This window comes from Arthrobacter sp. 05T45, from assembly GCF_056395875.1.
In genome coordinates, this window is the sequence record NZ_JBFTKI010000014.1 from 1 (window position 1) to 57,328 (window position 57,328).

Genomic DNA, 57,328 nt, shown 5'->3' on the forward strand with positions numbered 1-57,328 from the left:
GTCGCCACCAAATGCCGGATCTTGATATCGGGGTGCATTTTGCTCATGACCCGAGCAAAACCGGTCCGAGTGTCCACGATGTCCTGAGACACACTGTCCACGATGTCTTGAGACAGAAACGTCCATTAAGTCATGAGACTCCACAGCCGTTCCCAGACTTCGGGAACGGCCATATCTGATAGTGCAACTATTGGGAGCGGAACTGCTCTAGCCGTCGAAGCCGTCGTCCCCGGCCGGCTGGGTGCCGTGGCCGTGCTGGTCCGAGGTCACCGGGTGCTGGTCCTCCAGCGGTGATTCGGGCGCCAGCAGGGCGCGGAGGTCGTCCTCGGCCGCGATCGTGGTGACAAAGAACAGTTCGTCGCCGCCGTCGATCACGTCGTCGCGGCTCGGCGTAATGGGCGCCTGGTCCCGCAGGATCGCGACGAGGGTGGCGTCTTCGGGCCACTGGACATCGCCCACGGTCAGCCCGATCACATGCGAGTCGTGCGGGACCGTGAACTCCACCAGAGAGGACACCCCGGTCTGCAGTGTCAGCAGCCGCACCAGGTCGCCGATCTCCACCGCCTCCTCCACCAGGGCGGTCATCAGCTGCGGGGTGTTGACCGCGACGTCGACGCCCCAGGAGTCGTCGAACATCCAGTCGTTCTTGGGGTTGTTGACCCGGCCGACGGTACGCCCGACACCGAATTCCGTCTTGGCCAGCAGCGAGACCACCAGGTTGACCTTGTCGTCACCGGTGGCGGAGACCACGACGTCGGCGTCCTCGAGTTTGGCGTCCTGCAGCGTGCTCAGCTCGCAGGCATCACCGACCAGCCAGTGGGCTCCGCGCAGCCCGCTCCGGCCGATCACCTCCGGCTTCTCGTCGATCAGCAGGATTTCGTGCTTGTGGGCCAACAACTCGCGGGCGATCGAGGACCCGACGCTTCCGGCACCGACGATGACGACTTTCACTCAGGACTCCTTGGCGGGGGATTTGGCGAGAATGTGGCCGATCTCGGAGCTCCGGTCCACGTTCAGCATGGCGTGGACAGTGTCGCCGTCCTGATAAGACGTGGCGGCAGCGGGCAGCATGCCCTCACCGAACCGGGTCAGATATGCGATCCGGATGCCGGCCGCCTTCTCGATCGAGGAGATCGGGTGCCCGATCCAGTCGGGGTTGAGGTCAACCTCCGCGAGCACCAGCCGGCCCGAGGGCTCCCGGAAGTCACCGGCGATGTGCTGTTCGGGCAGGATGCGGCGCAGCACCTGGTCGGCGCTCCAGCGGACCGCGGCGACCGTGGGAATGCCGAGGCGCTGGTAGATTTCGGCGCGGCCCGGGTCATAGATCCTGGCCACCACATGGGGCACGTGGAAGGTCTCCCGCGCCACCCGGGTGGCGAGGATGTTGGAGTTGTCGCCGCTGGAAACCGCCGCGAAGGCATAGGCTTCCTCGACGCCGGCGCGCTTCATCGTCTCGCGGTCAAACCCGACCCCCGTGACCTTCCGTCCGGAAAATCCTGTGCGGAGCCGCCGGAAAGCGCGGTCATCCTGGTCGATGATGGCCACCGAATGCCCGGCGTCCTCGAGCGTGTGTGCCAGGGTTGCCCCGACACGGCCACAACCCATGATCACGAAGTGCGCCACATGGGCCTCCTCTTGGTTCTGCGTCTGATACTGCGTAAAACTCTACCGGCCACGCGGTCCCGGAAGGCCACGGGCACGGGACGCCGGCCGGCGCCCTTGCACACGCCGACTTCGCCGTCATGACATCGCGTCCGAATCAGACTAGCTTTGTGTGGTGCTGACAATTTTCAATGCCGTGAAGCGGGTGCTGGTAGGCAAGCCCTTCCGGAACGACCGTCTGGCCCACACGCTCTTGCCGAAGCGGATCGCGCTGCCCATTTTCGCCTCGGATGCACTGTCCTCAGTGGCCTATGCCCCTGACGAAATCCTCCTGACCCTGGCCATCGCCGGCGTGAGCGCCGTCGCCATCGCCCCGTGGGTGGGCCTCGCCGTCATGGTGGTGCTCCTGACCGTGGTGGCCTCCTACCGCCAGAACGTCCACGCCTACCCCTCCGGCGGCGGCGACTACGAGATCGCCAACGTCAACCTCGGCAAATTTGCCGGCCTCACCGTCGCCTCGGCGCTGCTGGTCGACTACGTCCTGACCGTGGCCGTGTCCATGTCCTCGGCCGCGACGTACCTGACCACCGCCGTGCCCTCGCTGCACGGACAGCAGGCGGCGATTGCCACGATCGGCGTCATCATCCTGGCCCTCGTGAACCTGCGCGGCATCAGGGAGGCGGGCAGTGTCTTCGCCGTCCCGACCTACATCTTCATGGCCTCCATCCTGGGCATGACCGCCGTCGGGATCTACCAGGCCGTGACGGGCCAGCTGGGGCAGGCACCCTCGGCGGCGTTCGAGATTGTGCCGGAGCCGGGCTTCGACGAAGGACTTGTCGGTCTGGCCGGCGCGTTCCTGCTGCTGCGTGCCTTCTCCTCCGGTGCGGCGGCCCTGACCGGCGTCGAGGCCATCAGCAATGGTGTGCCCAACTTCCAGAAGCCCAAGAGCAAGAACGCGGCCACTACACTGCTGCTGCTCGGCGTGATTGCCTCCGCCATGCTCGCGGGCATCATCTACCTGGCCAACGCCACCAAGGTGCACATTGTGCTGGATCCGGCGACGGAATTCCTCCTGAACGGCAAACCGCTGGAAGAGGGGTACATCCAGAACCCGGCCATCAGCCAGATCGCGCAGACAGTTTTCGGCGAGGGGTCCATCCCGTTCTACATCGTGGTGGCCGCCACCGGCGTCATCCTCGTGTTCGCCTCCAACACGGCGTTCAATGGTTTTCCGGTGCTCGGCTCGATCCTGGCACAGGACGGCTACCTGCCGCGCCAGCTGCGGACCCGTGGCGACCGGCTGGCCTTCAGCAACGGCGTCCTGGCTCTGGCGGCCGGCGCCCTGGTGCTGATCATCGCCTTCAACGCCGACGTCACCAAGCTCATCCAGCTCTACATCGTGGGCGTATTCATCTCCTTCACGATGAGCCAGCTGGGCATGATCCGGCACTGGGGCCGGGAGCTGAAGCTTTCCAAGGAACCTGCCGTGCGGTTGCGCATCATCAAGTCCCGGACCATCAACACGGTGGGCTTCTGCATGACCGCCCTGGTCTTGGTGATCGTCCTGATCACCAAGTTCTCGCAGGGCGCCTGGATCGCGCTGCTGGCCATGTTCGTGCTGTTCCTGATCATGTGGAGCATCCGGGCGCATTATGACAACGTGGCCAAGGAACTCGCCGTGGACGAGGACTCCTCGCCGCGTGCGCTGCCCACCCGGGTGCACGCCGTGCTGCTCGTCTCGCACGTGCGCAAGCCGGTGTTGCGCGCCCTCGCCTACGCGCGGGCTTCCCGCCCGTCGCGGCTGGACGCCATTACCGTGGACATCAGCTCCGAGGAGACCGAGGCGACTGTTGCGGACTGGGAGAAGCTCGAAATCCCGGTACCCCTAACCGTGCTGGCCAGCCCGTTCCGCGAAACGGTGACCCCGATCATGGACTACATCAAGAACATGCGCCGCGATTCGCCGCGCGACCTGATCGTGGTCTACATCCCGGAGTACGTCGTGGGCAAATGGTGGGAGCAACTCGTCCACAACCAGACCGCGCTGCGCATCAAAACCCGGCTGCACTTCGAGCCCGGGGTCATGGTGTGCAGTGTGCCGTGGCAGCTGAAATCGTCCGAAGAAGCCAAGAAACTGCAGGATATCCAATGACCCCCGACACCCGGACGCACGCCCACACCGAGACCCGCACCGAGCTGACGCTCGACGTCGGACCCGTCGCCCACGGCGGCCACTGTGTGGCCCGGCACGAGGGACGCGTCATCTTCGTCCGGCACGGGATTCCCGGCGAAAAGGTCCGCGTCCGGCTCACCGACGACGGCCCGGCCGCGAAATTCTGGCGCGCCGATGTGGTGGAGGTCCTGGAGGCCTCCCCGGACCGCGTGTCGCACTTCTGGGACCTCGCCGATTCCGCACGTTCCTGGTCGCACCGGCACCCGCCCGTCGGCGGCGCCGAACTCGGCCACATCTCCCTGGCCCGCCAGCGCAGCCTCAAGGCCGAGGTCCTGGCCGAACAACTCAAGCGGCTGGCCGGAGTCGAACTTGCGCCGGCAGAGCAGATCACAGTCGAGGCCGTCGGCGAGGCGGCAGGCGCCGGCGCAGGCGCAGGCGCGCCGGAGGATGCCGGCAGTGCGGGGGAGTCCGCCGCGTCCGGCCTGGGCTGGCGCACGCGCGCCGGCTTCGCCGTGACACAGGCCGGCAAGCTCGGCATGCACGCCCACCGCTCCGATGCCATCCTGCCCGTGCGCGAGATGCCGCTGGCCGTGGACGGAATCAACGCGCTCCGGCTCTGGGACATCGACCTGCAGGGCATCGACCGGATCGAGGTTGCCGCCCCGGCGAACGGCTCCCGGCCGCTGGTGCTGCTGGTGCCAGCCCCGGGAACCCGGTCCAAGCGGCTCAGCGGCATCCTGGCCCAGCTGCCCGACGACGTCTCGGTCGCCAGCCTGGACCCGGCCACCGGCGAGGTGCTGCAGTTGCGCGGCCGCACCTACGTCCAGGAGTCGGCCGCGGGCCACGAGTACCGGGTTACCGGCGACGGCTTCTGGCAGATCCACCGGGATGCCCCGGAGACACTCGTCGGCGCCGTCACCGGCTTCCTGCACGACGGCGGCTACCTCGCGCCGGGCTCGGTGGTGGCGGACCTGTACGCCGGGGCCGGGCTGTTCACGGCACCGCTGGCTGATGCCGTGGGCGTGACCGGATCCGTGCTCTCGGTCGAGGGAGCACCCGGAACCAGCCGCGATGCACGCAAGAACCTGCACGACGCCGCCCAGGTCGAGATCGTCCAGGGCCGTGTGGAGCGCGTGCTGCGGCAGAAACCGCGCAACTTCGACGCCCTGATCCTGGACCCGCCACGCGCAGGTGCCGGTAAGGCGGTAGTCAAACAGCTGATCGACGCCGGTCCCCGGGCCGTCGCCTACGTCTCCTGCGATCCGGCCTCGTTCGCCCGCGACCTGGGCTATTTCCGGCAGGGCGGCTGGGGCCTGGCCGGGCTGCGTGCCTTCGACCTGTACCCGCACACCCACCACATGGAGACTGTGGCGTTGCTGACTCCTCAACCGTGATGCCACTAGGATGGGCGTAGTAGTCCGTCGTCGCGCTCCATCACCGCTGCTTTTAATTTGACTGGTGTTGATGTAACGGCCGTTCCCTGCGTTTCTTACCTGCATTGCGTACCACGTTGTACTGATGCCTGTATTAGTTAGGCCGCCCTAACTAGCAAGGGTCCTGCGGCGCGACAAAGATGAAACTGTTGCGAGAGGAGTCCTGCGAATGAGCATTGTGGACAGTTTCGGTTCAAAAGGCAAACTTAATGTAGCCGGAACCGAATATGAAATTTTCCGGTTGAACTCCGTCGAAGGTGCAGAGAACCTTCCGTTCAGCCTCAAGGTATTGCTTGAAAACCTGTTGAGGACCGAGGACGGTGCCAACATCACGGCCGACCACGTCCGTGCGCTGGCAGGCTGGGATCCCAGCGCCGAGCCCGACACCGAGATCCAGTTCACGCCGGCGCGTGTGATCATGCAGGACTTCACCGGCGTGCCCTGCGTCGTTGACCTCGCCACCATGCGTGAGGCCGTCAAGGAGCTCGGCGGCGACCCGAAGCGGGTCAACCCCTTGGCGCCGGCCGAAATGGTCATTGACCACTCGGTCCAGATTGACGCCTTCGGCAACTCCGGCGCACTGGAGCGCAACATGGAGATCGAATACCAGCGCAACGGTGAGCGTTACCAGTTCCTGCGCTGGGGCCAGACTGCATTTGACGACTTCAAGGTCGTCCCGCCGGGCACCGGCATTGTGCACCAGGTCAACATCGAGTACCTGGCCCGCACCGTTATGACCCGTGAAGTCGACGGCGTTGTCCGCGCTTACCCGGACACCTGCGTCGGCACCGACTCGCACACCACCATGGTCAACGGCCTGGGCGTGCTGGGCTGGGGCGTTGGCGGCATCGAGGCCGAGGCTGCCATGCTCGGCCAGCCCGTGTCCATGCTCATCCCGCGCGTCGTGGGCTTCAAGCTCACCGGCTCCATCCCGGCCGGCGCCACCGCCACCGACGTCGTCCTGACCATCACCGAGCAGCTGCGCAAGCACGGTGTGGTCGGCAAGTTCGTCGAGTTCTACGGTGAAGGCGTCGCGGCTGTGCCGCTGGCCAACCGTGCAACGATCGGCAACATGAGCCCGGAGTTCGGCTCCACCGCCGCGATGTTCCCGATCGACGACGTCACCCTCGACTACCTGCGCCTCACCGGCCGGTCCGACGAGAACGTCGCCCTCGTGGAGTCCTACGCGAAGGAACAGGGCCTCTGGCACGATCCCTCCCGCGAGATCAAGTTCTCCGAGTACCTCGAGCTGGACCTGTCGACGGTTGTTCCGTCGATCTCCGGCCCGAAGCGCCCGCAGGACCGCATCATCCTCACCGAGTCCAAGGCCCAGTTCCGCGAGGACCTGCGCAACTACGTGAAGGAAGACCTGGCCGGCGGAAGCCTGGACGAAGCGATCGACGAAAGCTTCCCGGCTTCGGACTCGCCCTCATTCACCGCCTCAGCGTCGCACCTGAGTGACGTGGCCCCGCACGCGCACGGCCCGAAGTCCAACGGCCGCCCGTCCAACACGGTCAGCGTCAAGACCGCGGACGGACGCGAGTTCGAGCTGGACCACGGCGCGGTGTCGATCGCCTCGATCACCTCCTGCACCAACACGTCCAACCCGTCCGTGATGCTGGCCGCCGCACTGCTGGCCCGCAACGCCGTCGACAAGGGCCTGACGTCCAAGCCGTGGGTCAAGACCTCCGTGGCTCCCGGCTCCAAGGTAGTCACCGACTACTACAACAAGTCGGGCCTGACCCCTTACCTGGAGAAGCTCGGCTTCTACATCGTGGGCTACGGCTGCGCCACCTGCATCGGCAACTCCGGTCCGCTCGACGCCGAGATCTCCGAGGCCATCCAGGCCAACGATCTCTCCGTCACCGCCGTGCTGTCCGGCAACCGCAACTTCGAAGGCCGGATCAACCCGGACGTAAAGATGAACTACCTGGCCTCCCCGCCGCTGGTCATCGCCTACGCCCTTGCCGGCACCATGGACTTCGACTTCGACAACGACGCCCTGGGCCAGGACGAGGCCGGCAACGACGTCTTCCTGAAGGACATCTGGCCGAACCCGGTCGAGGTCCAGCAGGTCATCGATTCCTCGATCGACAAGGAAATGTTTGCCCGCGGCTACGAAGGCGTCTTTGAGGGTGACGATCGCTGGAAGGCGCTCGACACCCCCGCCGGCGACACCTTCGCCTGGGACGAGAAGTCCACGTACGTCCGTAAGCCCCCGTACTTCGAGGGCATGAAGGCCCAGCCGGAGCCGGTCCAGGACATCACCGGTGCGCGCGTGCTGCTCAAGCTCGGCGACTCCGTCACCACGGACCACATCTCCCCGGCCGGTTCCTTCAAGTCGGACACCCCGGCCGGCCAGTACCTGCTGGCCAACGGTGTGGAACGCAAGGACTTCAACTCCTACGGCTCACGCCGTGGCAACCACGAGGTCATGATCCGCGGCACGTTCGCGAACATCCGCATCAAGAACCAGCTCCTGGACGGCGTGGAGGGCGGCTTCACCCGCGACTTCACCCAGGCCGACGGCCCGCAGGCCTACGTCTACGACGCCGCACAGAACTACCAGGCTGCCGGCACCGCGCTGGTGGTCCTGGCAGGCAAGGAGTACGGCTCGGGTTCGTCCCGTGACTGGGCCGCCAAGGGCACCGCGCTCCTGGGCGTCAAGGCTGTCGTTGCCGAGAGCTACGAGCGCATCCACCGCTCCAACCTGATCGGCATGGGTGTCCTCCCGCTGCAGTACCCGGCCGGCCAGAACGCCGCCAGCCTGGGCCTGACCGGCACGGAAACCTACGCAGTTGAGGGCGTCACCGCCCTGAACGACGGCACCACGCCGAAGACCCTCAAGGTCACGGCCACCGCTGAAGACGGTTCCGTCACGTCCTTCGACGCCGTGCTGCGCATCGATACCCCGGGCGAGGCGGACTACTACCGCAACGGCGGCATCCTGCAGTACGTCCTGCGCCAGATCTCCGCACACTAGCGGAGCTGCCGGGCACGCTCCGGTAACGCATGCAACGGCCCCGGCCGGTCACTGACCGGCCGGGGCCGTTGCGTTCCCGGTTTCGGCCGCGGGTGCTGGATCTGGAGCCGGGGAGCGGAGAGCGTGAAGCGTGCAGGGCACCGGTGCTGGCCTCCGGCGCGGCGGCCCGCCCGGAGGCGTTAGAGTTAAAAGGCATGTCTACCACCCGAAGGAGGGGCCGTTGGGAATCTTGGAGACCATCCGGAATCCGCAGGACCTGAGTAAGTTGTCCGGGGCGCAGCTGGATCAGCTGGCAGCCGAGGTCAGGGATTTCCTGATCGGCAACGTCTCCCGGACGGGAGGGCACCTGGGCCCGAACCTCGGCGTCGTCGAGCTCACCATCGCGGTGCACCGGATCTTCGATTCCCCCCGCGACAGCATTGTCTTCGACACAGGGCACCAGTCCTACGTGCACAAGCTCCTCACCGGACGGCAGGATTTCAGCACGCTCCGCCAGCAGGGCGGCATGTCCGGCTACCCGGACCGCGGCGAATCCGAGCACGACATCGTCGAAAGCTCGCACGCGTCCTCCTCGCTGTCCTGGGCCGACGGCATCTCGCGCGCCCGGCAGCTGACCGGCGACGGCGACCGCTTCGTGGTCGCGGTGGTGGGCGACGGCGCCCTGACCGGCGGCATGGCCTGGGAGGCGATCAACAACATCGCGGCGGACAAGAAACGCCGTGTCGTGATTGTGGTCAACGACAACGGCCGCTCGTACGCCCCGACGGTCGGCGGGTTCGCCGACTACCTGGCGTCCCTGCGTCCCACCATCGATTCCCTCCGGGCCGCCCCCTCCTATGAAGGCACGCTCGAGTGGTGGAAGCGCAAACTGCAGAAGGGCGGCCCCGCGGGGCAGTTCACGTACAAGAGCCTGCACGCCATGAAGAAGGGCATCAAGGACTGGTGGGCCCCGCAGGGCATGTTCGAGGACCTCGGCATGAAGTACATCGGTCCCGTCGACGGCCACGACCTCCAGGCCATGGAAAACGCCCTGTCCACCGCCAAGAACTATGCCGGCCCCGTGATCGTGCACGCCATGACGGAAAAGGGCCACGGCTACGCCCCGGCCCGCGCCCATGAAGCGGACCAGTTCCATGCCGTGGGGATCATCGATCCGGAGACCGGCGCACCCACCGAAGCCGGTGGCGCGAAGTCCTGGACCGCGGTGTTCGCCGACGAGATCGCCGACATCGCCGACGAGCGACAGGACATCGTCGGGATTACCGGTGCCATGCTGATTCCGGTCGGGCTGCACAAGTTCGCCGCCCGGCACCCGGAGCGCGTGTTCGACGTCGGCATCGCCGAGCAGCATGCCCTCACCTCGGCTGCCGGCATGGCGTTCGGGGGACTGCACCCGGTGGTCGCGGTCTACGCGACGTTCCTGAACCGTGCCTTCGACCAGCTGCTGATGGATGTCGCCCTGCACAAAGCCGGCGTCACGATCGTGCTGGACCGGGCTGGCGTCACCGGACCCGACGGCGCAAGCCATCACGGCATGTGGGACATGGCCATGGTCCAGATCGTCCCCGGGCTGCACCTCGCCGCGCCGCGCGACGCCACCCGGCTGCGGGAGGAACTGCGCGAGGCTGTGGCCATTGAAGACGCCCCGAGCGTGCTCCGCTACTCCAAGGGCAACGTCGGCCCCGAAGTCGATGCGGTCGAACGCCTGGAGGATGGCGTGGACGTGCTGGCCCGCCGGCCCGCGGGCTCGAGCGAGAACGACGTCCTGATCGTCAGCGTGGGCGCCATGTCAGAACTCGCGCTGGACGTCTCCGGCCGGCTCGGTGCCCAGGGCATCAGCTCCACGGTGGTGGATCCCCGCTGGGTCCTCCCGGTCCGGCAGTCCATCATCGATCTCGCCGCGCGCCACCGCCTGGTCATTTGCATCGAGGACGGTGTGCGGGCCGGCGGCGTCGGCTCCCGGATCCGCCAGGAGATGCGTGCCGCGGGCGTGGACACTGCCCTCAACGAGGTCGGCCTGCCGGTCGAGTTCCTCGAACACGGCACGCGCAGCCAGGTGCTCGAACGCGTGGGCCTGACCGCCCAGCAGATCACGCACGACGTCGTCGCCCAGGTCCTGGGCACCAAGGTGCCGTTTGCGCGGCCCTTGCCCGGCCAGGAACACCCCAGCACCGGCAGCATCCCGCAGCTGTAGCCAGCACATCCGTTGAGCACTACCCGTGGGCGCCACTGAATCCGGCGCCGGACGGCCCAGGAAGGAACTGGCATATGAGTGGAATTATCAGAGTTTACAAGCGCGACGAAGAGGGCACCCTGCACTTCAGGGAGGCCTGGTTTGATGAGGACTACAGCCAGTTCGTGATGAACTACGGCGTCGTCGGACACCAGAGCAAGACGGACGAGACCGACGTCGCGGACGCGGAGGCCGCGGAGCGCCTCATGGACGCCTTCGCGGCGCAATGCGCCGAGGACGGCTACGCCGAAATTCCGGCGGAGGAACAGTCCTGGGTTGTGGCCCAGTACGCGCTGAAGACCAAAGAGGGGACCAGCCGCGACCGGTACCTCGAGGAAAAAGCCAAAGACGCCCTGATCAGCCATCTGGCCTGGCGGGGCCTGGGGATCGTGGACCGCAGCGAATTTTCCGACGCCCGGCTCAACATCTTCTGCCTCACCCCGGACGTGAATAAGACGGTCAACGCCATCAAGGTCTGCGTCCGCGGCGAAGACCTCGACTTCACCAAACTGAGCATTGGCGCCGCGCCGTTTGGCGAGGATACTTTCAAGCTCAAGCACTCGCCGAAGCCGGCAAACGGCTTCACGCTGTAGGCAGCACGGGCAAGGAGCCGGGCACGGCTCACACCAGTTTGGGGGCACGGACTGAAAGGCAACGCAATGACGCGCAAACCCTCGAAACCAGGCTGCACCCCGCTGCCCGCGGGACTCGCGGCGCCGGCGCGAAAGTCGCTCGCGCACGCGGGGGTCGAGACCCTCGAACACCTCGTGCAGCTTGGCCGGCGCCGGCTTGCCGGGATGCCGGGCGTCTGCCCTCGCACCCTCGCGCAGCTCCAGGACGCCATGGACGAGCACGGGCTGAAGCTGCCGGCAGGGTAGCGGGGTCCCGCTTCTCCGCCGCCCGCGGCGGCCTGGCCGGGGCACCCGCCGGGGCGATATAGGCTAAAACCATGACTGAATACCGCCGCGTTGGAAATTCCGGACTGTCCGTCTCTGTCGTGGGACTTGGCTGCAACAACCTGGGCCGGTCCGGGACCGTGACCGAATCGCAGGAAGGCACCGACGCCGTCGTGCATGCGGCGCTCGACGCCGGGATCACCTTCTTTGACGTCGCGGACGCCTACGGCCGCGAGCCCGGTCTCAGTGAGTCAATGCTCGGCAAGGCCCTCGGTTCCCGCCGCGACGATGCGGTCATCGGCACGAAGTTCGGCATGGACATGCGCGGCGCCAACGGCGAGGACTTTGGTGCGCGCGGATCCCGCCGCTACATCATCAAGGCGGCGGAGGCCTCGCTGCGCCGGCTCGGCACGGACTGGATCGACCTCTACCAGTTCCACACCCCGGACCCGCTCACGCCCATCGACGAGACGCTCTCGGCCCTCGATGACCTCGTCACCAGCGGCAAGGTCCGCTACATCGGCCACTCCAACCGGGCCGGCTGGCAGATCGCCGAGGCTGAGTACGTGGCACGCGCCCGCGGGGGAGCCCGCTTCATCTCCAGCCAGAACCACTACAACCTGCTGGACCGGCGCGCCGAACTCGAGGTGACCCCGGCGGCCGAGGCCTACGGCCTGGGCGTCCTGCCGTACTTCCCGCTCGCCAACGGCCTGCTGACCGGCAAATACTCCGCCGGCCGGGCCCCCGAGGGAAGCCGGCTCAGCCACACCCGCACCAACCTGGTCCACGACGCCGACTGGGAACAGCTGGGTGCCTTCGGCAAGTTCGCCGCCGACCGCGGGCTCAACGAAGTCCAGGTGGCCTTCTCCTGGCTGGCCGCCCAGCCGTCCGTCAGCAGCGTCATCGCCGGCGCCACGACGCCGGAGCAGGTGCGCCAGAACGCCGCCGCCGTGGCCTGGAAACCCAGCCACGCCGACCTCGCCGAGCTGGACGACCTCTTCCCGCGCACGCTTAAGGTGGCGCTGTTCTGAACGGTCCAGGTCTGAACACTGATCGTCTGAACAGTGCTGCAAGCGCCGGGGCGGCGGTACCTGCCGTGACGCATTCGATCCTGATGGACGTCGACACCGGGATCGACGACGCCCTGGCCCTGGTCTACCTGCTGTCCCGGCCCGAGGTCCACGTCCAGGCGATCACGTGCACCGCCGGGAACGTCGGGGCCCGTCAGGTGGCGCTGAACAACCTGGCCCTGCTGGAGCTCTGCGGCCGCGAGGGCATCGAGGTGGCCATCGGCGCCGAGGTCCCGCTGGAGATCCCGCTGGTCACCACCGAGGAGACCCACGGGCCGCAGGGCATCGGCTATGCCGAGCTGCCGCCGCCGCGCCAGCAGATCTCGGCGCGGCACGCCGTCGACGTCTGGGTCGAGGAGGTGCGGGCGCACCCGGGGGAGCTCACCGGCCTGATCACCGGACCGCTGACCAACTTCGCCCTGGCCCTGCGCCGGGAACCGGAACTTCCCCGGCTGCTCAAGGGACTTGTGATCATGGGCGGCAGCTTCTACTACCAGGGCAACACCACCCCTACGGCCGAATGGAACACCTCGGTGGATCCGCATGCCGCCAAGGAGGTGTTTGCCGCCTACCGGGGCCTGCCCGAGGACAAACTGCCGATCTTGTGTGCCCTGGAAATGACCGAGCGGATCGAGATGCACCCGGAGCACCTGCGCCGACTTGGCGAGGCCGCCGGTGCACCGGAGCCCGAACTCGTCCTCCCGGAGCAGTCCGAAGGCCAGCGGAGCCAGTCCGGGAACCCCCTCGTCGCTTGCCTGTCCGACGCCCTGCGCTTCTACATGGAATTTCACCGCCTCTATGACCAAGGCTATGTGGCGCACGTGCACGACGCCTTCGCGGCCTGCGCTGCAGCGGGGCGCACACCGTTCGCCACCCGGCTGGCCACGGTCGACGTCGAAACGGATTCGCCCCTGCTGATCGGCACCACGGTGGCCGATTTCCGCGGGCTGTGGGGGTTGGCGCCGAACGTCAGGATCGTCTCTGACAACAACCCCGGGCAGTGCTTCGACGAACTGATTTCCTCGATCGGCGCCCTTGCGCGCGCGGTGGGCCCCCGGGCGCCGGTGGCCTGAAACCGGTCAGTACGGCTGGGCCAATGCGGGGAGTGCCCGGACGGGTCTGCAGATCGCTAGAATGGTCGCCGCTCGCTAGGATGGTAGCTGCGCCGAGGTGACATGAGGCGGAACTTGTTGTACCCAGCCAAAGGAACACCCCTCATGTCACAGCCAGCCCTCACCATCATTGCCCCTGGACAGGCGGCCGGCCGCAGGCGCCGCCTGCTCGAAATCGCCGGCGCCGCCGCGATCGCCGCCACCTACATCTTCCTGGTGCTGACCCAGCCCGCTGACATTGCCAACGGCCCGGCCAGCTTCTCGGCCCTCGTTGCCCTCGGCGGCTTCCTGCTCGGCGCTGTGCTGCTGATTGTGGCCGTCCTGCCGGCGCTGCCCACCTCCACCGTGGTCCTCATCCCGGTGGCGCTGGTCCTGAACGTGGTCCTCGGACAGCTGATGGGCAGCACGGGCCTGCCGTTCTACATTGACGCGATCGGCACCGTCCTGATCGCCGTCCTCGCCGGACCCGCAGCGGGTGCCGCCACGGGCGCGCTGAGCAGCATCGTCTGGTCCTTCTTCAACCCCACCGTTCTGCCGTTCGCCGCCGGTGCCGCCCTGATCGGATTCCTCGCCGGCATGGCCGCGCGCGGCGGGCTGTTCCGCCGCTTCTACCTCGCCCCCGTCGCCGGCTTCGTCACCGGCATCCTGGCCGGCGTCGTCTCCGCCCCGATCGCCGCGTTCGTCTTTGGCGGCACGTCAGGGCTGGGTACCGGGGCGATCGTCAGCGCCTTCCGCGCCATGGGGGACACCCTCCTGGCCGCCATCACCAAGCAGGCACTGATTTCCGACCCCATGGACAAGGCGATCGTTTTCACCATCGCGGCGCTGCTCGCCTACGCGCTGCCCCGCCGCGCCACCTTCCAGTTCCCCTTCGTGCGGCGCTACCGGGTACTCGCCGGCAAGGCCCCGGCAGCGCCGGACGCCTGAGCCCCGCTGCGGCTGGGACACCCCGACCCTGCGACACTGCCACAGCGACACTGACCCTGAGACACTGACACAGCGACCATGACACCGCGACTGCACCCCTTCACCGCGCTGACCCTCGCCGTATGCGCCGCCGTCGTCACGACGGCGGCCGCCTATTGGCCGCTGTCTGTCGCCGTGGCCCTCGCCGCGGTGATCCTTGCCGCCCGCCATGGCATTGCGGGGCGCGTCCTGACCGCAGGAGCCGTGATCCTGACGCCTCTGTGCCTGTCCCTGCTGGTGCTGCACGGCCTCTTCTTCCCTGAGGGCCAGACCGTGCTGGCCCAGTGGGGTCCGGCGAGGGTCACGGCCGAGGGTCTGGGCTTCGCGCTGGAGCTGGGAACCCGGACCACGGCCTGCGTGCTGGTATTCCTGCTCTTTTCCTTCACCGTGAGCGTCCCCGACCTCGTCTCCGCCCTCGCCGGGCGCAGGATCCCACCGCAGTTCGGCTTCGTCCTGGCTTCCACGCTCACCCTCCTGCCCGCCGTCGCGGGCCGCCTGGACCGGATCCGGCAGGCCCAGGAAACCCGCGGGATGGTGGTCGGACGCGGCCTGCTGTCCCGCCTCGGCACCCTCCGTCTGCAGATGGTGCCGCTGGTCCTGGCCCTGATTGACGACGCCGGAAGCCGCGCCCAGGCGCTCGACGCCCGCGGCTTCGGCAGCCCGGGGCCCCGGACCAGCTACCGCGAAGTCGCCGACCCGCCCGCCCAGCGGCTATGCCGGGCAGCCGCACTGGTATTCGCGGCGGCCGCCGTCGCCGGGCGGATTGTGGCCTCCTGGCCTGCCGGGGCGGTGTCATGACGGCCACCACCCGCACGGCGCTTCAGATCCGGATCGAGGCGTTCACGTTCCACGGCGATGACACCCCGGTGCTGAGGGATGCCGCACTCTCGGTCACGTCGGGTTCCCTGACCGCCGTCCTGGGCGGGTCCGGGAGCGGAAAATCCACGCTGGGCAAACTGTTGGCCGGCTGGCTCCGGGCCGGTCACGCCGGACAATTCCGCGGCAGCCTGGAGCTTGGCGGCACGGTGCTGGAATTCCGCGGCGTGCCCGAGGACCCCCGGATCAACCCCGCCGAGTGGTCGCGCCGCGTGGCCTTCGTTCCGCAGGACGCCGCGGCGATGCTCTCCTCGGTGCGCGCCACGGTCGCGGAGGAGCTGGCCTTCGGCCTGGAAAACCGCGCGACGGCCCGGGAGGACATGCTCCGCGCGGTGGAGCGCACCGCCGCCCGCACCGGACTCTCTCACCTGCTGGACCGGGACCCGGCCACGCTCTCCGGCGGGGAGCTGCGCCGGCTCGCCGTGGGCTGCGCCGTCATCACGGAACCGGACGTGCTCATCCTGGACGAGCCGCTGGCATCGCTGGACGCGGCCGGAGCCGCGCAAGTCGAGGCCCTGGTCCGCAGCCTCTGCGGCGCCGGGACCGGCGTCGTCCTCCTGAGCCAGGCAGCCGACGGGCTCGCCGGGGAAGCCACGTACTGGACGATTCTTGACGCTCAGACCGGGCCCGACGGCAGGAGGGTCACCGCTGCCGGGACGGTCACCGCTGCCGGGACGCCGGCGCAGCTGGCGGGCTCGGCCGAACTGGAGCGCGCCGGAGTGATTGGCGTAGGCGGGCCCGGCGGCATTGGGCCGAGCGGTATTGGGTCCGGCGTCCTGGGGGCCAGTGGGTCCGGCGTCGCCGCCGGCGCCCGCCATCCCGGGCCGGTGCCTGCCGCGGCGCCCGGTCCCGGCCCGGCATCGCTGGAACTGCGCGGGGTTGGGTTCGGCTACGCTCGGGACCCGCGTCGGCACGGCACCGGCGCGCAGGACCGGGTCCTCCGGGACGTGGATTTCGCCGTGCGCCCGGGCGAGATCATCGCCGTGACCGGGCTCAACGGCGCCGGCAAGTCGACACTGCTGCGCCACTTCAATGGACTGCTCCGGCCCTCGGCCGGGGACGTGCTGGTCTGCGGGCGCAGCATTGCCGGCGAGCCGGTGGGAAAGGTCGCGGCCTCCGTGGGCCTGTTGTTCCAGCACCCCCGGGACCAGCTTTTCGAACGCACCGTCCTGCGGGAAGCCGCGTTCGGACTCCGGCAACTGTCCGGAAAGGCCGGCGCCGAGGGCAAGGCCCGGGCCGCGCTGGCCGCGGTGGGCCTGTCCGGTACCGAGGAGGCACACCCGGCCGAGCTGTCCGCCTCCCGGCAGCGGCTGCTCGCCCTGGCCACGGTCCTGGCCCGCGAACCGGCGGTGGTGGCCCTGGACGAACCGACCGTCGGGCTGGACCGGCACGGCCTCGAGGCGCTGCAGGGCGCCGTCGACCGCGCCGCCGCGCGGGGCGCCGCCGTCGTCATGGTCACCCACGACCTGGACTACGCACGGAGGAACGCGCACCGCGTCCTGGAACTCAGCGGCGGGAGCCTGCGGGAAATCTGACTGGGGCCGCGGGGTAGGCACGGAATCCAACGCGCAATGCATGACGCGCAATGTATATTGCTTGGAGTTTCCGCGGGCCTGGTCCTGGACAGCAGGATCTATTCCGCGGACGCGGTCTTTCGCGTTCCAGCCTTTCATCTCAACACCGCAGACATCGAGGCTGCCCACCTCATGGCGCCGCCGGGATGCCCGGCCACTCTCCCGAAAGCAGCGCCGCCGCCCGGACAAAGTCCGGGCGGCGGCGCCAACAAAAGCGAGCGGTGAAGCCTGGCTTTAGGCCGGCTCTGACGCCACGCCCGGGGCCAGGAACTTCTTGCCGTTGACCCGTTCCGAGGCGCCCACCCGGTCCAGATACGGGGTGATCCCGCCCAGGAACATCGGCCAGCCCGCGCCGAGGATCATGCAGAGGTCAATGTCCTCGGGACCGGCCACAACGCCTTCCTCGAGCATCAGCCCGATTTCCTCCGCCAGGGCGTCCTGCGTCCGGCGCAGCACCTCCTCGCCGGTGGACGGGGTGCTGCCAAAGGACATCAGCGCCAGGGTTTCGGCCGGTATGAACGGCTTGCCGTCCGGGCCCGGCACCGGTGTGCCGTTCTGCACGGCCCAAATGGACGTCACACCGTTGTCGATCAGCACCTGCAGGTTCGCCGAGACCCTGAAGCGGTCCCCGAACGCCGTGTGCAGCGATTCCTGGACATGCTGCGCCACGGGCAGGCCCACCATGGCGCCGAGCACAAAGGGCGTCATGGGCAGGCCCATCGGCCGCAGCGCGTTATCGGCCACGTCGGCGGGGGTGCCCTCGTCGAAGGCCGCGGTGACTTCACCCATGAGGCGCAGCAGGACGCGGTTGACCACAAACGCGGCGGCATCCCTGACCAGCACCGCCGACTTCTTGAGCCCCTTGGCGAGCTCGAACGCGGTGGCCAGCACGGCGTCGTCGGTCTTCGGTGCCCGCACGATCTCCAGCAGCGGCATCACGGCCACCGGATTGAAGAAGTGGAAGCCGACCAGGCGCTCGGGGTGCTCAAGGTCCTCCGCCATCGCGGTGACGGACAGCGAGGACGTGTTGGTCGCGAGGATGCACTCTTCCGAGACGATCGCCTCGACTTCCTTGAAGACCTGCTACTTGACGTTGAGTTCCTCGAAGACGGCCTCAATGACGAAGTCGGCGTCGGCGAAGGCCTCCTTCGAAACTGATCCCGTGACGAGCGCGCGGGTGCGGTTGGCGGCGTCGGGGCTGATCCGGCCCTTCGCCAGCAGCTTCTCCACCTCGGCGTGGACGTAACCCACGCCCTTGTCCACGCGGGCCTGGTCGATGTCCGTGAGGACCACGGGCACTTTGAGCTGGCGGGCGAAGAGCAGGGCGAGCTGGCTGGCCATCAGGCCGGCACCGACGACGCCGATCTTCGTCACCGGGCGCGCAAGCTTGCGGTCCGGGGCGCCGGCTGGACGCTTGGAGCGGCGCTGCACGAGGTCCAGGAAGGCGTACACCGTGGAGCGGAACTCGTCGGTCTGCATGAGGTCGGCGAGCGTCTCGCATTCGAGCTCAGCGGACTGCGCCTGGGTCAGGGTGCGGTTGGCCTCCATGACGTCCAGGACCTTGGCGGGCGCCGGGGAAGCGTTGGAGGTCTTGGCCTCCACGAAGGCGCGGCCCTTGGCGACGGCGGCCGCCCAGCGGGCGGCGACCTCCGGAGCGGACGGGTCCACGGCGTTCGCCCGCTCCGGCGCCACGGCACCGGCAATGACTTTCGCGGCCCACGCCAGGGACTGTTCCACGAAGTCGGCCGGCTCGAACATCGCGTCCGCCATGCCCAGCTGGTAGGCCTGCGGCCCGGTGAGCGTGCGGTTGTTGCTCAGCGGGTTTTCGATCATGACCTTGAGGGCGTTCTCCGGCCCGATCAGCCGCGGCAGGATGTGGACCCCGCCCCAGCCAGGGATGAGTCCGATGAACGCCTCGGGAAGGGCCAGAGCGCCGGCGCCGGTAGAGACCGTGCGGTAGGTGGACTGCAGCGCGATCTCCAGGCCGCCGCCCAGGGCCAGTCCGTTGATGAATGCGAAGCTCGGCACGCCGAGGTTCGCGAGGGTGGCGTAGACGTCGTGGCCGAGCTGGGCCATCCACAGGCCCTGTTCGCGTCCGCTGACGGACTTGACCGTGGAGAGGTCGGCGCCGGCCACGAGGAAGTACGGCTTGCCGGTGACGCCGACGCCGGCAATCTCGCCCCGGGCGGCGCGTTCCTTCAGCCCTTCCAGGACCGTGCCGAGTTCGATCAGCGTGTTGGGTCCGAGGGTGGTGGGCTTGGAGTGGTCCAGGCCGTTGTCGAGGGTGACCAGCGCGAAGATGCCGGGGCTTTTGCCGTCAGTCGTCCCCCCACCGTCGACGGGCGGCAGTTCGATGTCCTGGACATACGAGTGGGTGACCGTCTCGTTCGGGAAGAGGTCTGCAAGCTTGCGGAAATCAGCGGCGCTCATGCTGTGGCTCCAGTCTTGGTGGTCGTGGTCTCTGCGTGCTGTGCTTCTGTGTTGTGCATTTCTATGCCCGGTGCTTCGGTGCCGTAATCCGCGTGATGCGGGTTCTCCCAGATTACGGTGGCGCCCATGCCCAGGCCGATGCACATCGTGGTCATGCCAAAGCGGACCGAGGGGTCCTCCTCGAACTGCCGGGCCAGCTGGTTCATCAGCCTGACCCCCGAGGACGCCAGCGGGTGCCCGACGGCGATCGCGCCGCCATAGCGGTTGACGCGCGGGTCGTCGTCGGCGATCCCGAAATGGTCCAGGAAGCTCAGGACCTGGACGGCGAAGGCCTCATTGATTTCGAAGAGCCCGATGTCCCCGATGCCGAGTCCGGCGTTCTTGAGCGCCTTCTCGGTCGCCGGGACCGGGCCGATGCCCATGACCTCGGGTTCCACGCCGGCGAAGGCATAGCTCACCAGGCGCATCCTGACCGGCAGCCCGAGTTCCTCGGCGGCCTCGGCGGAGGCCAGCAGGGCTGCGGTGGCGCCGTCGTTCAGGCCCGCGGCGTTCCCCGCCGTGACCCGGCCGTGGGCGCGGAACGGCGTCTTAAGCGTGGCCAGGTCTCCGAGCGAGGTCCCGGGGCGCGGGGGTTCGTCCACGGTGTTGACGGTCCAGCCCTGGCCCGGCTTCATCGTGGCGACGGGTACGAGGTCGGGCTGGATCTGGCCGTTGGCGTAGGCTGCGGCGAGTTTGTCCTGCGACGCGACGGCGTAGGCGTCGGTGCGGTCCTTGGTGATGGCCGGGAAACGGTCGTGCAGGTTCTCGGCCGTGTTGCCCATGTTCAGCGCGGCGGGGTCCACGATCCGTTCGGACATGAAGCGCGGGTTGGGGTCGGCGCCGGCGCCCATCGGGTGGTTGCCCATGTGTTCCACGCCGCCGGCGATTACGACGTCGTACGCGCCGAAGCCGATGCCGCTCGCCGTCGTGGTGACGGCGGTCATGGCACCGGCGCACATGCGGTCGATCGCGAAGCCGGGCACGGTGCGGGGGAGCCCGGCCAGCAGGGCGGCGGTGCGGCCGATGGTCAGGCCCTGGTCGCCCGTCTGGGTGGTGGCGGCGATCGCGACCTCGTCGATCCGGTCCGCGGGAAGCGAGGGGTTGCGGCGCATCAGTTCGCGGATGCACTTGACCACGAGGTCGTCGGCGCGGGTGCCGGCGTAGATGCCCTTGTCGCCGGCGCGGCCGAACGGGGTGCGGACGCCGTCGACAAAGACGACGTCGCGCACGGTCCTGTTTCTTCCGCTGCTCGGGTTTGCGCTGCTGGGTTTTCCGCTGGTGCGGGCTTGGCTCACGGCGTACTCCTCATTGAGACATGGTGCCGGAACCGTGCCGGTGGCAGGGGTTGCCACAGGCAGGAAAGTTCCGAACGACATCATGCATCATGTTACTCGCCAGTAACATAGCTGGCAAGGAGGAGACGAGCGTCCCGGGAAGGAGCTGCTAGACGGTGGAACCCGACGGCGCCTCCGCGGCGGCCTTGGGTTCCTTCGCGGGCAGCGGCTCGGGGTGCAGGAAGGCCTCGGCAATGAGCGGAGCCGTGATTTCGATCTGCCACTGGCGCGCCCCGAGGTTCGCCAGTTCCTCGGCCACGCCTTCCTCGCTGCATTCTGCCGGTGGACGCCAGGCGACCCGCCGAAGATAGTCCGGGGTCAGCAGGTTCTCCACCGGCAGGTTCAGTTCCTCGGCCCTGGCCTGGAGTTTCGGACGGGCGGTGGCGAGCCTGGCGGCCGCCTCCGGGTCCCGGTCCGCCCAGACGCGCGGGGGCGGGGGAGCGTTGGTGGGCAGGTGCAGCGGCGGCAGGTCCTCCAGGGCCCTGGCCACGCTGATGCAGCGCAGCCAGCGGGGGGCTTCCCGCTGCGCCGCGCGGCCGTGGAAGCCCTTGGTGCCCAGGAGCTGGGGAACCGTGGAGGGCATCGCCTTGGCCGCGGCGACGAGCGCGGAGTCGGGGATCAGCCGGCCGGGGGCGACGTCACGTTTCTGGGCCAGGGAATCGCGTTCCAGCCACAGCTCCCGGACTGCGGCCAGTTGGCGGCGGTCCCGGATCTGGTGCAGTCCGGAGGTCTTGCGCCAGGGATCAACGCGCGGCGGGGCCTGTCCGGCTTCGAGGATGGCGGCGAATTCCTGCTCGGCGTATTCCAGTTTCTCGTCCGCCACGAGCAGCTCAATCAGTTCCTCGCGCAGCTCGGTCAGGACTTCGACGTCGAGCGCGGCGTAGCGCAGCCACGGTTCCGGCAGGGGCCGGGTGGACCAGTCGGCGGCGGAGTGTTCCTTGGCCAAGCCGAAGCCCAGGAGCTGTTCGATGACGGCGGCGAGGCCCACCCGGGGCAGTCCGGCCAGGCGGGCGGCGAGCTCGGTGTCGAAGAGTTTGTCCGGCCACATGCCGAGTTCGGACAGGCAGGGCAGGTCCTGGCTGGCGGCGTGCAGGATCCATTCGACGCCGCGCAAAGCGTCATTGATGATGCTGAGGTCACCGAAAGGTTCGGGATCGATCAGCCAGGTTCCGGAGCCTTCGCGCCGGATCTGGACCAGGAAGGCGCGCTGGCCGTAGCGGAATCCCGAGGCACGCTCCGCGTCCACGCCCGCAGGGCCGTGGCCGGCGGCGAGAGCCGCGGCGCAGCGTTCGAGTCCGGACTGGGTTTCAATGACCAGCGGCACGCCGTCGCGGGGAATGTCGAGGTCGATCACTTCAGGGACCAGGCTGTCGAAGCCTTCCACGGTGATGTGGGCTGTGGTGTCAGCAGCCTCGGCCGTGGTGCGACTGGCGCCGGCCGTGCTGATTTCCGGATTCTGAGGGGTCATGGTCTCTACAGTTTACCGACAACATGGCGTATAGGACCGTGACCGCGGCCGAACAAGGGCCTCATGCGTGTCCGCGGGGGCGGCGGGGAAGGGCCGTGACGCCCTCGGGCAGCGGCGGCAGTCCGGCGAAGGTGCAGACCATGTCCGACCACGCCTCCAGGTGCGAGGTGATGTCCGGGGTGGCCGGGGTCCAGGAGGCGCGGAGCTCAATGTCGATTGAATTCGGCCGGTCCGACAACGTTCCAAAGCTCTCCGAGAGCACCCGGGTGGCGGTGCCGCCGGCGGAGCGGTACGGGGCCTGATGGTTCTCCAGCGCTTCGACCAGCCAGGTCCACGCCACGGACCCCAGGAGTTCGTCGTTGCCCATCTCGGGTTCCAGCTGGGCGCGGATGTAGGTGACGATCCGGAATTCCCCGTCCCATACGGCAGAGCCGTCGGGATCGTGGAGCAGAATGAAGCGGCCCGTGGCCAGCTCGACGTCGTCGCTGCCGGACGCCCGTGCCAGGGCCGCGGCGGCCGGGCCGTGGACCGGTCCGCCGGCGGGGGAGTCGCCCGGGCCGATCACTTCCGCGCCCAGGGCCACCGCGAACGGTGCCAGCCGGGACGGGGCCGGAATTTCGTCAAGGTGCAGCTCGCTGCGGCACCGTGCCTGCCGAAGGGTCCCCAGGGCGAAGAGGAAATCTGCCGGAACCTGATCGAGGGAGCTCACCTTGGAAGGTTATGCAACGGCCGGAGCCCTGCCCGGCAGGCTCGCCGCCGGGCAGGGGAAGCGTTGCACGGCTCAGGCAGCGGCGAGCTCGCGCTTGATGGCCGCAATGAAGGAATCAACGTCGTCCTCGGTGGTGTCGAAGGAGCACATCCAGCGGACCTCGCGGGCCGCCTCGTTCCAGTCGTAGAAGCGGAAGGACTTGCGCAGCCGGTCCGCGACACCGGCAGGCAGGACGGCGAAGACGCCGTTGGACTCGGTCTTCTGGGTCAGTTCGACGCCGGGGATCGCCTCGACGCCGGCGCGCAGCCGGGCGGCCATGGCGTTGGCGTGCGAGGCCGACCGCAGCCACAGCTCACCCTCGAGGAGGGCAATGAACTGGGCGGACATGAACCGCATCTTGGAGGCCAGCTGCATGTTCATCTTGCGCAGGTAGACCAGGCCGTGTGCGGCCTCCGGGTTCAGGGCGACCACAACCTCGCCGAACAGCAGGCCGTTCTTCGTGCCGCCGAAGGAGAGGATGTCCACGCCGGCGTCACGGGTAAAGGCCCGCAGCGGGACCCCCAGGTGGGCGGCGGCGTTGGCCAGCCGGGCACCGTCCATGTGCAGCTTCATGCCCTTTGCGTGGACATGCTCAGCGATGGCCCGGACCTCGTCCGGGGTGTAGCAGGTACCGAGCTCGGTGGTCTGGGTGATGGACACGGCCAGCGGCTGGGCGCGGTGCTCATCGCCCCAGCCCCAGGCTTCCTGGTCGATCAGTGCGGGGGTGAGCTTGCCGTCGGTGGTGGGGACCTGCAGCAGCTTGATGCCGCCGATCCGCTCCGGTGCGCCGTTTTCGTCCATGTTGATGTGGGCGGTGGAAGCGCAAATGACCGCACCCCAGCGCGGGAGGAGCGACTGCAGGGACAGGACGTTGGCTCCCGTGCCGTTGAACACCGGGAAGCACTCGATGCCTTCGCCGAAGTGCTCTTCCATCAGCTGCTGCAGGCGCGCGGTGTAATCGTCTTCACCGTAGGAGACCTGGTGGCCTTCGTTGGCGGCGGCCAGGGCCGCGAGGACTTCCGGGTGCACGCCGGAATAGTTGTCCGAGGCGAAGCCGCGGACGGAGGGATCGTGGAGCCGCACCGCAGTGCCGGCAGGGACAGTTTCAACTGTGCTGGTCATCGTTTTGCTCACGCTTTCAGTCTAAGAGGTCGGGCCGCCCGGGCTAAGCCCGGGGCCCTGGATCGGGGCCCAGACCCTGTGCCACAGACGCTGGGGCCCTGGATCCGGGCCCCGGAGTCAGGGCCGCGGAATCAGGGGCAGTTCAGCGGCTGAGCAGCAGCCGCTGGCCGTTCAGGTCGCCGGCAGGAGCGTTGAAGAGTCCCGCTGCGGCAGCCGCCAGGTCAGCCACGTCCGTGAAGCCCGGGAACTTGCGGTCCGGGGCCTTGGCCCGCATTTGCGCGTCAACAAGGGCTTTCACCACGAAGATGACGGCGGCGCTCCGCAGCGCGGCGCTGTCCTGTCCGGCGTTATCCTGTTGCGCCCTGTCCTGCTCTGGAGTGCCTGTGCCGGTGGCATTGCCCGCGGCGTGGACCCGGCGGAAGCCGTCAGCGACCGCCAGCGTCCAGGCCTCGGCGGCCGCCTTGGCCGCGGCGTAGCTCGCCCCCGCCGCCGTCGGGGCGCTTACCGCCGTGGAGGACACCATGGCGAAGCGTCCTGCCTCAGAGGCAGCGAGGTCGTCGAAGAAGACGCGCGTAACGTTCCGCAGGGTGGTGACGGCGTTGCGCTCCAGGAAGTCCCAGTCGTCGTCGCTCTGGTCGGTGATGCCTTTCGCGCCGCGCCAGCCGCCCACCAGGTGGATAACGCCGTCGACGCGTCCGGCCAGGCCGGCAATGCTTTCCCGCAGGGCGCGGACGTCGGCCAGGCTGGCGAGGTCGCAGGCGAGCGGCGTGACGCCGTCGCCGGCCTCGGCGGCGGCTGCCTCGATGCGCGCGGCATCCGATCCGACCGTGAAGACCCTGTGGCCGGCGCCGCGCAGGGCGCGGGCCGTCGCGATTCCCGACGGCCCGCTGCCCCCCGTGACCAGCACGTTCAAAGTGCGTCCGGCACTCATCCGGCGTTCAGGGCCTGGGTGCCGCCGGACTCTGATCCCGTGTCAGTGCCGGTATCTGTGCTGATGTCTGACGACCCGGTGATGCCGGCAGTGGAGTCGATGACGGGCCGCATCTTCTTCTCCAGCGCCTCGTAGAACATGGAGAGCGGGAACTCGTCGTCGAGGACCTGGTCCGTGAGGCCGCGGGGCGGACCGTCCAGGGGGAGGGCGTCCGGACCCTTGGCCCAGACCGAGGCCGGGTTGGGCGTGACCGTGCCGGAGATGAGCTCGTAGGCGGCGAGCCAGTGGGCCATCTTGGGGCGGTCGATCGAGCGCCAGTACAGTTCCTCGATCTTCGCGCCGAGTTCAACCACGACGTCGGCAGCCTCGTCCCAGTCGATGCTGAGTTTGCTGTCGGTCCAGTGCAGGACGTGGTGCTGGTGCATCCAGGCGAAGAGCAGCTGGCCGCCAAGGCCGTCGTAGTTCCGTACGCGCGTGCCGGTGATGGCGAAGCGGAAGATGCGGTCGAAGATCACGGCGTACTGGACCAGCTTGGCGTGCCGGCGGGCTTCCGGGTCAGCGTCCTCGTCCTTCTCGATCTTCACGGATTCGCGGAAGGCGGTGAGGTCGCAGCGCAGCTCCTCCAGTGAGTAGAGGAAGAACGGCATGCGCTGCTTGATCATGAACGGGTCGAAGGGCAGGTCGCCGCGCATGTGGGTGCGGTCGTGGATCAGGTCCCACATGACAAAGGTTTCCTGCGTCAGCTGCTGGTCCTCCAGGAGCCCGGCGGCGTCCTCGGGCAGCTGCAGGGAGGTGATCTCGGCGGCGGCGCGCAGGACGCGGCGGAAGCGTGCGGCCTCGCGGTCGGCGAAGATCGCGCCCCACGTAAACGTCGGGGTCTCGCGGACCGCGACGGTCTCGGGGAACAGGACTGCGGAGTTGGTGTCGTAGCCCGCGGTGAAGTCGAGGAACCGGATCGGGACGAAGAGCTTGTTGGAGTATTCGCCGGCTTCCAGGCCGCCGATGAATTCCGGCCAGATGACCTCGATCAGCACGGCCTCGACGAGGCGGCTGCTGCTGCCGTTCTGGGTGTACATCGGGAACACGACCAGGTGCTGGAGTCCGTTGACCCGGTGCTGCTGCGGCTGGAACGCCTGCAGGGAATCCAGGAAGTCCGGGACCCCAAAGCCGCCATCGGCCCAGCGGTCAAAGTCGGTGACCAGCAGTTCCAGGTAGTTCGCGTCGTGCGGGAAGGACGGGGCCAGGGCCGCGACCGCCGCGGTGATGGTTGCGACGTGGCCGGCCGCGGCTTCGTGGGCTTCGGCATCCGGCACGGATCCGTCCTGGACCTGGAGGGCGCGCAGGGCGGTGGCGGCAGCCTTGAGCCGCAGCCATTCCTGGTTGCCGGCGGTGATCGGGGCGGGGGCGGTAAGAGCGGTCGTGGTCATCGTCGACGGTCGCCTTTCTGTTTGCTGTGGAGCGTGTCGCTGGATCTAAATCGAGCGTAGCAAGCAAGCAGAGACTCTAATGCAAAATTGCCCCGAGCATAAGAAAGTCTGTGGCAAGTGATTCTGAAAAGCCGTTCCAGCGGAAGGAGAGGCAGGGCTGCGGGCTACTGCCCGGCGTCGTCCGCGGGAACCAGCTTCAGGGAAACCGAGTTGATGCAGAAGCGCTGGTCCGTGGGGGTGCCGTAGCCCTCGCCGTCGAACACGTGCCCCAGGTGGGAATCGCAGGTGCTGCAGCGGACTTCCACCCGGTCCATGCCCATGGTGCGGTCATGGATGTAGCGAACGGTGCCCTCGGCGAGCGGCGCCCAGAAGGACGGCCAGCCGCAGTGCGAGTCGAACTTTTCGTTGCTGGTGAAGAGTTCGGTGCCGCAGGCCCTGCATTTGTAGACACCGCGGGTGTGGGTGTCCCAGTATTCGCCGGTGTACGGCCGCTCGGTGCCTGCCTGGCGGAGCACGCGGTACTCCTCGGGCGTCAGTTCCTCGCGCCACTGGGCGTCCGTCTTTTCGACGGGCGTTCCGGCCGGAGCCTGGTCAAGGGCCGTGGCGGCGGGGTCGGCTGTGGGGTCGGTGGCGGGCGCTGCCGAGGGCATGGATTTAGGCCTGTTAAAGATACTCATAGCCTCAATAACGCTCAGGAGTCCCCGATAAATCCCGAACCGGCGTACAGATGCAGGACGGGCAGCCCCAGCTTGTCCTGTGCCTTGGTGGCCCAGTCGGTGTGGAACGTGTCGGCCACGGCGTGCGGGCGGGTGATGACCACAGCCTGTCCGGCGCTGAGTTCCTTGACCTTGGCAACCAGGCCGTCAACGGCCTTGCCCTCGACGACTTCGCCCGAGACGCCGCCGCCCAGACCGGCCAGCGCGGCCAGCGAGGCGGCCAGGGTGTCGGCTGCTTCGGCCCGCTCCTCGGCGGGATCCGAGTGTGCCGTCAGTTCACGGAAGGCCTTGGCGATTTCAAGCATGGAAAGGTTTTCCAGGAAATCCACCACCAGGTGCCGCTCGGTGTTGGCCGGCACCAGGATCAGCAGGGGCGCATCACCGCCGGCAATCAGGGTTTCAATATTGACGCGGTCATCCGCACCGAGGGGCTCTTCTGTCAAAATGACGATTGGATCACTCATGACCCCAGCCTAGTCGCGCTCGTGTTGACCTGCATCGTTGTGTCCCGCGGGACCCTGGCGTGTCTGGACCGGCCCGGCCGTGCGCCTGAAACCCCGCCAATGCCGTGGTTGGGCTGCGCTTCAGTAAGAATGGTGCCATGGCATCCTCCCTGCGCCTCCGCCCGGACCTCCGCCAGACCGCTGCCCGCCAGGCCGCTGCCCGCAGAACAGCACTCCCCGTCGCGCCGGCCCCCGGCGGCGTGACGTCCGGGAGCGCCAAGTGGGCGGTGGGGGGCATCATCGGCGGCAGCGCCGCTGCGGGCGTGCTCGCCGCCGGCTCCTCCGCCCTCGCCCTCTACTTCGCCCGCCGCGTCATCACCCCGGCCCGGTTCCGGGCAGAGGACCAGGAAGTGCTGGCCGTCATCCGCGAGGGACGGGCGCTGCGGGTCATTTTCGCCGCCACCCCGGACGCCACGGTGGACGGGGTGTACGGTTTCTTCTTCGACGGCGGCCGCGGGCATGCGCGGATCGGCCGGATCCTGTCCTACTCCCCGGCCGAACGCACCGTGCTGCGCGAGGTCGAGCACGTCTACAGCGGGGACATGGCCACCGCCCGGCGCGGCTGGTGGAGCGGCGCGGCCTATCCGGATCCGGCCGCCCTGGGGTTTCCGGTGGAGGACGTGCTGATCGACGTCGACGCCGGGACCGCGCCGGCCTGGCTTGTCCGCGCCGCGCCGGCCGTGGCGGAGGATGTGGCCCCCGACGTGTGGGCGATCATGGTGCACGGGCGCGGGGCCACCCGGCAGGAGGGGCTGCGGGCTGTCCGGACCGCCAGGGAACTGGGCATGTCCAGTCTTCTGATCTCCTACCGCAACGACGGCCTGGCCCCGTCAGCCAGCGACGGGCGGTACGGCTTGGGCTCCACCGAATGGCGCGACGTCGAGGCTGCCATCGGCTACGCCGTACAGCAGGGCGCCCGCGAGGTGGTTTTGTTCGGCTGGTCGATGGGCGGCGCGATATGCCTCCAGACCGCTGACCTTTCCCGGCACCGCCACTTGATCCGGGCCATGGTCCTGAACGCGCCGGTGATCAACTGGGTCAACGTGCTGGCCCACCACGCGGAGCTGAACCGGATTCCGTCGTCCGTGGGCCGCTACGGACAACTCATGCTCAGCCACCGCCTGGGCCGGCGGCTGACAGGGCTGGCCGCGCCGGTCGACCTCAAAGCGATGGACTGGGTCTCGCGGGCCGTGGAGCTGAGGACGCCGACCCTCATTGTGCACAGCGTGGACGACGAGTACGTACCGTACGGGCCCTCCGCGGCGCTGGCCGAGAAAAACCCCGAGATGGTCACCTTCGAGCCCTTCGACAAGGCCCTGCATACCAAGGAATGGAACGTGGACCCGGAGCGCTGGGAGCGGCAGGTCTCGGCCTGGCTCCGGCAGCAGCTGGCGCCCCGCGCCAACCCCGGCGACCAGGAGCCTCCGGCCGGCAATGCCGCATTCAATTGACAGTTCACTGACGGTTCGCTGACAGATCACGGCAGTGTTGTGCGCGAACATGGCCGTGACGTGCCGTCTCGATATCTGGGGCCGGGTCAGTCGCGCCGGGTCCCGATCCTGGCCGTGCGGGCAGCCGTGAGCCGAATGAGCTCGGCCGGATCCAGCTCGATGTCCAGGCCGCGCCGTCCACCCGAAACGAGGATGGTCTCCAGCGCCAGTGCGCTCTCATCCACCACCGTGGGGGAGGACTGGCGCTGGCCGAGCGGTGAGATGCCGCCGAGAACATATCCGGTCCGCCGCTGCGCCGCGGCCGGATCGGCCATCTCTGCTTTCTTGCCGCCCAAAGCCGCGGCCATCGCCTTGAGGTTCAGGCTGCCGCTGACCGGCACGACGCCGACGGCGAGCCGGCCGTCGACGTCGACCATCAGGGTCTTGAAGACCCGGTCAGGGTCGACGCCGAGCACTTTCGCCGCTTCCAGGCCATAACTGGCCGCCGCGGGGTCATGGGTGTAGGGGTGGGCCACAAAGGGAACCCCGGCGGCCGCGAGTGCCGCGGTGGCCGGAGTTCCCTGCGACGCGTGCTTGCGGGCCATGTTCTCTGGCTGTCCGGGCGCCGAAGGTCAGGACTGCGCCGACGGCTGGCGGTCTCCGGAGGCGACGACCTTGCGCTTGATCCGGCCCAGCATGGCGGTCATTCCGCGCATGCGCAGGGGAGTGATGGCGCGGGTCAGGCCCAACAGTTCGGGCATGTCTTCGGGGACGGCCAGGATTTCCGCGGCGCTGAGCCCGTCGAGTCCTTCGTGGAGCACTCCGGCGAAGCCGCGGGTGGTCGGGGCCTCCTTGGGTGCCTTGAAGTAGAGCCGGACGCGCTCAGGCGCGTCGCCGTCGGCCTGTTCCGTCTCGACGGTGAGGAACAGCGGCGTCTGGCACTCCACTACCTGCTCGAGCAGCTCCGGGTGATCCCGGAGCCGCTCCGGAAGTTCCGGAAGCCCCTGTGAGAACTCAAGGAGCAGCTGCAGCCGCTCTGCTTCGGTCAGGGCCTGGAAATCGTCGACAATGTCCGCCAGTGCGGCGGGGAGGGCTGAAGTATTCATCACTCCCAGCTTACGCAGGCGCGCCGATTGTGTCCCTGTCGGGATAGGTCCCGCTCCACGGTCACCGCGGCTAACGGCCGGCCGGAACCGCGCCGCGTTCGGCACCCTTGACGATCGGGACGCGCACGGCGTTGCCCCATTCGGTCCAGGAGCCGTCGTAGTTCCGCACGGTCTCAAAGCCCAACAGGTACTTCAGCGCAAACCAGGTGTGGCTGGACCGCTCGCCGATCCGGCAGTACGCCACGACGTCGTCGCCTTCGTTCAATCCGGCCTCGCCGAGGTAGAGGGCCTCGAGCTCGCCGCGGTTCCGGTACGTGCCGTCGCCGGCCGCCGCGCGGGCCCAGGGGATGGAGGCCGCCGTGGGGATGTGGCCGCCGCGCAGCGCGCCCTCTTCCGGGTAGGCGGGCATGTGGGTGCGCTGGCCGGTGTACTCCTCGGTCGAGCGGACGTCGATCAGCGGCTTGCCGAAGTGCGCCAGGACGTCATCCTTGAAGGCGCGGATCGGGGCGTCGTCCCGCTCCACGACGGGGTAGTCGGCAGGGGTGGTGACGGTCGTGACGGTGGAGAGCGCCCGGTCTTCCGCGATCCACTTGTCCCGGCCGCCGTCCAGGAGCCGGACGTCCTCGTGGCCGAAGAGCGTGAACACCCACAGGGCGTATGCGGCCCACCAGTTCGACTTGTCGCCGTAAATGACCACCGTGCTGTCCCGGGAAATGCCTTTGGACGCGGCCAGCGCGGCGAAGGCTTCACCGTCGACGTAGTCGCGGGTCACCTCGTCGTTCAGGTCCGTGTGCCAGTCGATTTTCACTGCTCCCGGGATGTGCCCGGTCTCGTACAGCAGGACGTCTTCGTCGGATTCGACCACCACGAGATTGCCGCCGTCGAGGGCACCGTCCTCGATCGCCGTGGCCAGCCATTCCGTGGACACCAGGCGGTCAGGGTGGGCGTAAGCGGCGAATTTCTCGTTCTGCTCAACGGGGTAGGTCATTGCGATGGCCTTTCACTTGAACGGTCAGGAGGCCGGGCGCCGAAAGCGTGCGCCGCGCCGGGCCTGTTACAACACTAGTCACGGGCCGGTGGGAATGCTCCCCCGGGTTCACACGGGGAAATGTGGTCTTCCTCACGCCGGCCGCGGGTCCACAGCCGCGCACGCGGGCCGGCCAGGCTTTGCCGGTATTCTTGCTGGGGACAAGAGACCAGCAGAACGGACCACCTTGGTACAGATCGAACAGCTCGCCGCCCGCACACCGGCAGTTTCCGTGGATGAACTCCTCAATGGGTTCTATCCGTCGCCGCGGTTCGGTGAGGTGTCGTTTTCCAGCTACCGGCCCGATCCCGCCCAGCCCAGCCAGGCCCAGGCGGTCCATGCCCTGCAGCATTTTGCGGCGGGCGTGGGCGCACGCGACGGCGACGGGCTGTTCAAGCGGCTCTTCGGCAAGAAGGACACTTCGCGGGCCGGGATCTACCTCGACGGCGGATTCGGTGTGGGCAAGACCCACTTGCTGGCATCGCTGTGGCACGCCGCCCCCGGGCCCAAGGCCTTCGGCACGTTCGTCGAATACACCAACCTCGTCGGTGCGCTGTCCTTCCGCAAGACCGTTGAGGCCCTGAGCCACTACAAGCTGGTCTGCATCGATGAATTTGAGCTCGATGATCCGGGCGACACTGTGCTCATGTCCCGGCTCATGCGCGAACTCGCCGACGCCGGCGTGAAGCTTGCCGCCACATCGAACACGCTGCCGGGGTCCCTCGGGGACGGGCGCTTCGCCGCCGTCGACTTTGCCCGCGAAATCCAGGTGCTGGCGGACCAGTTCGACGTCGTGCGGATCGACGGCGAGGACTTCCGCCACCGTGGCCTGCCGGCCGCGCCGTCGCCGCTGCGCAATGATGACCTGACCCACCACATGCATGCCGAGTTCGACGGCAAGACCGTGGCCCGCGATGAGTTCAGCACCTTGATCAACCACCTGGCCGGCGTGCACCCGAGCCGTTACCGCCAGCTGCTGGAGGGGATCGAGGGCGTGGTCTGGAAGAACGTGCACACGATTACCGAGCAGGCCGTTGCGCTGCGCTTCGTGGTGCTGGCTGACCGGCTGTACGACAAGGACGTGCCCATCCTTGCCAGCGGTGTGCCGTTCGACCAGCTCTTCACCGAGGAAATGATGACCGGCGGGTACATGAAGAAGTACTTCCGCGCCGTCTCCAGGCTGACCGCGCTGGCCCGCGAGGGCCAAAACCACGAACCGTCCTAGCCGCCAGCCCCTCCAAGTACAACGCCAAATCCAACGCGGGGTCAGTTACGGCCCATCCGGATGCACCGGATGGGCCGTAACTGACCCCGCGTTGCCCGGTTGGAGTCGCCCTTAAATGCCGGAGGTGCCGGCGCCGCCTCTCGGCGGGACCGGCACCTCGCTGACGGATCTGGGTCAGAGGCCTGGCTGGCGGGGTTCCCCGGCTACGGGGGGCTCACCGGCTGCGGGAGTCTGATCGGCGACCGGGGCCGAATTCGGCCGGTCGTTCGCCTTGTCCACGAAGTCGGAAGCGCCACGCTGCACGGCATCGATCGTGCCGGCGTGCTTTCCGCCGGTCTTGGAGTCGACGAAGTCGCCTGCCTTTTCGATGCCGTCCTTGATGGCTTCTTCGTTGCCACCAATAACTTGCTGAGCCTTGCCCTTTAGATCGTCAAGTAAACCCACGGGCACCTCCCTTCGGTCGCGGAGCCAGATCGCTCCTTGCGTTTTCTACCCTAGCGGGAGGTGGCGGGGGTGCCAAGGGTGTCCGCCCGGAGGATAAAAGATGGAAGGCCAGGTGCACAGGGTAGAAGGGCCCGGAGTGCACCAATCCGCAGTGCACAAACCCGCAGTGCACAAATAAGAGCAGCTCCGGGGGAGCTGCTCTTGTGGTGGGCGATACTGGGATCGAACCAGTGACCTCTTCCGTGTCAGGGAAGCGCGCTACCGCTGCGCCAATCGCCCGCAACCGGAAGGATCCGGAGTGGAGTTGTAATGAAGAGAGCGGACGACGAGATTCGAACTCGCGACATCCACCTTGGCAAGGTGGTGCTCTACCAGCTGAGCTACGTCCGCATTTTAGTCCATGCCGGCTGGGCCGGTGGTACTGCATCAAGCAAGTTGCCTTGCTCTGGTGGGCGATACTGGGATCGAACCAGTGACCTCTTCCGTGTCAGGGAAGCGCGCTACCGCTGCGCCAATCGCCCCTTGCATCCGATCGAAACCGGAAACCAGGGTTTTCACCGAGGTGGGTACGGGATTCGAACCCGTGTATACGGCTTTGCAGGCCGCTGCCTCGCCTCTCGGCCAACCCACCGTGTAGACAGGATTCCGAAGAACCTTTGCCGTGACAGTGTCCTGCGAGCGGACGACGAGATTCGAACTCGCGACATCCACCTTGGCAAGGTGGTGCTCTACCAGCTGAGCTACGTCCGCATTGTTGGTGTGCATTTCCTTGCCGCATTCGGCATTTCCTCGCGTTCCAACGAGTAAGAACTCTATAGGAGGTTCTGGGAATCTACAAATCGAGACCCATTGGCCCGGGTTCCATGGCCCTACTTCCCCGAGTTCTAGGGGATTTTGCTAATTACAGCGCTGTAATTAGCGTCATTGTTCAGCCGTGGCCCTAAGTGGCGCCGGGACTACTGAGCGGGCCTTCTGAGGGGGACGACTGGAACGGCCGGTGGAGGGCTGGTGGAACTGCCCGTGCACGGGGCCTGTTGCGCGGGAGTATTGGGCCGCATTCCCGCCGCGGCCAGGTTCCCCCGGGCCGATTTCTAAAATCCGCCCGGGTGGGCTAGCATTCAATGTCGTTAGGGCGATTGGCGCAGTGGTAGCGCGCTTCGTTCACACCGAAGAGGTCACTGGTTCGAACCCAGTATCGCCCACTAACGAAATGGTCTGTTCCGCTGACTCAGCGGGGCGGGCCATTTTGCTTTTCATCGTTGTCTGACCCCCGTGAAAGAGTCTTCATATGACCGCTCCACTCCTCGCCCACGCCACGGACCATGGCCGCATGTACGCCCGCTCCACGTCGGCTCAGTTCTCTGTCCCTTCCATCACCACGGTGATCGGCCAGCAGCCACACGGCCTGGACGGCTGGTTCGGGTACATGGGCGCCAACAGTCTGGCCCAGGATCCCGAGCTCCCCGGCATCCTGGGGAGCCCGGCCAAACTGCGGCAGGCGGTCAGCCGGGCCGCCAAGGCGGCGGAGTCGTACCGGGACGATGCCGCCAAACGCGGCGACCGGGTCCACAACTATTGCGAGCAGGTTGCGCTGCGTGCGCTCGGCCGGCCGCACCAGATGAAGGAAACACGGGAGGCGCTGGCCGCCAACGGCGAGGAAGCCTTCGCGGCACGCTTCGACGAATGGTGGGAGCTCTTCCAGGTTGAGCCCATCGCCCCGGAAATTACGGTGTGGAACAAGACGGTCGGCTATGCCGGCACCCTGGACCTCGTCGCACGGATCAACGGCCGGACCTGTCTTATCGACTACAAGACCAAGGGCACCAGCCGGGACGGCACCGTCAAACCGCTTGATGACAAGGTGGTCATGCAGCTCGTGGCGGGCATGAAGGCGGAGGAAAGCCTCGTGGATCCCGTCGCGGGGGAGTGGGAGGCCTGGCAGCACGGCGAGTCCCCGATCCTCCTGGCCGTGGCGGTCGGCGAGACCGAGGTCCGTCCGCAGCGGGCCAACCCCGAGGTCCTGAAGCATCACTGGTGGAAATTCTGTGCGCTGCGCCGCGTGTGGGAGATGTCCGCCGACACGGCAACCGCCGGAGCAGCACTGCTCCCGCTGGCGCCGCCCGTGAAGCGCTGACCAGAAGCGCTGACCAGAAGCACCGACCAGAAGCACCGACCAGACGCGCCGAACAGAAGCCGGGCAGCTGCAACTAAACTGGACTGGACCCCTAGCCGCCCACCGTGAGGACAGACTGCACATGGCCATTTTGAATATCCGCATCATCGGAGATCCTGTGCTGCGCACAGTCGCCGATCCCGTGACGGAATTCGGGCCTGAACTGGCAAAGCTCGTCGCCGACATGACCGAAACCATGGAGGATGTCGAGGGCGCCGGCCTGGCCGCGCCCCAGGTCGGTGTGAGCCTGCGCGTCTTCACCTACCGGATCGGCGGCGTCGAGGGTCACATCGTCAACCCCGTGCTGGAAAACAGCGAGGACTTCCAGCCGGACCAGGTCGAGGGATGCCTGTCCATCCCGGGCCTGGGCTTCCCCGTCCGCCGGTACCGCCAAACCCGGGTGACCGGCGTGGACCTGCACGGCAACCCCGTCACCGTGGAGGGCGAAGACATGCTGGCGCGCTGCTTCCAGCACGAGACCGACCACCTGGACGGCATTCTCTATACCGACCGGCTCGAGGGCGAAGACCGAAAGGCCGCCCTGCGCGCCATCCGCAATGCCAACTACGACGCCATCACGGAACAGACAACCACCAAGCGCGCGAAGAGCGTCGGGACGAGCTTCGGCGGGTCCAGCTTCGGAATCACCCCGTGAGGGTTCTCTTCGCCGGGACCCCCGCTGTCGCAGTGCCGTCGCTCGACGCCCTTGTTGCCGCCGGGTTCGACGTCGTCGCTGTCCTCACCCGCCCGGACGCACCGCTGGGACGCAAACGCGTCCTGACGCCGTCGCCCGTGGCCGCCAGGGCCGCCGAGCTCGGCATTGAGATCATCCACGCCGCCAAAGTCGATGCCGGGGTCACCGCCCGCATTGCCGCCGCAGCACCGGACGTCGCGGCGATCGTGGCCTACGGCGGGCTGATTCCCCCTGCGGCCCTCGCTGTCCCCCGCCACGGCTGGGTGAACCTGCACTTCTCCCTGCTGCCGGCCTGGCGCGGCGCAGCTCCCGTGCAGCGCGCCGTCATCGCCGGCGACGACGTCACGGGTGCCGTCACCTTCCGCCTGGAGGAGGGGCTGGACACCGGTCCGGTCTTCGGGACCCTCACCGAGACCGTGCACCCCGCCGACACCGCCGGGGCCCTGCTCGAACGCCTCTCCCACAGCGGCGCGGTCCTGCTGGCCCAAACGCTGTCCGCCATCGACGCCGGCAAGGCCGTCGCGCTCCCGCAGCAGGGCGACGTCAGCCTGGCACCGAAACTCAGTCTCGAAGACGGCCGGCTCGACTGGCAGCAGCCCGCCCTGGCGATCGGCCGCCGTGCCCGCGGCGTCACGCCGGAGCCGGGCGCCTGGACCCTGCTGGAGGGCCAGCGGATCAAACTGGAGCCAGTGCTGCCGGCAGCGGACTCGGCGGCGCTCCGGCCCGGACAGCTGGCATTGGACGGAAAACGGGTTCTCGTCGGTACGGGATCGCACCCGGTGGAATTGACGCGGGTGCAACCCGCGGGCAAGAAAATGATGGCCGCCGCTGATTGGGCGCGTGGGCAGGCAACACTTGAAAGCGTGGTATTCGAATGAGCGGTTCCGGGACCAACGGCAACAGCCGAGGCAGTGGCCAGGGCGCCGGGGGCGGCAGCAGGCGGAACGCCCAGGGCCGGGAACGCAACCGCGGCCCGCAGCGCGGCTTCACCGAGAGCGCCCCGTCCCAGCGGACCCGCCGCGCCGATCCGGCCCGGCTGGTTGCCTTTGAAGTGCTCCGCGCCGTGGCCGCCGAGGACGCCTACGCGAACCTGGTGCTCCCGGCCCGGATCCGGCACCACGGGCTGGACAAGCGCGACGCCGGTTTCGCCACCGAACTCAGCTATGGCGCCCTCCGCGGCCAGGGCACGTACGACGCCATCCTGGCCCGGTGCGTGGACCGTCCGCTGGAGGAGCTGGATCCCGCGATCCTGGATGCCCTGCGGATCGGGGTGCACCAGCTGCTCGCCATGCGCGTGCCCGCTCACGCCGCCCTGGACCAGACGGTGGGGCTGGCCCGCGCCGTGATCGGGGCCGGGCCCTCGGCACTGATCAACGCCGTCCTGCGCAAAGTCTCCGCCCGCACCCTCGACGAGTGGCTCGACCTGCTGCTGAGCACCGAGACGGATGCCATCAAGATCGCGTCCATCCGCTACGCCCACCCGGAGTGGATCGTCCGCGCGCTCCGCCAGTCGCTCGTGGCCCACGGCCGGGCGGTTTCTGAGATTGACGCGCTCCTCGAAGCCGACAACGCCGCGCCCGTGGTGAACCTTGTGGCGCTGCCCGGCGTCGGCAGCCTCGACGAGGCCCTGGAAGGCGGGGCCACCCCGGGCGAGCTCGTCGAGGGATCCGCGCTCTCCAGCGGCGGGGACCTCGGCCGGCTCGCCTCGGTCCGTGACGGAAGCACCCGTGTCCAGGACGTCGGTTCGCAGCTCGTGGCCCGCGCCATGGCCGCCGTCGACCTCGGCACAACCCCCGGCGCCGGGCCCGGCAACAACATCAGCGCAGACCCCGACACAAATTCTGGCGGCGAAGCGGGGACGGACGGCGGGGGCGCGGGGGAGCGCTGGCTGGATCTCTGTGCCGGTCCCGGCGGCAAAGCCGCCCTGCTCGGAGCCCTCGCCCGGCAGCGGGGCGCCCACCTGCTGGCCAACGAATCCGCCCCGCACCGTGCCAAACTCGTGCGGCAGGCCCTGTCCGCGGTCCCGCGGGAGGCTTGGGAGGTCAGGACCGGGGACGGCCGCGACATCGGCGCCGAGCAGCCGGAGTCGTTCGACCGCGTCCTGGTGGATGTCCCGTGCACCGGCCTGGGCGCCCTGCGCCGGCGTCCGGAGTCGCGCTGGCGGCGCACGCCCAAGGACCTCGTGGACCTTGGCCCGCTGCAGCGCCAGCTGCTCAACTCCGCGATCGACGCCGTCAAGCCCGGCGGCGTGGTGGCGTACGTGACATGTTCGCCGCACCCGGCAGAGACCACCGCCGTCGTCAGTGATGCCCTGCGCAAGCGCGAGGACCTCGAGCTCCTCGACGCCGGCGCCGTGCTGGACGGCGTCAGCCTCACGGGCCACCTCGAAGCCGGGCACGAGCTCACCGCCCAGCTCTGGCCGCACGTGCACCAGACGGACGCCATGTTCCTGGCGCTGATTCGCAAGTTGGCCTGAGTTTCGCTGATACTGGGGCACTGCCACCAAAAACGAACCAGCAAAGTACGAACGAGAAGGAAATCCATGGCCCAGTGCTGCATCAACCCGAGCATCCTTTCGGCTGACTTCGTCAACCTTGAGGCCGAACTGCGCCGTATCAGTAATGCCGATGCCGTTCATGTGGACGTCATGGACAATCATTTCGTGCCCAACCTGACCATTGGGCTGCCTGTGGTGCAGCGCATCCAGGCCGTCAGCCCGGTGCCGCTGGACGCCCACCTGATGATCGCCGACGCGGACCGCTGGGCGCCGGGCTTCGCCGACGCCGGGGTGGCCTCGGTGACGTTCCACGCCGAAGCCTCGATCGCGCCGATCAAACTCGCCCGGGAACTGCGCGCCCGTGGGTCCAAAGCCGGCATGGCGCTGCGTCCGGGCACTCCCGTGGAGCCTTATCTGGACATGCTCCCGGAACTGGACCTGCTGTTGATCATGACGGTGGAGCCAGGCTTCGGCGGGCAGGCTTTCCTGGACCTGACGCTGCCCAAGATCCGGCGGGCCCGTGCTGCGATTGACGGCTCCGGCGTCGCGGTGGCACTGCAGGTGGATGGCGGCATCACCGAGGAGACGATCGTGCGCGCGGCAGAGGCGGGGGCGAACGTCTTTGTTGCGGGGTCAGCCGTCTACGGCGCCGCGGATCCGGCGGAGGCTGTCGAAAGGCTCCGGGCGGCGGGGTCCCGCTGACGCGGGGTCCCGCTGACGCGCGGTCCCGGCAGGGAACTGCTGCGAAGATGACGCCGGGCGTAACATCGGCATCCGGGGAATAGCCCGGGCAGGGCCGCAGTTGTGTCAGAATAACAACACACATACGTGCTCCGGGGTCGGTGAAAGTCCGAACCGGCGGTGACAGTCCGCGACCCGCGCGCCAGCGCCCTCTCTCGGGAGGAAGCCGGCAGACGGTTGAACTGGTGAAATTCCGGTACCGACAGTTAAAGTCTGGATGAGAGAAGCACGTACAGCTGTTACTGCGGCGCCCCAACGGCGCCGCATAATTGCGCTGTCGTATACCCCCGGAGCCATCGCGGTTCTTGAGGGAAGGAACGACACACACATGGACCCCTTGCGATGGCTCTTCGAAGCGCAGATCCCCGTAGGCGGATCTGTCCTGATTCTTCGTGAAGTGCTAGGCAACATCTTTGGCCTCGCCAGCGCCGTCGGCGGCATGCGCCGCCGGGTCTGGGCATGGCCCGTCGGCATCGCCGGCAACTTGCTGCTCCTGACGGTCTTCCTGGGCAACGTCTTCGGTTCCGCCACGCCGGCCACGCTGTGGGGCCAGGCCGGACGCCAGGTCATGTTCATCGGCGTCGCCCTCTACGGCTGGTACCGCTGGCAGCAGGGCAGGAAGTCCGGCAGCGGCGGGACTGCCGTCGCGCCGCGCTGGGCCGGCAACCAGACCCGGGTGATTCTGGCCCTCAGCCTCGTGGCCGGCACCATGGCGCTTACCCCCGTCTTCGACTCCCTCGGCTCCTACCCGCCGGTCTGGGCCGACGCGTGGACGTTCATGGGCTCGCTGCTGGCGACCTACGGCATGGCGCGGGGCTGGACGGAGTTCTGGCTCATCTGGGTGGCGGTGGACATCGTCGGTGTGCCACTGCTGTTCAGCGCCGGCTACTACGCCAGCGCCGTCATGTACCTCTTCTACGGCTTCTTCACCCTGGCCGGGTTCTTTGTCTGGTGGCGTGCCTCCAGGCTGGCGAACCGGCCTGTCACGGTCGAAACCGCCTTCCCCGACCCTGTGGTGGCCAAGTGAGTGCCCTCAACACCGCCGGCGTGAGCGCCGGATTCAGCGCCGCGCCGTCCGGCGCTGCCCCGTCCGGCGCTGCCCCGTCCGGCGCTGCCGCGTTCAACGCTGCTGAGAATGCTGCGATGCAGGCTGCCCTGGCCGCCGCGGCGCAGGGCCCGCGGGGCGCCAACCCGCTCGTCGGCGCCGTCGTCGTCGGGGCCGACGGGACGCACCTCGCCACCGGTTACCACCGCGGAGCCGGGACTGCCCACGCCGAGGCTGACGCCATCGGCCAGGCGAAGGCGTCGGGCCGGGACCTCCGTGGCGCGGCAATCGTGGTGACGCTGGAGCCCTGCAACCACTGTGGGCGCACCGGGCCCTGCGCGCGGGCGATCATCGATGCCGGCATCACCGACGTCATCTACGCCGTCGACGATCCCCACGACCCGGCGGCCGGCGGCGCCGTGACGCTCCGGGCCGCGGGCGTCCGCGTTCGCTCCGGGCTGGCCGCCGAGGCGGCGCTGGACCTGAACCGGCGCTGGTTCGACGCCGTCGCCGCCAAACGGCCGTTCGTCACCCTGCATATCGCCCAGACCCTCGACAGCCGCATCGCCGCCAGCGACGGCACCAGCCAATGGATATCCAGCCCGGAATCGCTCGCCGACAACCACGCCCTGCGCGGCCGGATAGACGCCATCCTGGTGGGCACCCAGACGGTCCTGATCGACAACCCCCGGCTCACCGCCCGGAACGGCGACGGCGAAGCAGAGGGCAAACAGCCGCTCCGCGCCGTGATGGGGTACCGGGGCATTCCCGACGACGCCGCCATCCACGGAGCCGACGGCAACGTCCTGCACCTGGCCACCCGCGACCCGCGCGAGGCCCTGGACCAGCTGTTCGCACACGGCGTCCGGCACCTCATGGTGGAGGGCGGCTCCCGGATCCTGAGCGCGTTCCTGGCCGCCGGCCTGGTCGACGAACTCATCGTCTACCTGGCGCCCACACTGCTCGGCTCCGGCACCGCCGCCCTGGACGACCTCGGCATCACCACCCTGGCCGATGCCCAGCGCTGGGAATGGGACCCGGCATCCGGCGGCACCGTCCAGGTCCTCGGCCGCGACCTCCGGCTCCATCTTCGCCCGGCCGCCCCGGCCGATGAGGCTGACCCGGCCGCCACCCCTACTTCATCCGATACCACCCCGCACCGCACCGGCGCGGACACCGCCGCAGGAGGCAATTGATGTTTACCGGAATTATCGCCGAGCAGGGAAAGGTGCTGTCCGTTGAGCGCAACGGGGACAGCAGCGCCACCGTACGGCTCCACGCACCCGGCACCACGGACGGTCTCGCCCTGGGCGGTTCCATAGCGGTCAACGGCGTCTGCCTCACCGCCACGCAGATCGACGGCAGAGACTTCAGCGTTGACGTTATGGGCGAGACCTTGGTCCGCAGCACGATCGGAGAACTCACTGCGGGCGATCCCGTCAACCTGGAACGCTGCGTCCCCGCCGGGGGACGGTTGGACGGCCACGTGGTCCAGGGCCACGTCGACGGCGTCGGCCAGCTCGTGGAGCGCGAGGGGCTTGGCAACTGGGACCGGCTGCGGTTCGCGGTGCCGGCCGGGCTGGCCCGGTACATCGCCGAAAAGGGATCCATCGCCGTCGACGGCGTCTCCCTCACCGTCACGGCAGTCAGCCCGGCCAACGATCCGGCGCCCTGGTTTGAAGTAGGGCTCATCCCGACCACCCTGGCCGAGACCGGCCTGGGCCAGAAGACACCCGGCGGCCATGTAAACCTCGAAGTCGACGTCCTGGCGAAGTACACCGAACGCCTGCTGTCCTTTGCCGGCGGTTCGTCGCCCGCCGCGCACAGGGCAGCCGAAGGTTCCGCCGGAGAAGCCGCCCTCACGGACKGGGCCGCGAAATGAGCCGGGTCACGGACCAGCCCGGCCATGATGTGGCCGGGGTGCTCCGTACCGCCGTTGCCGGCACCGGGCGTGCAGGCCTCGATCCGATCGAGGACGCCATCAGCGCCATGGCAGCCGGGCGGCCCGTCCTGGTGGTGGACAACGAGGACCGCGAGAACGAAGGCGACATCATTTTCGCCGCCGAGCACGCCACCCCCGCGCTGATGGGCTGGACAGTCCGCTACAGCTCCGGCGTGATCTGCGTACCGCTCGACGCCGACCGGGCCGACGCCCTGGCGCTGCCGCCAATGGTGGCAATCAACGAAGACGCGAAGGGCACCGCCTACACCGTGTCCTGCGACGCCGCCGTGGGTGTCAGCACCGGAATTTCCGCCACGGACCGCGCCCTGACGGCCCGGATCCTGGCCGACCCGCAAAGCCGGCCAAATTCCTTGACCCGTCCCGGGCATGTTTTTCCCCTCCGCGCCGTTAAGGGGGGAGTGCGGGAACGTCCCGGCCACACCGAAGCGGCCGTGGACCTGTGCCGGCTCGCGGGCCTGGAGCCCGTGGGCGTGATAGCAGAGCTGGTGTACGACAACGGAGAAATGATGCGGCTGGACGGATTGCGCGGCTTCGCCATCGAGCATGGCTGCCCCCTGATTTCGATTGCGGATCTGGTGGCGTATCTTGAAGCGGAACAGCACGGCAGCCACGCAGCGGACCCTGTCTGATGGAGGAGAAATAGTGACGACTTCGGAGACCCGAGAAGAGACGGCCATGGCCCGTCAACCGCATCCGGTCAGCGCAGGACCCATCGTCCAGCTGCCCACCGCCTTCGGCGACTTCGTGGCACAGGCCTGGACCGACCTCGACACCGGCGCGGAGCACCTGGCCGTCAGTTCACCGATGGCGCCGGTTGACGGCCAGCCACCGCTGGTCCGCCTCCATTCGGAGTGCCTCACCGGCGATGTGTTTGGCTCCTACCGCTGCGACTGCGGTGAGCAGCTGGCCTATGCGCTCGAGCTGATCAACGAACTCGGCGGCACCCTGCTGTACCTGCGCGGCCAGGAGGGCCGCGGGATCGGCCTGGCGAACAAGATGAAGGCCTACGCCCTGCAGGAGGCCGGTTTTGACACCGTGGAGGCCAACGAACAGCTCGGGCTGCCGGTCGACGCACGCTGCTACAAGGCCGCGGCCCAGATCCTCGCGGAGATGGGTCTCCACGAGATCCGGCTGCTGAGCAACAACCCGGACAAGCAGGACCGGCTCGCGCAGGCAGGCGTCAAGGTGGTGGAGATGGTCCCCACGGAGGTCCCCTCCCGGGAGCAGAACATCCGCTACCTGCAGACGAAGAAGGACCGGATGGACCACCGCCTGGTCCTGGACGTTGAACCGGCTCCGGCCGCCGGCCTGTCCGGATTCGAGCACGACCAGGACTGACCGGGCAGCAACACGACCACCAGACTCAACAGCAAGGAATACCCTATGAGCGGCCACGGCGCCCCCCAGATCGACCTCAGCACCTTCAAGCCTGAAGAAACCTCACGGCTCAAGCTGGCCATTGTGGCCGCGAGCTGGCATACCCAGATCATGGACGGACTGCTCGACGGCGCCCTGCGCGCCGCGAAGGACGCCGGCATCAATGAGCCGACCGTCCTGCGCGTGCCGGGCACGTTTGAGCTCCCGGTCGCGGCCGCCCGGCTGGCACCGCACTTCGACGCCGTCGTGGCGCTCGGCGTCGTCATCCGGGGCGGCACCCCGCACTTCGAATATGTCTGCGAGGCGGCCACCCTGGGCCTGACCGAGGTCAGCGTCCGCACCGGGGTTCCCGTGGGCTTCGGCGTGCTGACGTGCGATACCGAGCAGCAGGGGATCGACCGGGCAGGCTTGCCGGGATCCACCGAGGACAAGGGTCACGAGGCCGTTACCGCTGCCCTGGCCACGGCAGTGACGCTCAAGCAGTTCGGCTGAGCCGCCAGGCCGCAGCCAAAGCCGGTGCGGGCGCCTCCCTGGCCGCCCGCGCCGGCTGAGTGTGCCGGCCTCGCCGGCCGTGTTGGATATGCAGTGCCTCACATCTCCGCCGTCATGCAACGCCCCGGCGGGCGTTCCCGCGCCGGGAGCAAGTAGGCTTGGGGGCGTGAAGAATTTCGAGTCGCTGTTCGCAGAACTGAGTGAAAAGGCAGCCGTCCGCCCGGAGGGCTCCCGCACCGTCGCCGAACTGGATTCCGGAGTCCACGGCATCGGCAAGAAGGTCGTGGAGGAAGCAGCCGAGGTTTGGATGGCTGCGGAGTATGAATCCGATGAGGCCGCCGCCGAGGAAATTTCCCAGCTGCTCTACCACCTGCAGGTTCTGATGCTCGCCAAAGGACTCACCCTGGAAGACGTCTACAAGCATCTGTAGCCGCGCCCGCACCGGACACCGCCATGACTTCGCTGGCGGATCCCGTGCACCGCGTGGCCGATGTGCCCCAACAGAGACTTCCACACCCAAGAGAGACTTTTCCCATGCTTAGAGTTGCCGTCCCGAACAAGGGATCCCTGTCCGAAGCTGCCGCGGCCATGCTGGCCGAGGCAGGCTACCGCCAGCGCCGCGACACCCGCGAGCTTGTCATGGTGGACCCGGACAACGACATTGAGTTCTTCTTCCTCCGCCCGCGCGACATTGCTGTGTACGTGGGCCAGGGAACGCTCGACGTCGGCATCACCGGCCGCGACCTGCTGCTCGACGCGGAGGTCGAGGCCGAGGAGCTGCTGCCGCTGGGCTTCGCCGCTTCCACGTTCCGCTTCGCCGGCCCGGTCGGCGACTTCACCACGGTCGCCGAGCTCGAGGGCAAGCGCCTGGCCACGAGCTACGACGGACTGCTGCGCGGCTACCTGGCCGCACGCGGCATCAACGCCAAAGTGGTCCGCCTTGACGGCGCCGTTGAATCCTCCGTCCGCCTCGGCGTCGCCGACGCGATTGCCGACGTCGTCGAGACCGGCACCACGCTCAAAGCCGCCGGCATGGAGATCTTCGGCGAGCCGATCCTGAATTCGGAGTCCGTGCTGATTGGCCGCAAGGGCGAGCAGAACCCTGCCACGGAGGTCCTGATCCGCCGGCTCCAGGGCGTCCTCGTGGCCCGGCAGTACGTGCTGATGGACTACGACATCCGCAAGGAACTCGTCGAGCAGGCCGCCGGGCTCACCCCCGGCCTGGAGTCGCCCACCGTGTCGCCGCTGCGCGATTCGGACTGGGTGGCCGTCCGCTCGATGGTACCCAAGCGGGAAACCAACCGGATCATGGACGAGCTCTACGACCTCGGCGCCCGCGCCATCCTGGTCAGCAGCATCCACGCCTGCCGCATCTAGGCGCCACACCCGCCGGTTCCCGCCAGGAACACCTTCAGCAATCACCCTGCAGCAATTACCCGCCTGCAAGTACCAGGAGAAGTCATGACTGTTGCCGTGCGCGTCATCCCGTGCCTCGACGTCGATGCCGGCCGCGTGGTCAAGGGCATCAACTTTGAGGGCCTCCGCGACGCCGGGGACCCGGTGGAACTGGCGCACCGCTACGACAACAGCGGCGCCGACGAGCTGACCTTCCTTGACGTCACGGCGTCCTCCGGCAACCGGGAGACCACGTTCGACGTCGTCCGCCGCACCGCCGAGGAAGTCTTCATCCCGCTGACGGTCGGCGGCGGCGTCCGTGGCGTGGCCGAGGTGGACAAACTCCTGCGCTGCGGCGCGGACAAGGCCGCCATCAACACCGCAGCCGTGGCCCGGCCGGACGTGATCGACGAGATCACCCGGCACTTCGGTTCCCAGGTCCTGGTGCTCTCCCTCGATGCGCGCCGGACCCGTCCGGGCTCGCAGCCCACCCCGTCCGGCTTCGAGGTCACCACGCACGGCGGACGGCAGGGGACCGGCATCGACGCGATCGCCTKGGCGCGGGAAGCGGCCGACCGCGGGGTGGGTGAAATCCTGCTCAACTCGATCGACGCCGACGGCACCAAGGACGGCTTCGATCTGGAACTCATCCGCCTGGCGCGGGCGGGGGTCAAGGTCCCGCTCATCGCCTCCGGCGGCGCCGGCAAGCCGGAGCACTTCCCGCCGGCAGTGGCAGCGGGCGCCGACGCCGTCCTGGCGGCCTCGGTCTTCCACTTCGGCCCGCTGGACATGATCGCGCAGGTCAAGGCCGCGATCCGCGACGCAGGCTTCGAAGTCCGCTAGTCCCCACCGCTTAAAGCAACGCGGGGTCACTTACCGCCCATCCCGGACGGGATTATGGGCCGTAAGTGACCCCGCGTTGCTTTATTTTTTTAGGGAGCGGGCGGGGATTAAGCGGGTGGGGATTAGAGGCCGACTTCGGCGGACTGCAGGAGCGCGACGGCGTCCGGCTGGCCTTCGAAGGTCACGAGGGCGTGGCGGGTCCGGCCGTGGGCGTGCATGAGCAGCTCGCCCGGTTCGCCGACGATGGCCACGGACACGGGGGCGCGTTTGGCGACATGCCGCGGACCCGAGGGGCTCACCAGCACGATGCCCAGATCCACGCCGCGGTACAGGATCGCTGCCCGCTTGACGAGCTCATCCCACAGCGCGTCCGAGTAGGCCTGGTCCAGGGCGCGCGGGGCCCAGCGGTCCACGGCGCGGCGGACGTCCTCGGTGTGCACAAAGTACTCGATCAGGTTGGAGCTTTCGTCCAGCGCCTTGATCCGCAGCGGGGACAGCGCCGGGGGACCGGCCCGGAAGTCGTTGACCAGCTTGGCGTAGTCCTCGGTGGTCTTCAGGGTGCCCGCCAGTTCGGCCGTCGCCTGGTCCGAGGCCTTGGACAGGCGCTTGATCAGCAGGCCCAGTCCGACGGCGATTTTCCGCTCGCGCAGGTACAGGTGCGCGGCAAGATCGCGGGTGAGCCAACCTGTGCAGAGCGTGGCGGCATCAGGGCCGGCCGCCAGCAGGGTTTCGGCCAGGACTTCTCGGGACGGTTCGACGAAATGCATCACTTGTGAAACTAGCACGAGACGGCCGTGCGTGGGCACAGGAATCGCCGCCGCGACCGCACCCGGCCGCATGATGCAGGGCCGGACCCCGGCGCCGGGCCGATTGGCGCGCCAGTGTTAAGCGGCGGGACCTGTCCGCAGGCCGGTGGCCGGCCCGGAGGCACTAGACTTGATCTGATGTCTGAGCAGCCCGCCTCCGCCCCCAGCCCCACCAACGGCAGCGCCATTAACGGCAGCGCCGTCGATCGCAGTCCCGTCAGCGGCAGCCCCCTCCCGGCCGGACTGGCGGACGCGCTCAAGCGCGACAGCGCCGGCCTGGTGGCCGCCATCGTCCAGCAATTCGACACCCACGAGGTGCTGATGCTGGGCTGGATGGACGACGAGGCGCTGCACCGCACCCTGACCAGCGGGCGCGTGACGTTCTTTTCGCGCTCCCGCCAGGAGTACTGGCGCAAGGGAGACACCTCCGGGCACGTGCAATGGGTCAAGTCGCTCGCCATGGATTGCGACGGCGATGCGCTGCTGGTGCGGGTCGACCAGGTCGGCGCGGCCTGCCACACCGGAACCCGGACGTGCTTCGACGGCCGCGAGCTCGACGCCGTCGTTGGCCACGGAGGCTAGGCGCCCGGCACACCGGCAGAGCGCCCCGGCGCTTCCACAGCTTCACGAACCGGACCCCAGGCAGGATCCCATGACCGGATCCGGTCGCAGGTCCACCTAAAGAACAGGCGGAAAGCACAGCCATGCAGGACCTTGGAATCATCAGCCCCGGCCTCGAAGAGTTCCGCGAACTCGCAGGCCACAGCCGCGTCATCCCCGTCCGGCTCAAGGTGCTGGCTGACGCCGAAACCCCTATCGGGCTCTACCGCAAGCTCGCCCATGGCCAGCCCGGAACGTTCCTGATGGAATCGGCGGCGGTCGGCGGCGCCTGGTCGCGCTATTCCTTCATCGGCTCCCGCTCCCGGGCCACCCTGACCACCAAGGACGGCAGCGCGCACTGGCTGGGCGAGCCCCCGGTCGGTGTGCCCCTGGACGGCAACCCCGTGGACGCCATCCGCGACACCGTCGCGGCGCTGCGGACCGAGCGCTTCGACGGCCTCCCGCCGTTCACCTCGGGCCTGGTCGGTTTCCTGGGCTGGGAAACCGTCCGGCACTGGGAGAAACTGACCAGCCCGCCGGAGGACGACCTCCAACTGCCGGAGATGGCCCTCAACCTGGTCACCGATATGGCGGTCCACGACAACATGGACGGCACCGTCCTGCTGATCGCCAACGCCATCAACTTCGACAACAGCACCGAACGGGTCGACGACGCCTGGCATGACGCCGTCGCCCGCGTCAAAGCCCTGCTCGAAAAGATCAGCCGCCCCGTGGAGCAGCCGGTCTCCGTGCTGGAGACGGCCGCCCTGGATTTCGCGTCCAGTGTGCAGGAGCGCTGGGACGAAACCGAGTACCTGGCCGCCCTGGACCGCGGCAAGGAGGCGATCGTGGACGGTGAGGTCTTCCAGGTGGTGATCTCCCGCCGCTTCGAAATGGAGTGCGGCGCCGACCCCCTCGACGTCTACCGGGTCCTGCGGAACACCAACCCCAGCCCCTACATGTACCTCTTCAGCTTCGAGGACGCCGCCGGCCGCGAATACACGATCGTCGGCTCCTCGCCGGAGGCCCTCGTCACCGTGACCGGGGACGAAGTCATCACCCACCCCATCGCCGGCTCACGCCCGCGCGGCAAGACGGTCGAGGCGGACAAGGCCCTGGCCGAGGAACTGCTGGCGGACGAGAAAGAACGCGCCGAGCACCTGATGCTGGTCGACCTGTCCCGCAACGACCTCTCGAAGGTCTGCGTGGCAGGATCCGTCGACGTCACGCAATTCATGGAAGTGGAGCGCTTCAGCCACATCATGCACTTGGTCTCCACCGTGGTCGGAGAGCTCGCCCCGGCCGCCAAGGCCTACGACGTGCTCAAGGCCACGTTCCCGGCCGGCACCCTCTCCGGCGCCCCGAAGCCGCGGGCCCTGCGCCTGCTGGACGAACTTGAACCGCACCGGCGCGGCATCTATGGCGGCGTGGTGGGGTACCTGGACTTCGCCGGGGACATGGACATGGCGATCGCCATCCGGTCGGCCCTGCTCCGCGAGGGACGCGCGTACGTCCAGGCCGGCGGCGGGATCGTCGCAGATTCGGTGAACCCGACCGAGGCCCAGGAAACCGTGAACAAGGCCGCCGCCCCGCTGCGCGCCGTGCACACGGCCAGGTCGCTGCACAACATCACCGTTGACGCAGTCACTGACGCAGCGCCCGACGCAGGAGCCGAGTCCTGATGGGGGAGCCGGAAGCCACCGCCAAGAACACCGCCAAGAACACCGTGAAGGGCACTGTGAAGGGCACCGGGCGGGCCGCCGTCCCGGGCTGGGCCCGCAAGTCCACCCTGGTCCTGGTGATCGCTGCCCTGGCCCTTGCCGTGTTCGGGACCACCACCCAGACCTGGCTCACCGTTCACCTCGATCCCACGCAGCTCGGCGCGGCCGTGGCCAGCCAGGACGGCCTGCAGGTTCAGGGCAGCAAGGCTGCCACCACCGTGACAGCCCTGGCGCTTGTGGCCCTCGCCGGCGGCCTCGCGGCCTCGATCGCCGGCCGCGTGGCCCGTTGGGTGATCACGGCGATTATCCTCCTCGCGGCCGCGGGCATCGTCGCCGCGGCAGCCGTCGTGCTGGCGGACCCGCTGGCCGCGGCGCAGGGATCGATCGCGGCCGCCACCGGAATCAGCGGCAGCAGCGTACAGGTGGACGTAACAGTGTTCCCCGTCCTCGCCGTCGTCGCCGGAGCCCTGCTGGGACTCAGCGCCCTCGCGATCGTGCCGGCCGGCCGCTACTGGAAGACCCGCACCAAATATGACGCGGCCGCCGCCGGGCCCGCCGCCGGCGGCACTGCAGCTGGCGGTAATGCGCCGGCCGCCCCCGCGGACGAGATTGACAGCTGGGACCGGCTGTCCCGCGGTGACGACCCCACCTGAGCCGATGCCGCGGGCGCGACCGGCAACGCGACCAGTAAGGCGGCCCGGCAACGCGGCCAAATAACACAGCAAAAAATGGCAGAATGTAAGCAGTATTCATCCTGAGGAGATTTCAATGAGCAAAGCCACTGTTTCCGCATCCACGTCCACTGCGCCGAAGGGCGTCTACGACGACGTCGACCACAGCGAACCCCAGGGTCACGGCAACAGCCCGGCCGCGTGGACCTGCGTGATCGTGATGCTGATCGGCGCCCTCATTGCGTCCATCGCCTTCGTCATCGCCAACACCCCGATCTTTGTCGCGGGTGCGGCGGTCATGGTGGTCGGCCTGCTCGCCGGCTGGGCCATGCGCAAGGCCGGCTACGGCGTCGGCGGCAGCAAGCTGAAGAACTCCGGCCACTGAGCGTGAGCGTTCTCGACGACATCAATGCCGGTGTCAGGGAGGATATGCAGGCGCGCCAGCGTCTGGTTACGCTCGCGGAGCTGAAAGAGCGTGCCGCCGCGGCGGCGCCCGCCCGTGACGCCTGGGCCGCCCTCGGCGGAACCTCAAGCAGCCGGGACCAGCTCAAGGTGATTGCCGAGGTCAAGCGCCGCAGCCCGTCCAAGGGCCAGCTCGCGGACATCGCCGATCCCGCGTCCCTCGCCGCGCAGTACGCCGACGGCGGGGCCGCCGTGATCAGCGTCCTGACCGAGGAGCGCCGCTTCGGCGGCTCCCTGGCCGATCTCGACGCCGTCCGGGCCGCCGTGGACATTCCGCTGCTGCGCAAGGACTTCATGGTTGACGAGTACCAGATCTGGGAGGCCCGGGCGCACGGCGCCGACCTGATCCTGCTGATCGTGGCGTCGCTCTCGGACGCCCAGCTGCGTGAGTTCACGGCCCTCAGCCGCGAGCTCGGCATGAACGTGCTGGTCGAGACCCATACGGCGGAGGAAATCGAGCGCGCAGTCGCCGCGGAGGCCCGGATCATCGGCGTCAACGTACGCAACCTCAAGACGCTCGACGTCGACCGTTCCGTCTTCGCGGCGCTGACCGGCGGCATTCCCGCCGGTGCGCTCGTGGTCGCCGAGTCCGGTGTGCGCGACGTCGAGGACGTCAAGCACTACGCGGCCCGCGGAGCCAACGCGGTCCTGGTCGGCGAGGCGCTGGTCAGTGACGCGACGCCCCACGAGCGGATCGCCGAATTCATGGCTGCCGGCGCGACGGCAATCGCCGCGCGCGCCTGAGGCCGGCCGGTCCTGGCGCCTCCGTCCGGACCGTGAGCGGTGCCGGGCCCGCAATTTTGCCCGGACCAATGAGCGGATCTCATCAGCAGATCCCCAAAGCTAGCAGTGGAACAGGATGGTGAGACTGATGGTCGATGCACCAGCAGCCGGCTCTGACGAAAGTGCCGTGGACGCGTTCCTGCAGGGCGGCCGCCCCGCGGAGCATCCCGCGCAGGGCGAACCGTCCCTGCGCCACGCCCCGGGGCCCTACTTCGGGAACTACGGCGGCCGGTGGATGCCAGAGTCGCTCATCGCGGCCCTGGACGAGCTCGAGGACACCTTCGAGAAGGCCAAGGCCGATCCGGAGTTCACAGCCCAGATCGCCGAACTGAACAAGAACTACTCAGGCCGGCCGTCGCTGCTGACCGAGGCCAAGCGCTTCGCCGAGCACGCCGGCGGGGTGCGGATCTTCCTCAAGCGCGAAGACCTCAACCACACCGGCTCGCACAAGATCAACAACGTCCTGGGCCAGGCGCTGCTCGCCAAGCGGATGGGCAAAACCCGCGTCATCGCCGAAACCGGCGCCGGCCAGCACGGCGTCGCCAGCGCCACGGCCGCAGCCCTGCTGGGCCTGGAATGCGTGGTCTACATGGGCGCCGAGGACTGCCGCAGGCAATCCCTCAACGTGGCCCGCATGGAGCTCCTTGGGGCCACGGTCATCCCGGTCACCAACGGATCCCAGACGCTCAAGGACGCCATCAACGAGGCCCTGCGCGACTGGGTGGCCAACGTGGGCAACACGCACTACCTGCTGGGCACCGCCGCCGGAGCACACCCGTTCCCGGCGATGGTCCGCTACTTCCACGAAGTCATCGGCGAGGAAGCCCGCGCCCAGATCCTGGACCAGACGGGCCGGCTGCCGGATGCCGTCTGCGCCTGCATCGGCGGCGGCTCCAACGCAATCGGCATCTTCCACGGCTTCCTCGATGACCCCTCGGTCAAGATCTACGGGTTCGAGGCCGGCGGCGAGGGCGTCGAAACCGGACGCCACGCAGCCACCATCACCCTCGGCAAGCCCGGCGTGCTGCACGGCGCCCGCTCCTACCTCATGCAGGACGACGACGGCCAGACCATCGAGTCGCACTCGATCTCCGCGGGCCTGGACTACCCCGGCGTCGGCCCCGAGCACTCCTACCTCGCCGACATTGGCCGGGTCAGCTACGAGCCCATCACGGACAGCGAGGCCATGGAGGCCTTCCGCCTCCTGTGCCGCACCGAGGGCATCATCCCCGCCATCGAGTCCGCCCACGCCCTCGCCGGCGCCATCAAGGTGGGCCAGCGGCTCGCCGCTGACGCGGCCGCAGGCAAGGCAACAGACGCCTCAGAGAAAATCGTGATCGTGAACCTCTCCGGCCGCGGCGACAAGGACGTGGCCACGGCCGCGGAATGGTTCGACCTGCTGGACAAGGATTCACCTGAAGCCGAAATCGCCAAAGAGGGGGAACAGCTGTGAGCACCAGCCAGGACGGCACCCAGCACGCCAGCAAGTCGGCCGCGGCCATTGACCGCGCCCGCGCCCAGGGCCGGGCGGCCCTGATCGGCTACCTGCCCGCCGGCTACCCGAGCGTTAAAGACACCATTGCCGCCGGCATCGCCCTGGCCGAGAACGGCGCCGACCTCATCGAGATCGGCATCCCGTACTCGGACCCGGTCATGGACGGCCAGGTCATCCAGGCCGCCACGACGGAGGCCCTCGCGAAGGGCTTCCACGTCCGGGAGGTCTTCGACGTCGTCCGCGGCATTACGAGCAAGACCGACGCCGCCGTGCTGGTCATGACGTACTGGAACCCCGTGGTCCGGATGGGCGTGGACGAGTTCTCCCGCCGCCTGGCCGAGGCCGGGGGAGCCGGGCTCATCACGCCCGACCTCATTCCGGACGAGGCCGCCGAATGGATGGCGGCCTCGGACAAGTACGGCCTGGACCGGGTGTTCCTCGTGGCTCCCTCGTCCTCGCCCGAACGCATGAAACGCACGGTCGACGCGAGCCGCGGCTTCGTCTACGCCGTCTCCATCATGGGCGTCACCGGCGCCCGGACCTCGGTCAGCTCCGCGGCCAGGGACGTCGTCGCCGCAGCGCACGCCGCGGGCGCCGAGCGCGTCTGCGTGGGCCTCGGCGTCTCCACCGCCAGCCATGTCCGCGAGATCGCCGAGTACGCCGACGGCGTGATTGTCGGCACCGCCCTCGTCGCGGCAATCCGGGACGGCGGCGTGGATGCGGTAGCCTCCTTGACGAAAGACCTCAGCACCGGCCTTACCAAGGAAGAAGCCTAAGCAATGCAGTCAGTCCTCCACGCGGCGGCGATGATTCCCGCGAGCATTCCGAGCCCCACCTGGTCCGGATTCGACATCCCGCTGCCGTGGGGGTCCCTGCGCATCCACGCCTACGCCCTGTGCATCCTCGCCGGCATTATTGCCGGCCTGTGGCTGACCTCGGTCCGCTGGGCACGCCGCGGCGCCCCCGAAGGCAGCGTCTGGGACATCGCCATCTGGGCCATCCCGTTCGGCATTATCGGCGGGCGGCTGTACCACGTGTTCTCCTCTCCGGACGCCTACTTCGGCCCGGGATTCGACGGCACAGGGGACCTGTCCCTGATTCCGCAGATCCAGCGCGGCGGCCTGGGCATCTGGGGCGCCGTCGTGCTCGGCGCCGTGGGCGCCTGGATCGGGTGCCGGCGTGCCGGGGTGAAGCTGAGCGCCTTCATGGACGCCGCGGCCCCCGGGCTGCTGCTGGCCCAGGCCATTGGCCGGTGGGGCAACTACTTCAACCAGGAACTCTTCGGCGGCCCCACCACGCTTCCGTGGGGGCTGCAGATCGATCCCAACAACCCGAACTTCCCCGCCGGCATGCCGACGGACACGCTCTTCCACCCGACGTTCCTCTACGAGTCGCTGTGGAATCTGGCCGGCGTGCTGATCCTGCTGGCACTCGACCGCAAATTCAGCTTCCGCCGCGGCCGTCTCTTCTGCGTCTACGCCATGTACTACACACTGGGCCGCGTCTGGATCGAGGCCATGCGGATCGACGACGCCGAACAGATCACCCTCTTCGGGCTCACCACCAGGCTCAATGTCTGGACCAGCATCATCGTCTTCGCCGGAGCCCTGCTCGCCTTCATCCTCCTCGGCCTGCGCAAGCGCTCCGAGCCGGACACCCCGTTCCTCCCCGGCCGCGCGCCGGCAGAGACACAGCCGGCAGGGACCCAGCCGGTGGAGACTACGCCGGCTGAGGAAAAGTCGGCGGAGGCAAAGTCGGCAGAGTCAAAGCCGGACGCTGACGCGACCGAGGCCGACAACGCTGGCCGCGCCACCGGCGCCGACGCCACCGGCGCCGAACGCGCCGCCCACGCTGACCGCGCCACCGTTCCCGCAGACGCGGCAACCATCCGCCATTCGGACGCCGCTGTCTCAGATAGTGAATCCCGTGCTAATCTCCGGAATAACCAAAGCGGACCAGTTCGCGCATCCGAGGATGCGGGCAGGGACTCCACGGGCGGCACCGCGCCCGCCAACGGAGCTCCGGCAGCCGGAGTTTCCGGCCGCCAGGGAACTGGAACCGCGCCGGAGGCTGAGGGCACCAAGTAGCTCAGCGCCGGCACTTCGGGTTGACCGGAGCCACCGCTCACCGGACCCGACTCCACAGCGTCGTGGCAAGAGGGCTTGCCGTGGACAGCAGATCGAAGCTGTCCATGCAAGCCCGGGCCAGCACCTGCGTAACTGTTAGTACAGGAGGCCGGGCTGGCCTACAATTCCAGTTAGAAAAACACTCTGTTGCGCCCGTCACACACCGGCGTGCCGAGTGGGGCCAATGTTGTCCCTCCCATACGCACGATCAGGAGGAAGGACGTCTCCAATGACCCAAACTCTTCACAGCCCCAGCTGGTCCGATCCGGACCAGCCCTCGGCTGCCGCGTCACCCTTCAGCCGCTTCGCGGCGATTCCGGCCGCTGCCGGACTCTACAATCCGGAGAACGAGAAGGACGCCTGTGGCCTGGCCATCATCGCCACGCTCCGCGGTGAGCCTGGCTACGACATCGTCGACGCCGCCCTGACCGCCCTGCGTAACCTCGAGCACCGCGGTGCCGTGGGCGCGGATGAAGGTACCGGCGACGGCGCCGGCCTCCTGATGCAGGTGCCGGACGAATTCTTCCGCGCAGTCACGGACTTCGAACTTCCTGCCCCCGGCCAGTACATCGTGGGAACCGCGTTCTTGCCCGCCGAGCAGCGCGAATCGGACGCCGCCCGCGCCGGCATCGAAGGCCTCGCCGCGGACGAGGGCCTGACCGTCCTGGGCTGGCGTGAAGTCCCGATCGTGGCCGACCTGGTCGGGGCCATGGCCCGGGCCTGCATGCCGTACTTCTCGCAGCCGTTCTTCGCCTCCAGCACCGGGGAAACCCTCGAACGCAACGAGCTCGATTCCCGCGCCTGGCGGATCCGCAAGCGCGCCCAGAACAAGTTTGGCGTGTATTTCCCGTCGCTCTCCTCCCGGACCATCGTCTACAAGGGCATGCTCACCACCGCGCAGCTCGAGCCGTTCTACCCGGACCTGTCGGACAAGCGCTTCAAGACCAAGCTCGCGATCGTCCACTCGCGCTTCTCCACCAACACGTTCCCGTCCTGGCCGCTGGCCCAGCCGTTCCGCACCATCGCGCACAACGGCGAGATCAACACCGTCAAGGGCAACCGCAACTGGATGCGGGCCCGGCAGTCCCAGCTCGCCAGCCCGCTGCTGGGGGACTCACCCGAAGAGCTGTTCCCGATCTGCACCCCGGGCGCCTCCGACTCGGCCTCCTTCGACGAGGTCGCCGAACTGCTCTGGCTCTCCGGCCGGCCCATCACGCACTCGATCATGATGATGATCCCGGAGGCGTGGGAAAACCACGCCACCATGGATCCGGCCCGCCGCGCCTTCTACGAATACCACTCGATGCTCATGGAGCCGTGGGATGGCCCGGCGGCCGTCTCCTTCACGGACGGCAACCTGGTCGGCGCCACGCTGGACCGCAACGGCCTGCGCCCGGGCCGGTACTGGATCACCGAGGACGGCCTGATCGTCTTCGCCTCCGAAGTCGGCGTGATCGACGTCGAACCCTCCAAGGTGGTCAAGAAGGGCCGCGTCTCGCCGGGCAAGATGTTCCTGGTGGACACCGGGGCCGGCCGGATCATCGACGACGCCGAGGTCAAGGCCGAGGTTGCCGCGGCGAACCCCTGGGCCGAATGGGTCAAGGACAACCTGATCGACCTCAAGAACCTGCCCGAACGCGAGCACGTCGTGCACACCGCCGCCTCGGTCAACATCCGCCAGCGCACCTTCGGCTACACCACCGAGGAACTGAAAATCCTGCTGGGCCCGATGGCCCGCACCGGCGCCGAACCGCTCGGTGCCATGGGCTCGGACACCCCGGTGGCCGTGCTGTCCAAGCGCCCGCGGCTGCTCTTCGACTACTTTGTGCAGTCCTTCGCGCAGGTCACCAACCCGCCGCTGGACGCCATCCGTGAAGAGCTCGTCACGTCCCTGACGTGCGCAATCGGCCCGAACGGCAACCTGCTGGACACCAAGCAGGTCCGGCAGCCGCAGGTTTCGCTGCCGTTCCCCGTGATCAACAACGACCAGCTCGCCAAGATCGCGAACATCGAGAGTGCCGACGGCGGCAAGGTCGCCATGAAGGTCCGCGGACTCTACCGCCCCGAAGGCGGCGAGAACTCCCTCCGGGCCCGGCTCACCGAAATCTGCGAGCAGGTCTCCGGCGCCATCAACCGCGGCGTGCAGTACGTGGTGCTCTCGGACCGCGACTCGAACGCCCAGTGGGCCCCGATCCCGTCCCTGCTGCTGGTCAGCGCCGTGCACCACCACCTGCTGCGCAGCGCCAACCGCACCAAAACCGCGCTCGTGGTGGAGGCCGGCGACGTCCGAGAGACCCACCACGTCGCCGTGCTCATCGGCTACGGCGCCTCCGCCGTGAACCCGTACCTGGCCATGGAATCCGTGGAACAGCTCATCGCCTCCGGCGACGTCGTTGGGGTCACCCCGCAGGACGGCGTCTACAACCTGATCAAGGGCCTGGGCAAGGGCGTCCTGAAGATCATGTCCAAGATGGGCATCTCCACCGTGGCCTCCTACACCGGTGCCCAGACCTTCGAAGCCCTCGGCCTCGGCCAGGACCTCGTGGACGAGTACTTCTCCGGCACGCACTCCCAGC

51 protein-coding genes, 6 tRNA genes, 1 pseudogene and 1 riboswitch (1 of these 59 cut by a window edge) are annotated in these 57,328 nt (G+C 68.3%); of the genes and pseudogenes, 37 read left to right on the forward strand and 21 right to left on the reverse strand.

Going from position 1 to position 57,328, the window contains the following annotated elements:
* Positions 1-207 precede the first annotated feature (207 nt).
* Together AC1DGD_RS13770 and AC1DGD_RS13775 are read right to left on the reverse strand one after the other, a co-directional pair.
* Positions 208-951, reverse strand: coding sequence for a potassium channel family protein (locus tag AC1DGD_RS13770; RefSeq protein WP_018772421.1), 744 nt, complete (start codon positions 949-951; stop codon positions 208-210).
* Complete coding sequence (locus tag AC1DGD_RS13775; RefSeq protein WP_079553719.1) at positions 952-1,623, reverse strand: potassium channel family protein; 672 nt, start codon at positions 1,621-1,623, stop codon at positions 952-954.
* 154 nt (positions 1,624-1,777) lie between these two features.
* On the opposite strand from AC1DGD_RS13775, the gene AC1DGD_RS13780 reads away from it, so the two are divergent.
* From AC1DGD_RS13780 to AC1DGD_RS13830, 11 genes are all read left to right on the forward strand, one after another.
* Entirely contained in the window at positions 1,778-3,754 is a 1,977-nt protein-coding gene (locus AC1DGD_RS13780; RefSeq protein WP_476857151.1) for an APC family permease, read from the forward strand.
* Complete coding sequence (locus tag AC1DGD_RS13785) at positions 3,751-5,169, forward strand: class I SAM-dependent RNA methyltransferase (RefSeq protein WP_476857152.1); 1,419 nt, start codon at positions 3,751-3,753, stop codon at positions 5,167-5,169. Before AC1DGD_RS13780 ends, AC1DGD_RS13785 begins: the two co-directional genes overlap by 4 nt.
* A gap of 208 nt (positions 5,170-5,377) precedes the next feature.
* Complete coding sequence (locus AC1DGD_RS13790; protein ID WP_476851491.1) at positions 5,378-8,191, forward strand: aconitate hydratase; 2,814 nt, start codon at positions 5,378-5,380, stop codon at positions 8,189-8,191.
* A gap of 220 nt (positions 8,192-8,411) precedes the next feature.
* Positions 8,412-10,385, forward strand: a complete 1,974-nt coding sequence (gene dxs / locus AC1DGD_RS13795; RefSeq protein WP_476857153.1) for a 1-deoxy-D-xylulose-5-phosphate synthase — start codon at positions 8,412-8,414, stop codon at positions 10,383-10,385.
* Positions 10,386-10,459: 74 nt separating this feature from the next.
* The gene (locus AC1DGD_RS13800; protein WP_476857154.1) at positions 10,460-11,017 is read left to right on the forward strand and encodes a hypothetical protein; all 558 of its coding nucleotides are present in this window, start codon (positions 10,460-10,462) and stop codon (positions 11,015-11,017) included.
* 66 nt (positions 11,018-11,083) lie between these two features.
* Complete coding sequence (locus tag AC1DGD_RS13805) at positions 11,084-11,302, forward strand: helix-hairpin-helix domain-containing protein (protein WP_026537002.1); 219 nt, start codon at positions 11,084-11,086, stop codon at positions 11,300-11,302.
* A 71-nt stretch (positions 11,303-11,373) separates the two neighbouring features.
* On the forward strand, positions 11,374-12,351 hold the full coding sequence (locus AC1DGD_RS13810) for an aldo/keto reductase (protein ID WP_476857155.1): 978 nt from the start codon (positions 11,374-11,376) through the stop codon (positions 12,349-12,351).
* 83 nt (positions 12,352-12,434) lie between these two features.
* Positions 12,435-13,463, forward strand: coding sequence for a nucleoside hydrolase (locus AC1DGD_RS13815; protein WP_230009738.1), 1,029 nt, complete (start codon positions 12,435-12,437; stop codon positions 13,461-13,463).
* Positions 13,464-13,607: 144 nt separating this feature from the next.
* Positions 13,608-14,429 carry an ECF transporter S component gene (locus AC1DGD_RS13820; protein WP_476851495.1) on the forward strand — a complete coding sequence of 274 codons (822 nt, stop codon included), beginning with the start codon at positions 13,608-13,610 and terminating at the stop codon, positions 14,427-14,429.
* A gap of 78 nt (positions 14,430-14,507) precedes the next feature.
* On the forward strand, positions 14,508-15,266 hold the full coding sequence (locus AC1DGD_RS13825) for an energy-coupling factor transporter transmembrane component T (protein ID WP_476851496.1): 759 nt from the start codon (positions 14,508-14,510) through the stop codon (positions 15,264-15,266).
* Positions 15,263-16,879, forward strand: a complete 1,617-nt coding sequence (locus AC1DGD_RS13830; protein ID WP_476857156.1) for an ABC transporter ATP-binding protein — start codon at positions 15,263-15,265, stop codon at positions 16,877-16,879. The genes AC1DGD_RS13825 and AC1DGD_RS13830 overlap by 4 nt, the downstream gene beginning before the upstream one ends.
* Positions 16,880-17,152: 273 nt before the next feature.
* Here AC1DGD_RS13830 and AC1DGD_RS13835 read toward each other — a convergent pair.
* The 9 genes and pseudogenes from AC1DGD_RS13835 to AC1DGD_RS13875 form a co-directional block, all read right to left on the reverse strand.
* Positions 17,153-19,348: pseudogene (locus tag AC1DGD_RS13835) on the reverse strand (3-hydroxyacyl-CoA dehydrogenase NAD-binding domain-containing protein).
* Positions 19,345-20,682, reverse strand: a complete 1,338-nt coding sequence (locus AC1DGD_RS13840; RefSeq protein WP_476857157.1) for a thiolase family protein — start codon at positions 20,680-20,682, stop codon at positions 19,345-19,347. The pseudogene AC1DGD_RS13835 and the gene AC1DGD_RS13840 overlap by 4 nt, the downstream one beginning before the upstream one ends.
* Before the next feature lie 148 nt (positions 20,683-20,830).
* Positions 20,831-22,189, reverse strand: coding sequence for an HRDC domain-containing protein (locus AC1DGD_RS13845; protein WP_476857158.1), 1,359 nt, complete (start codon positions 22,187-22,189; stop codon positions 20,831-20,833).
* Between the two features lie 61 nt (positions 22,190-22,250).
* Positions 22,251-22,898 (reverse strand): DUF3000 domain-containing protein, encoded by a 648-nt coding sequence (locus tag AC1DGD_RS13850; protein WP_018772438.1) that lies wholly within the window; start codon positions 22,896-22,898, stop codon positions 22,251-22,253.
* 72 nt (positions 22,899-22,970) lie between these two features.
* The gene (locus AC1DGD_RS13855; RefSeq protein ID WP_028277018.1) at positions 22,971-24,059 is read right to left on the reverse strand and encodes a threonine aldolase family protein; all 1,089 of its coding nucleotides are present in this window, start codon (positions 24,057-24,059) and stop codon (positions 22,971-22,973) included.
* A 142-nt stretch (positions 24,060-24,201) separates the two neighbouring features.
* On the reverse strand, positions 24,202-24,990 hold the full coding sequence (locus AC1DGD_RS13860) for an SDR family oxidoreductase (protein ID WP_476857159.1): 789 nt from the start codon (positions 24,988-24,990) through the stop codon (positions 24,202-24,204).
* Positions 24,987-26,417 (reverse strand): DUF6421 family protein, encoded by a 1,431-nt coding sequence (locus tag AC1DGD_RS13865; RefSeq protein WP_476857160.1) that lies wholly within the window; start codon positions 26,415-26,417, stop codon positions 24,987-24,989. Before AC1DGD_RS13865 ends, AC1DGD_RS13860 begins: the two co-directional genes overlap by 4 nt.
* A gap of 164 nt (positions 26,418-26,581) precedes the next feature.
* Positions 26,582-27,094 (reverse strand): peptide-methionine (R)-S-oxide reductase MsrB, encoded by a 513-nt coding sequence (gene msrB / locus AC1DGD_RS13870; protein WP_476857161.1) that lies wholly within the window; start codon positions 27,092-27,094, stop codon positions 26,582-26,584.
* Between the two features lie 14 nt (positions 27,095-27,108).
* Positions 27,109-27,597, reverse strand: coding sequence for a hypothetical protein (locus AC1DGD_RS13875; RefSeq protein ID WP_230007972.1), 489 nt, complete (start codon positions 27,595-27,597; stop codon positions 27,109-27,111).
* 137 nt (positions 27,598-27,734) lie between these two features.
* Here AC1DGD_RS13875 and AC1DGD_RS13880 point away from each other — a divergent pair, with 137 nt between their 5' ends.
* Positions 27,735-29,087, forward strand: coding sequence for an alpha/beta hydrolase family protein (locus AC1DGD_RS13880; protein WP_476857162.1), 1,353 nt, complete (start codon positions 27,735-27,737; stop codon positions 29,085-29,087).
* 86 nt (positions 29,088-29,173) lie between these two features.
* Here AC1DGD_RS13880 and ybaK read toward each other — a convergent pair whose 3' ends face one another.
* The 3 genes from ybaK to AC1DGD_RS13895 all read right to left on the reverse strand — a co-directional run bounded on the left by ybaK (position 29,174) and on the right by AC1DGD_RS13895 (position 31,160).
* Positions 29,174-29,671: a Cys-tRNA(Pro) deacylase gene (gene ybaK / locus AC1DGD_RS13885; protein WP_476857163.1), complete on the reverse strand. Its 498-nt coding sequence runs from the start codon at positions 29,669-29,671 to the stop codon at positions 29,174-29,176.
* Between the two features lie 27 nt (positions 29,672-29,698).
* Positions 29,699-30,172 carry a SufE family protein gene (locus AC1DGD_RS13890; RefSeq protein ID WP_476857164.1) on the reverse strand — a complete coding sequence of 158 codons (474 nt, stop codon included), beginning with the start codon at positions 30,170-30,172 and terminating at the stop codon, positions 29,699-29,701.
* Positions 30,173-30,242: 70 nt separating this feature from the next.
* Positions 30,243-31,160 carry a sulfurtransferase gene (locus AC1DGD_RS13895; protein WP_476851508.1) on the reverse strand — a complete coding sequence of 306 codons (918 nt, stop codon included), beginning with the start codon at positions 31,158-31,160 and terminating at the stop codon, positions 30,243-30,245.
* A 226-nt stretch (positions 31,161-31,386) separates the two neighbouring features.
* Between AC1DGD_RS13895 and zapE the strand changes: the two genes are divergently transcribed.
* Entirely contained in the window at positions 31,387-32,424 is a 1,038-nt protein-coding gene (gene zapE / locus AC1DGD_RS13900; RefSeq protein ID WP_476851509.1) for a cell division protein ZapE, read from the forward strand.
* Between the two features lie 174 nt (positions 32,425-32,598).
* On the opposite strand, the gene AC1DGD_RS13905 is transcribed toward zapE, so the two are convergent.
* From AC1DGD_RS13905 to AC1DGD_RS13930, 6 genes are all read right to left on the reverse strand, one after another.
* Entirely contained in the window at positions 32,599-32,868 is a 270-nt protein-coding gene (locus AC1DGD_RS13905) for an antitoxin (RefSeq protein ID WP_028277028.1), read from the reverse strand.
* 204 nt (positions 32,869-33,072) lie between these two features.
* A tRNA-Val gene (locus tag AC1DGD_RS13910) sits at positions 33,073-33,147 on the reverse strand.
* 38 nt (positions 33,148-33,185) lie between these two features.
* A tRNA-Gly gene (locus AC1DGD_RS13915) sits at positions 33,186-33,258 on the reverse strand.
* Between the two features lie 56 nt (positions 33,259-33,314).
* Positions 33,315-33,389, reverse strand: a tRNA-Val gene (locus tag AC1DGD_RS13920).
* A 39-nt stretch (positions 33,390-33,428) separates the two neighbouring features.
* Positions 33,429-33,499: transfer RNA gene (locus tag AC1DGD_RS13925), tRNA-Cys, on the reverse strand.
* A gap of 46 nt (positions 33,500-33,545) precedes the next feature.
* Positions 33,546-33,618, reverse strand: a tRNA-Gly gene (locus AC1DGD_RS13930).
* Between the two features lie 380 nt (positions 33,619-33,998).
* Here AC1DGD_RS13930 and AC1DGD_RS13935 point away from each other — a divergent pair.
* The 15 genes from AC1DGD_RS13935 to hisF all read left to right on the forward strand — a co-directional run bounded on the left by AC1DGD_RS13935 (position 33,999) and on the right by hisF (position 46,088).
* Positions 33,999-34,070, forward strand: a tRNA-Val gene (locus tag AC1DGD_RS13935).
* Between the two features lie 86 nt (positions 34,071-34,156).
* Positions 34,157-35,002, forward strand: coding sequence for a cytochrome (locus AC1DGD_RS13940; protein ID WP_476851510.1), 846 nt, complete (start codon positions 34,157-34,159; stop codon positions 35,000-35,002).
* A 121-nt stretch (positions 35,003-35,123) separates the two neighbouring features.
* Positions 35,124-35,696 carry a peptide deformylase gene (gene def / locus AC1DGD_RS13945; protein ID WP_230011447.1) on the forward strand — a complete coding sequence of 191 codons (573 nt, stop codon included), beginning with the start codon at positions 35,124-35,126 and terminating at the stop codon, positions 35,694-35,696.
* The gene (gene fmt / locus AC1DGD_RS13950; protein WP_476857165.1) at positions 35,693-36,613 is read left to right on the forward strand and encodes a methionyl-tRNA formyltransferase; all 921 of its coding nucleotides are present in this window, start codon (positions 35,693-35,695) and stop codon (positions 36,611-36,613) included. Before def ends, fmt begins: the two co-directional genes overlap by 4 nt.
* Positions 36,610-38,211: an RsmB/NOP family class I SAM-dependent RNA methyltransferase gene (locus AC1DGD_RS13955; RefSeq protein WP_476851512.1), complete on the forward strand. Its 1,602-nt coding sequence runs from the start codon at positions 36,610-36,612 to the stop codon at positions 38,209-38,211. The genes fmt and AC1DGD_RS13955 overlap by 4 nt, the downstream gene beginning before the upstream one ends.
* Before the next feature lie 66 nt (positions 38,212-38,277).
* On the forward strand, positions 38,278-38,934 hold the full coding sequence (gene rpe / locus AC1DGD_RS13960) for a ribulose-phosphate 3-epimerase (RefSeq protein ID WP_476857166.1): 657 nt from the start codon (positions 38,278-38,280) through the stop codon (positions 38,932-38,934).
* 122 nt (positions 38,935-39,056) lie between these two features.
* Positions 39,057-39,207, forward strand: a riboswitch (FMN riboswitch).
* A 94-nt stretch (positions 39,208-39,301) separates the two neighbouring features.
* Positions 39,302-40,000 (forward strand): nicotinamide riboside transporter PnuC, encoded by a 699-nt coding sequence (gene pnuC, locus AC1DGD_RS13965; RefSeq protein WP_476857167.1) that lies wholly within the window; start codon positions 39,302-39,304, stop codon positions 39,998-40,000.
* Positions 39,997-41,214 (forward strand): bifunctional diaminohydroxyphosphoribosylaminopyrimidine deaminase/5-amino-6-(5-phosphoribosylamino)uracil reductase RibD, encoded by a 1,218-nt coding sequence (gene ribD, locus AC1DGD_RS13970; protein WP_476857168.1) that lies wholly within the window; start codon positions 39,997-39,999, stop codon positions 41,212-41,214. Before pnuC ends, ribD begins: the two co-directional genes overlap by 4 nt.
* Positions 41,214-41,900: a riboflavin synthase gene (locus tag AC1DGD_RS13975; protein WP_476857169.1), complete on the forward strand. Its 687-nt coding sequence runs from the start codon at positions 41,214-41,216 to the stop codon at positions 41,898-41,900. The genes ribD and AC1DGD_RS13975 overlap by 1 nt, the downstream gene beginning before the upstream one ends.
* Positions 41,897-42,610: a 3,4-dihydroxy-2-butanone-4-phosphate synthase gene (gene ribB / locus AC1DGD_RS13980; protein ID WP_476857170.1), complete on the forward strand. Its 714-nt coding sequence runs from the start codon at positions 41,897-41,899 to the stop codon at positions 42,608-42,610. The genes AC1DGD_RS13975 and ribB overlap by 4 nt, the downstream gene beginning before the upstream one ends.
* 46 nt (positions 42,611-42,656) lie before the next feature.
* The gene (ribA, locus tag AC1DGD_RS13985) at positions 42,657-43,319 is read left to right on the forward strand and encodes a GTP cyclohydrolase II (RefSeq protein WP_230008403.1); all 663 of its coding nucleotides are present in this window, start codon (positions 42,657-42,659) and stop codon (positions 43,317-43,319) included.
* Between the two features lie 45 nt (positions 43,320-43,364).
* Positions 43,365-43,850: a 6,7-dimethyl-8-ribityllumazine synthase gene (ribH, locus tag AC1DGD_RS13990; RefSeq protein ID WP_018772462.1), complete on the forward strand. Its 486-nt coding sequence runs from the start codon at positions 43,365-43,367 to the stop codon at positions 43,848-43,850.
* Positions 43,851-44,016: 166 nt separating this feature from the next.
* Positions 44,017-44,280 (forward strand): phosphoribosyl-ATP diphosphatase, encoded by a 264-nt coding sequence (locus tag AC1DGD_RS13995; RefSeq protein ID WP_018772463.1) that lies wholly within the window; start codon positions 44,017-44,019, stop codon positions 44,278-44,280.
* 104 nt (positions 44,281-44,384) lie between these two features.
* Complete coding sequence (gene hisG, locus AC1DGD_RS14000) at positions 44,385-45,227, forward strand: ATP phosphoribosyltransferase (protein WP_028277039.1); 843 nt, start codon at positions 44,385-44,387, stop codon at positions 45,225-45,227.
* 84 nt (positions 45,228-45,311) lie between these two features.
* Positions 45,312-46,088, forward strand: a complete 777-nt coding sequence (gene hisF, locus AC1DGD_RS14005; protein ID WP_476857171.1) for an imidazole glycerol phosphate synthase subunit HisF — start codon at positions 45,312-45,314, stop codon at positions 46,086-46,088.
* Between the two features lie 122 nt (positions 46,089-46,210).
* Here the strand turns inward: hisF and AC1DGD_RS14010 are convergent, their stop codons facing one another.
* A complete protein-coding gene (locus AC1DGD_RS14010; RefSeq protein WP_028277041.1) occupies positions 46,211-46,855 on the reverse strand; it encodes a TIGR03085 family metal-binding protein in 645 nt (214 codons plus the stop codon).
* 177 nt (positions 46,856-47,032) lie between these two features.
* Here AC1DGD_RS14010 and hisI point away from each other — a divergent pair, with 177 nt between their 5' ends.
* The 9 genes from hisI to gltB form a co-directional block, all read left to right on the forward strand.
* Positions 47,033-47,476, forward strand: coding sequence for a phosphoribosyl-AMP cyclohydrolase (gene hisI, locus AC1DGD_RS14015; protein ID WP_476857172.1), 444 nt, complete (start codon positions 47,033-47,035; stop codon positions 47,474-47,476).
* 122 nt (positions 47,477-47,598) lie between these two features.
* Positions 47,599-49,176 carry an anthranilate synthase component I gene (locus tag AC1DGD_RS14020; RefSeq protein WP_476851521.1) on the forward strand — a complete coding sequence of 526 codons (1,578 nt, stop codon included), beginning with the start codon at positions 47,599-47,601 and terminating at the stop codon, positions 49,174-49,176.
* Entirely contained in the window at positions 49,176-49,868 is a 693-nt protein-coding gene (locus AC1DGD_RS14025; RefSeq protein WP_476857173.1) for a Trp biosynthesis-associated membrane protein, read from the forward strand. The genes AC1DGD_RS14020 and AC1DGD_RS14025 overlap by 1 nt, the downstream gene beginning before the upstream one ends.
* A gap of 115 nt (positions 49,869-49,983) precedes the next feature.
* The gene (locus tag AC1DGD_RS14030; protein WP_476857174.1) at positions 49,984-50,271 is read left to right on the forward strand and encodes an HGxxPAAW family protein; all 288 of its coding nucleotides are present in this window, start codon (positions 49,984-49,986) and stop codon (positions 50,269-50,271) included.
* Positions 50,272-50,273: 2 nt separating this feature from the next.
* On the forward strand, positions 50,274-51,092 hold the full coding sequence (trpC, locus tag AC1DGD_RS14035; RefSeq protein ID WP_476857175.1) for an indole-3-glycerol phosphate synthase TrpC: 819 nt from the start codon (positions 50,274-50,276) through the stop codon (positions 51,090-51,092).
* 127 nt (positions 51,093-51,219) lie between these two features.
* Entirely contained in the window at positions 51,220-52,584 is a 1,365-nt protein-coding gene (gene trpB / locus AC1DGD_RS14040; RefSeq protein WP_476857176.1) for a tryptophan synthase subunit beta, read from the forward strand.
* A complete protein-coding gene (gene trpA / locus AC1DGD_RS14045) occupies positions 52,581-53,402 on the forward strand; it encodes a tryptophan synthase subunit alpha (RefSeq protein WP_476851526.1) in 822 nt (273 codons plus the stop codon). Before trpB ends, trpA begins: the two co-directional genes overlap by 4 nt.
* 3 nt (positions 53,403-53,405) lie before the next feature.
* On the forward strand, positions 53,406-54,713 hold the full coding sequence (gene lgt, locus AC1DGD_RS14050; RefSeq protein WP_476857177.1) for a prolipoprotein diacylglyceryl transferase: 1,308 nt from the start codon (positions 53,406-53,408) through the stop codon (positions 54,711-54,713).
* Positions 54,714-54,981: 268 nt separating this feature from the next.
* Positions 54,982-57,328 carry the 5' portion of a glutamate synthase large subunit gene (gene gltB, locus AC1DGD_RS14055; RefSeq protein WP_028277048.1) on the forward strand. It continues 2,270 nt past the right edge of the window, so 2,347 of the gene's 4,617 nt are visible here — the first part of the coding sequence; its start codon is at positions 54,982-54,984; its stop codon lies off the right edge, out of view.

Bases quoted from the DNA above. Each gene is read 5' to 3' on its own strand.
- trpB (WP_476857176.1), top strand. From the start codon at position 51,220: ATGGTCGATGCACCAGCAGCCGGCTCTGACGAAAGTGCCGTGGACGCG.
- AC1DGD_RS13815 (WP_230009738.1), top strand. From the start codon at position 12,435: ATGGACGTCGACACCGGGATCGACGACGCCCTGGCCCTGGTCTACCTG.
- AC1DGD_RS13800 (WP_476857154.1), top strand. From the start codon at position 10,460: ATGAGTGGAATTATCAGAGTTTACAAGCGCGACGAAGAGGGCACCCTG.
- AC1DGD_RS13830 (WP_476857156.1), top strand. From the start codon at position 15,263: ATGACGGCCACCACCCGCACGGCGCTTCAGATCCGGATCGAGGCGTTC.
- pnuC (WP_476857167.1), top strand. From the start codon at position 39,302: ATGGACCCCTTGCGATGGCTCTTCGAAGCGCAGATCCCCGTAGGCGGA.
- AC1DGD_RS13860 (WP_476857159.1), bottom strand. From the start codon at position 24,990: ATGAGTGCCGGACGCACTTTGAACGTGCTGGTCACGGGGGGCAGCGGG.
- AC1DGD_RS13865 (WP_476857160.1), bottom strand. From the start codon at position 26,417: ATGACCACGACCGCTCTTACCGCCCCCGCCCCGATCACCGCCGGCAAC.
- AC1DGD_RS13810 (WP_476857155.1), top strand. From the start codon at position 11,374: ATGACTGAATACCGCCGCGTTGGAAATTCCGGACTGTCCGTCTCTGTC.
- ribH (WP_018772462.1), top strand. From the start codon at position 43,365: ATGAGCGGCCACGGCGCCCCCCAGATCGACCTCAGCACCTTCAAGCCT.
- AC1DGD_RS13825 (WP_476851496.1), top strand. From the start codon at position 14,508: ATGACACCGCGACTGCACCCCTTCACCGCGCTGACCCTCGCCGTATGC.
- rpe (WP_476857166.1), top strand. From the start codon at position 38,278: ATGGCCCAGTGCTGCATCAACCCGAGCATCCTTTCGGCTGACTTCGTC.
- AC1DGD_RS13940 (WP_476851510.1), top strand. From the start codon at position 34,157: ATGACCGCTCCACTCCTCGCCCACGCCACGGACCATGGCCGCATGTAC.
- def (WP_230011447.1), top strand. From the start codon at position 35,124: ATGGCCATTTTGAATATCCGCATCATCGGAGATCCTGTGCTGCGCACA.
- ribB (WP_476857170.1), top strand. From the start codon at position 41,897: ATGAGCCGGGTCACGGACCAGCCCGGCCATGATGTGGCCGGGGTGCTC.
- AC1DGD_RS13895 (WP_476851508.1), bottom strand. From the start codon at position 31,160: ATGACCTACCCCGTTGAGCAGAACGAGAAATTCGCCGCTTACGCCCAC.
- ybaK (WP_476857163.1), bottom strand. From the start codon at position 29,671: ATGGCCCGCAAGCACGCGTCGCAGGGAACTCCGGCCACCGCGGCACTC.
- AC1DGD_RS13875 (WP_230007972.1), bottom strand. From the start codon at position 27,597: ATGAGTGATCCAATCGTCATTTTGACAGAAGAGCCCCTCGGTGCGGAT.
- AC1DGD_RS14010 (WP_028277041.1), bottom strand. From the start codon at position 46,855: ATGCATTTCGTCGAACCGTCCCGAGAAGTCCTGGCCGAAACCCTGCTG.
- msrB (WP_476857161.1), bottom strand. From the start codon at position 27,094: ATGAGTATCTTTAACAGGCCTAAATCCATGCCCTCGGCAGCGCCCGCC.
- hisG (WP_028277039.1), top strand. From the start codon at position 44,385: ATGCTTAGAGTTGCCGTCCCGAACAAGGGATCCCTGTCCGAAGCTGCC.
- AC1DGD_RS13790 (WP_476851491.1), top strand. From the start codon at position 5,378: ATGAGCATTGTGGACAGTTTCGGTTCAAAAGGCAAACTTAATGTAGCC.
- lgt (WP_476857177.1), top strand. From the start codon at position 53,406: ATGCAGTCAGTCCTCCACGCGGCGGCGATGATTCCCGCGAGCATTCCG.
- hisI (WP_476857172.1), top strand. From the start codon at position 47,033: ATGTCTGAGCAGCCCGCCTCCGCCCCCAGCCCCACCAACGGCAGCGCC.
- AC1DGD_RS13855 (WP_028277018.1), bottom strand. From the start codon at position 24,059: ATGACCAGCACAGTTGAAACTGTCCCTGCCGGCACTGCGGTGCGGCTC.
- AC1DGD_RS13845 (WP_476857158.1), bottom strand. From the start codon at position 22,189: ATGACCCCTCAGAATCCGGAAATCAGCACGGCCGGCGCCAGTCGCACC.
- AC1DGD_RS13805 (WP_026537002.1), top strand. From the start codon at position 11,084: ATGACGCGCAAACCCTCGAAACCAGGCTGCACCCCGCTGCCCGCGGGA.
- AC1DGD_RS13880 (WP_476857162.1), top strand. From the start codon at position 27,735: ATGGCATCCTCCCTGCGCCTCCGCCCGGACCTCCGCCAGACCGCTGCC.
- AC1DGD_RS14020 (WP_476851521.1), top strand. From the start codon at position 47,599: ATGCAGGACCTTGGAATCATCAGCCCCGGCCTCGAAGAGTTCCGCGAA.
- AC1DGD_RS13955 (WP_476851512.1), top strand. From the start codon at position 36,610: ATGAGCGGTTCCGGGACCAACGGCAACAGCCGAGGCAGTGGCCAGGGC.
- AC1DGD_RS14025 (WP_476857173.1), top strand. From the start codon at position 49,176: ATGGGGGAGCCGGAAGCCACCGCCAAGAACACCGCCAAGAACACCGTG.
- AC1DGD_RS13785 (WP_476857152.1), top strand. From the start codon at position 3,751: ATGACCCCCGACACCCGGACGCACGCCCACACCGAGACCCGCACCGAG.
- AC1DGD_RS14030 (WP_476857174.1), top strand. From the start codon at position 49,984: ATGAGCAAAGCCACTGTTTCCGCATCCACGTCCACTGCGCCGAAGGGC.
- AC1DGD_RS13820 (WP_476851495.1), top strand. From the start codon at position 13,608: ATGTCACAGCCAGCCCTCACCATCATTGCCCCTGGACAGGCGGCCGGC.
- ribA (WP_230008403.1), top strand. From the start codon at position 42,657: ATGGCCCGTCAACCGCATCCGGTCAGCGCAGGACCCATCGTCCAGCTG.
- AC1DGD_RS13890 (WP_476857164.1), bottom strand. From the start codon at position 30,172: ATGAATACTTCAGCCCTCCCCGCCGCACTGGCGGACATTGTCGACGAT.